We start from the raw sequence: 57,671 nt of genomic DNA on the forward strand, positions 1-57,671 counted from the left end.
CTGCATCGGTGGCTTCCGCCACGGCTTTCGAATACCAACCGATACGCGTGTTGATATCCGTATTGTTGACACCTGCAGCGCCGACACGGATCAAAACTTCGTGCGGCCCCGGCAATGGAACTGGCACATCATCGCGCAGTTCGAGCTTTTCAAATCCACCATGGCCGGTGAGCAACACTGCACGCATGGTAGCCGGAATGGTCATTCGGCACGATCCAAGCCGAACTGGTTCAAATACCATTTCTGGAATTTGATGACGCTGCCCTCCTGATCCGAATAGCGGCCCGGACGATAGCGGCTGGACATGATGCCGGCCTGATTGTTCTCGGTTATCACCTTGTCTTGCGTTGTTGTGGCATGATAGCCCCAAATCATCTTGTCGATATCAACCTCTGCCTCGGTCGCGCGACCATCGACGAGCCAGATCATTTCGACATCAGATGCAAGCGCCGAACGCGGCGTGAACTGGAACAAGATCACGAAATGATCGTCAGCGACAATTTGGCTGAAAGGGCTGAAACTTAGATGCATACGCCCGCCGTCCGGGGCCGTCCGCTTGCCCATCAATGGCGAGGGGGCAGTGCCATCCTGGGTTTCGGCTGCCCAGCCATCCTTGTTCATCCGTTGCATCATCAAGCGCAGGTGGCTGCTATCCGGTGCATCGTCGATATTTCCAATAGGGCGGCCGAGAGCGGCTGCCTTTTCTTCCCAGGCTTGTACCTTGGGCGCATAAGCGGCGATGGCATCTGCAGGGCCAGAACTTGGACCGGCCCCTACAGCCACAATAGATTCGGCCGCGTGCATCGAACAAAATTCAGGATGCGATGGCACACAATGATAGCATTCAAAGAAATTTTCGATGACCAGCTTCCAGTTGGCCGTGGTCGGATAGCTTCCGGCATGGGCTATGCGGGCATCAGCGATTCCATGATAGTCGAGGATCGGCCCCATATCGCCAAAGGTTGCGTCGAAATCATCCGGTTCATCCTCGCTCATATTGATGAAAATGAGGCCGTGAAAGACACGGACATGGCAGGAAAACAGGCTGTTCTCTGCCTTGTCAAAATCTTCAGGCATCAAGCGAGCGGCGAGCAATTTGCCGTCCAACCCGAATGTCCAGGCATGATAAGGGCAAACAAGCTTGGGCGCATTGCCACTTTCGGCCTGACAAATGGTTGAACCGCGATGTCGGCATACGTTGAAAAAAGCTCGGATGCTGTCTGCATTTTCGCGGATGACGATGATCTGTTCGCTGCCAACGCGAAAGAGGAAATAATCACCCTTGTTCGGAATGCGCGAGACATGACCTGCCAGCAGCCATTTGCGGCTGATAATCTGATCCATGTCGGCATTGAACACGGCGTCACTGCAATAGAATTCCTGATCGAAACTAAAACCAACGCGCGTATTGTTGGCGAGGCGGCTCATAAGTTCAGTATGTGACATCAGATTTTGATCCGGGCGTTTGAGGGGTCATATAGCGGCTTGAGCGAGGCTGTGACGGGATAGCGCACGCCGGCGATCTCGATCTCATAATCATCGGCACCGATTGCGCCGACCACACCGCCATCGGCAGCAGTCACATAGCCCAGCCCGCATGCGCCTCCGAGGCCATGTGTATACATGCCGGAACGAATGTAACCGGCGATACGGTCGCCCTGCCAGATCGGTTCATTATGATAGAGCATGGGGGCGGGGTCCTTCAGCAGGAACTGGACGAGGCGCTGTTTCAGGCCTTCTTCCTTTTGCCTGAGCAAAGCCTCGCGCCCGATAAATCCACCTGGTTTGTCCATCCTCACCGCAAAGCCAAGGCCCGCCTCCAACGGCGTATCCTCATCGGTGATATCATGGCCCCAATGGCGATAGGCCTTTTCCATCCGCAACGCGTTGAGCGCGTGGTAGCCGCAATGTCGGAGGCCGAAAGCGGCGCCGGCGGCGACAATTTCATCATAGACCCCGGTCATGAATTCGGTGGGAATGTAAAGCTCCCAGCCCAATTCGCCGACATAGGTGATGCGCGATGCGCGGACAATGGCATAGCCCAGTTCGATTTCTTGGCTGGTCGCAAAAGGAAAGGCCTCATGCGACAGATCATTGGGGCAAATCGATTGCAGCAACGCACGCGCGTTCGGCCCCATGATAGAGATAACGCCCATAGCCGACGAAACATTGGTTAGCACCGCATTTGCGTCGTCCGGCATATGGCGCTTGAGCCAGTTGAAATCCTTCACCTCGGTTTCTGCGCCCGTCACGATAAGATAGGCAGTTTCGGAGAGACGTGTGACGGTTAGATCAGCCTCAATTCCACCTTTGTCGTTGAGCCACTGCGTATAGACCAGTTTGCCGGGCGCAACATCGACATCATTGGCACAAACACGATTCAGCACTGCACAGGCATCGCGCCCCTCAAGCCGGAATTTGGCAAAGCTTGACTGATCGAACAGGCCGACTGCCTCGCGCACCGCCTTGCACTCAGCGGCATTGGCCTCAAACCAGTTTTGCCGGCCATAGCTATATTCATAACTGGGCGTACTGCCCGGTTCACCGTACCAGTTCGCCCGTTCCCAACCAAAGGCTTCACCAAAGCAAGCACCGGTTGCGGCCAATCGGTCATGCAGTGCGGATTTACGCACACCGCGCGCTGTTTCATATTGCTTAAAGGGGTAATGTGTCGCGTAGAGGAGGCCGAGGCTTTCGGTCACACGTTCGCGCAGATATTTCCGGTTAATCTGGAACGGCATGTTGCGACGGATATCAACGGTCCAAAGATCAGCGGGCGGTATGCCATCGCGAATCCATTCAGCCATCACCTTGCCTACGCCACCCGCCGATTGCAGGCCGATGGAGTTGAGGCCAGCGGCGACAAAACAACCCTTCAACTCTGCACTTTCGCCCAGATGATAGCGCACATCCGGTGTGAAGCTTTCCGGACCGCAGAAGAATTTCTGTATGCCCGCATTTTCGAGCGCGGGCACGCGGCGCATTGCGTCCATCAATAGCGGTTCAAAATGTTCAAAGCTTCCGGCGATTTCATCAAAGCAGAAATCTTCGGAAATACCATCCATACCCCACGGCCGGGCATTGGGTTCGAATGCACCAACGAGCAGCTTGCCCGCGTCATATTTGTAGTAGCCGCAATAATCATAGTCGCGGAGCACAGGCAGTGTGTTGTCGATACCTTCAACGCCTTCGAACAGCACATAATAATGTTCGCAAGCATGCAAAGGCGCAGCGACGCCAATGCTGGCGGCGAGATCCCGTGTCCACATGCCACCGCAGATCACGACAAAATCGGCTTCGATGGAACCTTCTGCTGTTTCTACACCCGTAACGCGATCCCCATTATGGCGGATTTTGGTGACTTTGGTGTTTTCAAATATCTGGGCGCCGCCGGTTCGCGCGCCTTTCGCCAGCGCCTGGGTGATATCGACCGCATTGGCATAGCCGTCGCTGGGGATATGAATGCCGCCAACAACATCATCAACATTGACGATATTTGCCAGTGCCTTGATCTCTTCAGGTGTCACCACATGGACCGGCAAGTCGAAGACCTTGGCCATGGAAGCGCTGCGCTTCAGTTCCTCAAAACGTTCCTGATTGGTCGCCATGGATATGGATCCGCATTGGCGATATCCGGTGGCCTGTCCGGTCTCAGCTTCCAGACCGCGATACAATTCGCCGGTATATTTAGCGAGCTTGGTCATGTTGATCGACGGCCGCAATTGCCCGACCAAACCGGCGGCATGCCAGGTTGTGCCGCTGGTCAGCTGCTTGCGTTCAAGCAGGACAACATCATCCCAGCCAATCTTCGTCAGATGGTAGGCGATCGAACAACCGATGACACCACCGCCGATGATGACAACTTTTGCTTTTTTGGGAAGTTGAGCCACTGAATCAGGCCTTCATCTTTAAGTTATCAATATCATAGGCTGGATGTTCGAGCACTATGCCCTTGCGCCGTTCCCCTTGCAGCATGATCTCAAAGGTAGAACCCGGGACGGCATTCTCAATCGGCACGCAAGCGAAAAACAGGCTTTTGCCTACTCGGTGGCCATAGCCCCCAGAGGTGGTCAGGCCGATGCAGTTATCACCAATCATGCACGGTTCTGCGCCGCGCACATCGACATTGGCGGCGTCGACCTCTCCATAAACGATCCGGAACCTGTCAGGCGCGTCCAACGTCGCCTGTTTGCCGACGAAATCATCCTTCTTGAATTGGATGAAGCGCGGCAAATCTGCCTCGATCATGGTCAGTTCGTTGGTGAGTTCAGAGCCCCAGGCCTTATAGGCCTTTTCCATGCGCATCGCATTGGCGGCATAAAGGCCGTAATTGACGATGCCAAAGTCCTGACCGGCTTCCCACACCGCATCATAGAGCGCTGAGAGATCATCCATCGCAGGGTGTAATTCCCAGCCCAGTTCACCTGCATAGGACACACGCAGCGCGCGGGTCTTTATCCCTGCCAACGTAATTTCCTGACCGCTCAGCCAGCGGAAGCCTTCATTGCTCAAATCCGCATCGGTCAGCTTCGCCAGCACATCGCGGGAGCGTGGGCCATTCATCACCAGCACGCCGAGATCCATGGTCAGGTTGCGCAGGGTGACATCTTCACCGGACAGCTTGCTCTGCACCAGCCAGTCCCAGTCGCGCTGCTCGGCCGCAGCGGCGGACAGGCAATAAAAATGATCATCTGCCAGGCGCGTCACCGTCATTTCGCCATGGATGCGGCCCTGTCGGGACAATAAGTGCGCCAGCGCAATTCCCCCCTGCTTTTTTGGCATGCGGTTTGCGCAGATACGGTTCAGAAATGCTTCGGCATCGGGCCCGGTCACATCATATTTGGCAAAGCCGGACAGATCCAGAACGCCGACACGCTCCGCCACTGCCGCAACTTCGGCGGCGACGGCGGCAAAGCTGTTCGTGCGCTGATAACCGCCTTCTTCTTCCGCGCCATCGAGTGCGAAATATTTGGGACGCTCCCAGCCATAAGTCTCGCCATAAACCGCGCCTGCCACCTTCAACCGTTCATAGACCGCGCTGGTCTTTTGTGGCCTGCCATCGGGCTCTTCCTCGCCTGGGAGCCTTGTGGTGAAGGTCATCCGGTAATCAAGGAAGACCTTGTCGCGACTGTAATTTTCATCCGCATAGGGGCCGTATCGGCGGGGATCGAATTCGGCCATGTTGATCTCGGAATCGCCCTCAACGATCCATTGCGCCAGATATTTGCCTGCCCCGCCCCCTTGGGCGATGCCAAAGCTGGTACCGCAACAATGCCAGAAATTGCGAAGCCCCACAGCCGGGCCCAGGAGTGGGCCACCATCGGGAGTATGCGGAATCGCGCCATTGACGAAACGGCGAAGGCCGACTTCGCCAAAGATCGGCATGCGCTCGATCGCGCGCTCAAGCCATGGAGCAATCCGTTCCAGATCCTCGGGAAACAGCTCGCTGGTCGAATCCCATTCGGGATGGCCGCCGCGCGCGGTCCAGGCTTCGGCAAGGCCGACATTTTCATATACGCCGATCAGCCCGCTCTTCTGTTCTTGCCGGAAATAACCCGAGACGTGCGGGCAGCGCATGACGGGAATTTCCTCGTCGCGCTGCTGAAAAGCAGGAATGGGATCGGTCACGACATAATGATGTTCCATGTTGGTGACCGGAATGTCGATGCCGGCCATTTGCGCGACCTGCCGCGCATAACAACCCGCCGCATTCACAACGATTTCGGCGCGGACCGTTCCTTGCTCGGTTTCCACGTCCCACTCTCCACTGGGCAACTGGGTCAGGCCCGTCACGCGATTCTTGCGGACAATCTTGGCACCCATATTCTTGGCCCCGATCGCCAAGGCATTGCAGATGCCCGACGGATCAGCATGGCCATCTTCGGTTGTCCGCGCACCGGCAATGACGCCATCCAAAGTCATGAATGGGTTATATTTCAAGATTTCCTCGGTCGGGATAATCTCCATCTCGAACCCGATGATCTTTGAAAAACCTTGAATGTAGCGCATCCATGCAAGCTCGCGCTCGTTGGTCGCCAGGCGGATGCCGCCCGATTTGTGCCAGCTGACATATTGCCCGGTCAGCCCCTCTAACTGCGGATACAGCCAATTGGAGTAAGCATGCATCTTCGCCAGATTGAAGCTGCCGGTTATGTTGGGGCATTGGCCCGCAGCGTGCCATGTCGACCCGGACGTCAGTTCATCCTTTTCGATCAGAAGGCAATCGGTCCATCCGAGTTCAGCGAGATGATAGAGCAGCGATGCTCCCATAATCCCGCCGCCAATGATCACAACTCGCGCCGATGTTTGCATTTACCCCTGCTCCTCATGGCAAAAACTTGACCATCATTAGTCTGCAAAACACGCTGGTTACAAATGGGGATTATCGCGCCATTGGTTCAAAAAATTTTCGGGTTGCGCTAATCCATCTTTGGCAGCACAGCTCAGAAAATTCTTGGGGGACAGATAAATGAAGGTCGCGGTAGTAACCGGTGCAGCGCAAGGAGTCGGGCTTGCGACGAGCGAACTTTTGGCGGATTCTGGATATCATGTGGTGATGACAGATGTGCAGCCGCTTGACGATCAGTTGGCGAATCTGCGCTCTGGAGGCAGACAATTATCCGCAATTTCTGGCGACATATCCGATTCCGGCTTTGTATCGGAACTCGCCTCGAAAGTTCAGCGGGACAATGGCGGCGTGGATACTTTGGTAAACAATGCCGGCATTAGCCTGATCTGCCCGGCTGAAGAAACGAGTATTGACCAGTGGCAACAGGTGATCTCGATCAATCTGACCGCCCCCTTCTTGCTATGTCAGGCCTTCGGGAAGCAGATGCTCGATCGTGGCAGCGGCAGCATCGTCAATGTCGCATCCATCGCAGGCCTGCATGGCGTGATCCATCGCACCGCCTATAATGCTTCGAAACATGGCCTGATCGGACTGACCCGGACCTTGGCTGCAGAATGGGGTGGTCGTGGCGTGCGGGTAAATGCGGTTTGCCCTGGCTGGATAAAAACCGAAATGGATGCCCGCGACATGGGTTCCGGAGCTTATAGCGACGACGACATCATCAATCGCGTTCCCCAAGCGCGTTTTGCCCGTCCGCAAGAGGTGGCCCGCGCAATCGCATTTCTTGCAGAAAGCGATGGTTTTATAAATGGCGTGAGCCTTCCCGTCGACGGGGGTTGGACTGGCGATGCCAGCTGGGATGCATTGCGGATCAAGACGCGTCGGCCGGCGACCGGTGACCGGTGACCATAACAAGCTTTAAAAGGGCCCCTTCGTCGCGTTGAAACCAACGCGGCGCAAACAATTGGCTCACGTCACGACATAGTCACAATATACAGGCATCAGTAAAGTCGGTAAGTCCGATAGACGCAGAAACGGGTAAATATGGCATCCCTTACGATCCCCTTCCCGGCCGCAGCGCCTCGCGATTATGCACTTTGTGCATTAAGGACGTTGTGGATTGCAGTGGCACTGATGCCCCTGTTACCGCTCCACTTGCTTTGGCGTATCCTCAAACTGCCATCGCCTTGGGCGATGCTCTTTATGCGCATCTCCGCCCGCGCGCTGGGCGCCAAGGTAAGGGTTCACGGCAAAGCGTTGCGCAAGGACGTATTTTTTGTTTCAAACCATATTTCGTGGCACGATATTCCGATCTTGGGCGGGGTCACCGGAACGGCCTTTGTTGCTCAGGATGGGGTGCGCAAGTGGCCGATCATTGGTTGGCTCGCGGCACAAAACCGCACAATTTTTATTAGTCGAACCGAAAAACAGACCGTCGCTGATCAGATAGCCGAGCTTCGCGATGCGATCGCAGAAAACTGGTCGGTCACGCTTTTTCCGGAAGGAACCACCTCCGACGGGCTCGGTCTATTGCCATTCAAACCATCGCTTTTCGCGACACTGGCACCGCCGCCAAAGCCAATGCTCATCCAACCCGTTTTGCTCGACTTTGGTGATGCAGGTCCGGAAATCGCATGGCTGGGCGAAGAAACCGGCTGGGAGAGTGCATGGCGCGCATTTACCCGACCGGGGAACTTTACCGTCAATGTGCACTTCCTTGAGCCCTTTGATCCCGCCACGCAGGCTGACCGGAAAGAAGTGTGCGCCGAGGCCCGTTCGCGGATGCTAGCTGCAATGGCATAAGCTCTAGCGGCCCAGTCGAACCAAAAGCGCTCCTCCACCAGCGCTTAAGAATGAATCATACCGTAAAATCGACTGGGCAGGATTACAGACAGCGATTAAAGCGATAGCCGACAATCAGGCTTGGCAGGCGGTTGCCTGACCAGATCAAAAAAGGGGGAGTTTTTTCGATGCCATTATCGCGCGAGGCCGCAACTGCACTGATCGAGCGTTATTATGCCGCCTTTAACGCGGGTGACCATGAAGGCATATTGGCCTGCCTCGCAGACACAGTCGTGCACGATATCAATCAGGGCGAACGAGAAACGGGCAAAGATGCTTTCGCAGCATTTCTCAACCGCATGGATGCCGCCTATTCCGAGCAGCTGAGTGACATTGTCATCATGGCCAATGATAGCGGCACGCGCGCAGCAGCGGAATTCATCGTGCATGGCGTCTACAAGGCCGCAGACGAAGGCCTGCCGCCAGCGCATGGGCAGCGCTACGAGCTTCCAGCGGGGGCATTTTTCGATCTGGATGGTGAACTGATCGGGCGCGTTTCGGTCTATTACAATCTCACAGACTGGATTTCGCAGGTTTCATGAAGCCGGTTGTCCGCAGTTTGCTGAGACCCGAAGACCGGCTGGCGGCCATTCCGCAACTGGCGGCGTTGCGCATAGCGGTGTTTCGGGATTGGCCATATCTGTATGACGGCACAGTCGAATATGAAGCAGAATATCTGCACGAATTCGCCAATGAGCCCGGATCGGTTCTGGTGATTGCCGAGCAGGATCAGCAGATTGTGGGAGCGGCAACGGCATCACCCATGGCTTCACAAAAGGCCGAGTTTCGGGATGCTGCGTGCGCGCATGGCATGGATGTCGACAGGCTTTTTTATTTCGGCGAATCGGTATTGCTGCCTGCGTGTCGCGGCATGGGCATTGGTCATGCATTTTTCGACGCAAGAGAGGCTGCTGCCCGTGCTGCAGGAGCCACAGCCGCGACCTTCTGCGCCGTCATACGGCCCGACAATCACGCTATGCGGCCAACAGATCCGCGCGACCTAGCGCCGTTCTGGAAGTCGCGCGGCTATATGCCAGTTGAGGGGCTGACCTGTGATTTTGACTGGAAAGATATCGATCAATTGAATGAAACCAGCCACCCGATGCAATTCTGGTCGCGTTCATTGTGACCGGAACAATCAAAGTTGCGGCCGCGCAATATCCAATAGAAGCTGTCGCTGATTTCGCCGATTGGCAAACGAAAGTCGGTCGCTGGGTCGAGAATGCTACATTGGCAAGATCAAATCTGCTGCTGTTCCCTGAATATGCGGCGATGGAACTATCAGCCATCGAACCGTCAACAGCAGGAGACCTGAAAGGGTCGCTACAGACAGTTATCTCCGCAGCAGAGGCTGCAAATGCCCATTATCGCGCGCTTGCGATGCGTTTTGGGGTCACGATATTGGCGAGCAGTATGCCGACGATGCTCGGCAATGGTCGGGTTGTGAACCGTGCCACGCTTTTCGTTCCCGACGGCCGATCCGGCTATCAGGACAAAATCGTGATGACCCGATTCGAACGGGAACAATGGGATATCAGTGGCGGCGAAACACTGCGCCTGTTTCGAACCACGCTTGGTCCGATTGGCATTTCCATTTGTTACGATGTCGAGTTTCCAATGATCGCACGCACGCAAGCCGAAGCTGGCGCCAAGATCATACTCGCCCCATCCTGTACCGACACAATGCAGGGCTATTGGCGAGTGCGCATCGGCGCACAAGCGCGCGCATTGGAAAATCAGTGCTTTGTCATTCAGGCCCCGACGGTTGGTATGGCGCCTTGGTCCGTCGCAGTGGATGAAAATTATGGTGCCGCCGGTATATTTGTGCCCCCTGATGGCGACAGCCCGGATGATGGTGTTCACGCCTTGGGCAAGGAAGGCGAAAGCAGCTGGCTCTATTCCGAAATCGACCTTGCGCGGGTCCCGTTATGGCGAAAAGACGGTGCCGTGCGGCCTTTCAGCCATTGGCCGGAACAGTTTATCGGGCAACCGCAGACAAGCCTGCCCGTAGAGATTGTTCCTCTGGACTAGGCAATCTCAGCTTTATCGCAAAAATTTTGACCCCTTTTGCCAAATTTTTCAATTGTGGCGGGGGTGCGGAAGGGGCTTAACCATCTCATAATGGCGGGAAAGAGTCCTGCCGCTTGAGAGATGGATCATTCGGCTCGTATGAAAATAGGATTTATCGGTCTTGGTAATGTTGGTGGCAAGCTTGCAGGCAGCCTGATCCGCAATGGCCATGATGTTGTCGTCCGCGATCTGGATGCGGCGCTGGTCGCTGAATATGTCGCGCGTGGAGCCACGTCAGCATCTTCTCCTGCGGAAATGGGTGCGGCGGTCGACCTGATCATCACCTGCCTGCCATCCCCCGCAGCCAGCAGAGCTGTGGCGGAAGGCGAAGACGGCTTCCTGCAGGTCATGCGCCCAGGGCAAGTCTGGCTTGAGATGAGCACGACTGACTATAATGAAATCATCCGCCTTGGCGCGCTTGTTGAAGCGCGCGGCGCGCTGTTTATGGAATGCCCGGTATCCGGTGGGTGCCACCGCGCAGATACCGGCAACATCGCGATATTCGCAGGTGGGCCCCGCGCAGCTTTTGAGGCCGTACTGCCCGTCTTGACCACCATGGGCCGCCGCATCCTCCACACGGGCGACCTTGGGACGGCATCGCAATTGAAGGTCATGACCAACTATCTGTGCACCGTGCACCTCGTTGCACTAGCCGAAGCCTTGACCACCTGCAAAGCAATCGGCCTAGACATGAATACCACTTATGAGGCGATCAAAATTTCATCGGGCAACAGCTTTGTCCACGAAACCGAAAGCCAGGTGATCCTGAACGGCAGCCGAGACATCAACTTCACCATGGATCTAGTGTCCAAGGATATTGGCCTGTTCGACACAATCGCTCAAGAAGCAGGCGTTCCTGTCGAAATGTCGCCGCTGATCGTCCGCCTGTTCAAGGAAGCGGAAGCGGAATATGGCTCTCGCGAATTTTCGCCCAACATCATCCGCCGCTATGAAGAGCCTCTGGGCATCAAGGTTCTGGGCACCGGCTTCCCTGACCAGATGGTTGACGATGAGCCTGAAGAGCGCGGCTATGAGGTCGTACCCAAACGTTAGGGAATAATAGCCGCAGCATCGACGTGCGCGGCAATCCAATCCATAAACGTTTTGATACGCAAATTCTCGCGCATGTCCTTGCGGCAGATCAGCCCCCAATTGCCGGGGCAGATCAGCTTGTGCGGCACCGGCTGAACCAGCCGGCCGTCGGCCAGATCCTGATCGACAAAGGGCCCGTTGACCAGCGCGATACCCTGCCCGTCCAGCGCCATTTCAAGCGCAACAGCTAGCGTATCGACCATCAGCATCGGTGCAGTCGGCTGGAATGGCACATCGGCCGATCCGAACCATGCCTCCCAATTCTGAACTTCTGTATAAATCGCAACCAGTGGCATCGTGTTCAGCGAATCCATCGTCACTGGTCCGTCAACTTTCCGGAGCAATGCGGAGCTACACACCGGGAAGAGCGGATATTCGAACAATGGCATCCAATGATATTTGCCGGGGTCGGGAACCGTCTCACAATAGACCAGCCCGACATCGGCATGAACATCGTCAAATTCCCATTCGACCGCGCATGTGCTCAGCGTCAGTTTCACTTCAGGATGGTCGTTCAGGAAATACGGCACGCGCTTTGCGAGCCAGCGGATCGAGGCGGTGACATAGGTCTGCACGCGCAGGGGTTTGTCAAGGGCATGGCGGTGTACCGCCTCGACGCCTTCGAGCAGCGATTCGAACGCGCTGCGGACATAAGGATAGAGTGCGCGTCCCTCCTCGGTGGAAACGATATGCCGCCCTTCTTGCGTGAACATGGCAACGCCCAACGCTTCTTCGATCAGTTGCACCTGGTGGCTGACCGCGGGGTGCGTGAGGCATAGTTCATCTGCCGCATCGCGAATGCTCTGGTGCCGGGTCGCAGCCTCAAAACCCCTAAGGGCTTTGAGCGGCGGCAATTTCTTCATTTCAAACTTGTTGGCCATCGAGCGACCGCTCCTCTCCCGTTGCAGGGATAGCGCCCCGGCCGCGACCGGTAAATAAAATTCACAGGTTGTTTCGCGCGTCCTCGAGGATCATGTCGGCACCTTTTTCAGCCACCATTACCGTCGGCGCATTGGTGTTCCCCGACGTAATGTTCGGGAACACAGAGGCATCGACCACGCGCAAACCGTCGATGCCATGCACCCGCAACCGGCTGTCGACGACCGAATTCGCCGGATCCGGGCCCATCATGCAGGTGCTGGTTGGATGGTAGACAGTGTCGGCGCGCGCGCGAAAATCGGCAAGCAAAGCTTCATCACCCTCAATCTCGATACCGGGGAACAGTTCTTCCGTGATGATATCCGCCAAGGGCCGGGTGCGGGCGAGTTGGCGAAGCACTCGGTTGCCGGCAAGAACATCATCTATGTCTGACTGCGTTGCCAGATAATTGGGATGGATGACGGGATGCGCTGCAGCATCCGCGCTAGCAAGCGCTATATGTCCACGGCTGCTGGGACGGCATGGATTGTGCGAAAGCAGAAAGGCCGAAAACGGATCAGGGTTGAGTAGCTTGCGTTCAGACAGCGGCGTTTTTGTATAGCTGACCGGGCTGAAATAAAGCTGCAGATCAGGGTGCGGCTTTGACGCATCGCTCCGGATAAATCCGCCGCTTTGGTTGACGCTGAGCGAAAGCGGTCCCGAACGGTCGAGCACATAATGCAAGCCTGCCCGGATTTTCCCCAGTAACGGGTTCAACTGGTCATTCAGGGTCGGGGTGCGAACCTTATAAAAGTAAGAGACCGCAATATGGTCCTGGAGATTCTGACCCACTGCCCTTGCATCAAGCACCGGCTCAATACCGCAGCCTTTCAAATGTTTTGCTTCACCAACTCCGGACAGCATCAACAATTGCGGTGAGTTAATCGCGCCGCCCGATAGGATGACTTCACGGCGTGCCTTAGCCTGAAAAGCGGCGCCTTTTCGTGTGTAGGCAACCCCTGTCGCGCGCCGTCCTTCAAACAAAATGCGCGTTGCATGCGCATGGGTTCGCAGTTTGAGATTTTTGCGTTTGCGTGCCGGATGCAGAAATGCATTCGCTGTCGATGCACGCCAGCCGCCACGCGTATTGATCTGATAAAAACCTACGCCTTCGGGATGCTGGCCGTTCAAATCGCTGCTCGCCGGAAACCCCAAGCCCTGCGCAGATTCGATAAAGCTGTGACACACCGGATGAACGAAGGGCGAAATATCAGTCACATGTTGCGGTCCACCGCGTCCATGTTGTGCGCTATGCCAGTCGAAATCCTCCGACTTTTTGAAATAGGGCAAGACATCGTCCCACCCCCAGCCAACATTGCCCGATGCTTTCCAATCGTCAAAATCACGGGGCTGGCCGCGCACATAGACCATCGCATTGATTGAGCCAGATCCGCCAATCACCTTACCGCGTGGCCAGTAACTTCGCCTGTTGCCAAGGGACGCCACCGGCTCGGTATCGTACATCCAGTTGATCCGCTTGTCGAAAAAGGTCCGGCCATAGCCAATCGGCATCTGTATCCAGATTGACAGGTCGCTGCCCCCCGCTTCGAGCAAAAGCACGGTGTTTTTGCCGTCCGCCGTCAACCGATTTGCCAACACGCAACCTGCAGTGCCGGCACCGACGATGATATAGTCGAACTCCTCGGTCACTGGACGGGGTATTGCGTCATTTCGAGATGCAACATGGTACCAGTATATGGATTGGCACGCGCGACCTCTTCATTCAGTTCCACGCCAAGGCCTGGCGCGGTTGGCGGGATGACATGGCCGTCCTCGAAACTGATCGGCGTTTTCAATATTTCGCTATGGAACCCGCCCCATGTTTCAATGCTCTCAAGGATCAGGAAGTTGGGTGAACAGGTCGCGATCTGGATGTTGGCAGCGCCGACAACCGGTCCACAATAGAGGTGCGGCGCAATCTGTGTGTGGCAAACTTCCGCCATCGCGGCGATTTTCTTGGCCTCAAGCAAGCCACCAACACGGCCAAGATTCATTTGCAGGATTGCAGCAGCCCCCGCGTTCAACAACCGCGCGAAATCATATTTGGTGGTCAGGCGTTCGCCTGTAGCTATAGGAATGCTTGTCGCACGCGCGACCTTTGCCATTTCCTCCGGCGCGTCAGGGGGAACAGGTTCTTCAAGCCAAAGCGGATCATAGGGTTCCAGCCGCTTGGCAAGGCGGATGGCGCCTGCGGCAGTCATCTGGCCATGTGTACCAAAAAGCAGGTCGGCTTTTTTACCAACCGCTTCCCGCAGTTGCTTTGCAAAACGCTCGCACAGGTCGAGCGATTCGAGCGACAGTTGCCGCCCGTCAAAGGCCGAATAGGGTCCGGCCGGATCAAATTTCAGCGCGGTAAAGCCTTGCGCCAGATATTCTGCCGCCCGTTCCGCTGCCAGATCAGGATCGTGGTAGACGTCAGTCTGATCACCCGGGCGCGGGTAAATATAAGTGTAGGCGCGCAACCGATCATGAACTTGCCCACCCAACAGCTTATATACGGGCTTGTTGGCTTCCTTGCCGATTATGTCCCAGCAGGCCATTTCCAGTGCGGACAGCACACCCATCAAGGTCAGATCTGGATGCTGGGTAAAACCGCTGGAATACACCCGTCGCCACAGGTTTTCGATATCATGCGGATCCTGCCCGACCGCATAACGGGCAAAAACATCCTCTATCATTTTCGCAACCAGATGCGGCTCAAAGGGCACGCAATAGGCCTCACCGATACCGGACACGCCAGTATCGGTGCTGATCTTCACAAAGACGAAATAGCGGCCACCAAAATGCGGCGGCGGATTGCCGACAACGAACGTCTCAATATCGGTCAATTTCATGCTGTGCGAAACCCGCTGATCGTTTTGATCTCAAGGAAATCGCGCACGCCATATTCGCCATATTCGCGACCATTGCCTGACTGCTTATAGCCACCAAAGGGCGCCATATAGTCCTGCGATGTGCCGTTGATGCTCACACCGCCTGCACGCATGAGACGGGCGATCCGTCGTGCCCGCGCCAAATCGCCGGTCTGCACATAGGCATAGAGGCCATAAGGGGAGTCATTGGCGATCGCGATGGCCTCCGCCTCATCCTTGAACGGGATCAGGACAAGCACCGGACCAAATACTTCTTCTTGGGCAATCGTCATCTTGTTGTGCACACCCGCAAAGACGGTCGGCTTGACATAATAGCCCCGGTCAAATCCTTCCGCCCGGCCTGTGCCACCGGCAACGAGGATTGCGCCTTCATCAATCCCGGCCTGGATCAGACCTTGGATCTTTTCATAATGCGCCTTGCTGACGACAGGCCCAAGATGGGCGCCCCTTTCCAACGGATCGCCCAACTGGGTCTGCTTTGCAACCTCTGCCGCAATCGCAACAGCCCGATCATAGACCGATTGCTCGACCAGCATACGGGTGGGCGCGTTGCACGATTGGCCGGTATTGTTGAAACAATGCAAAACGCCGCGCGTCACAGCCGCTTCCAAATCACTATCGGCAAAGACGATATTGGCAGATTTTCCGCCTAGTTCCTGAGCGACACGTTTAATCGTGTCGGCCGCATTTTTCGCAATCTGGACACCTGCCCGGGTCGATCCGGTGAACGAAATCATGTCCACTTCAGGATGGCCGGTCAATGCATCGCCAATGGCCGGGCCTGTACCATGGACCATGTTGAACACGCCCTTCGGGAAACCCGCCTCATCAATCATCTCGGCAAAGAGTTGCGCCGATAGCGGAGCAATCTCGCTGGGCTTGAGCACCATTGTGCAGCCGGTGATAAGCGCAGGGCCAACCTTGCAGACGATCTGGTTGATCGGCCAGTTCCAAGGGGTAATCAGCACGCAAACGCCAATTGGCTCATGGACGACAATACCGTCTTCCCCGACGTCATATTCCCACGTCATTTCGCGCACAGCCCTTATCGTCGCGCGCAAATGGCCAGGCCCGCTTTCTGCCTGTGCGTCATGCGATAGGTCGTAGGGCGCGCCCATCTCGGTTGAGATCGCCGCGACGACTTCGCCATAGCGCCGTTCGAAAATCGCGATCAGTTTCTCGACCAAGACGATGCGTTCTTCGAGCGACAAGGCGGCATAGCCATCAAACGCCGCGCGTGCAGCACGAACCGCGCGGTCGACATCGTCGACACCGCAAACCGCAACGGTGGCGCACACCTCTTCGGTTGCGGGATTGATCGCATCAATCGTCGCGGTCGAAGTGGCGGGAAGCGCCCACTCCCCGTCGATATAGGATTTAAGGGGGGCTTCAGACATATCCAATGGCTCTTTTCTGATCTTCAATGACATATTTTTCTGTCCGCCAATAATGCCAAGCGGCCCAAAGGCCTGCCGGTGCAAGGATCATTTGGGCAAGGCGAAGCGATTCCGCATCTGCACCCGACGGACCTGCAAACCAGTCGCTGAGTGCGCCAACGATCCAGGGCGCCACAATAAGGTTCAGGACGTTGGCGATCAGGAGCGAAATGGCCACCGTCATCGCGCGCATTCTTGGAGGCGCAAGATTCTGGCACAAAGCAAAGGCGGGGCCGATGTAGAAATAGATAGCGGGGATGAACAGCCACCACATCAAATGCGCCATGCCCAGATCATGCGTATAGTAAGCCAGAAATGACGGGATGGTAGCAATTGCCGTCACCACCGCGAGCAAGCGCGCAATCCGGCGCGGATCAGCATAAGAAGGCCGGGCAACCACCCAAGCAGTCACCAACGAAGCGGCGATCCCGCCGAACAGATAGATCCAGCCAAGCATCCGTCCTGCTTCGCCTTCGTCCATGCCGTACATCCGTTGCAGGTAGAGCGGGGTGAACCACATCAAACCCCAGCCCCAAAAGGCCGATAGACCGCTCGCCCAGATTGCATGAACGGCAGCCTTTTGTGACCAGATAAATTTAAAGGATTCGATCACGCCGGGTGCGGTATCATCGCTGACGACATCGAGCCGGCCACGTTTCGGTTCCTTGATCGTCACCATGATCAAGAGGGCAAGGAAAATGCCAGGAATACCCAGCACGAGAAAAGCGGCACGCCATCCATGCTCAACCGAGACCAAACCTGCAATGTCGGATCCAAGCCAAGCTCCGAGCGGGGCGCCAAGTGCAAAAACCGTCATCGCCATGGAACGGCGGTCTGCCGGGAAATAGTCTGCGATGATGGCGTTGCATGCAGGCGTGCCCCCGGCCTCACCAATGCCAACGCCGATCCGCGCGAGCAGCAGATCAACATAGCCTTTGGTGAAACCGGTAATCGCCGTCATGGCCGACCAGACCGCGACAGAGGCGGCGAGCAGATTACGCCGGTTGGTGCGGTCACACAGCCAGGATAGCGGCAAGCCCATGCCAACATAGAAAAGCGCAAGCGGGATACCCAGCCAGGCAGTCTCGGTATCGGTCAGCTTGAATTCCTTGCTGATCGGCCCGAGCAGGGTTGAGAGGACATAACGGTCGGCGATGCTGATCGTGTAAACCAGCATCATGATGATCAGCACGTACCAGCGCTGACCCAGTGTTGCCACAGCGTCCGCCTCCACAGATGCTCTACTTGCCATATTGTCCTCCCTCATTTTGTATTAGGTCGCCGAGAGTTCCGGTCCCAAAACCTCGCGTAGCGGATCGAGCCAGGGCGAATAGTTCGCCCATTGATCAACTCCGCTCTGATAAATTGGCTGACGCACCTGTTCAGAACTGGCCGTTCGTACAGCGCGTTCTGTCTGGTGAAAATTCAGACATGCATCTTCGAACGGCAATTCACAATAATCAAGAATGCGCCGGACCTGCGTTTCAAGATCGGCAACAACTTCTTCATAGCGGACGCGCAGCACCTTCCCCGGCAACACAGTGTCCCAATGTTCCATCAGCCGCACATAATCGCTGTAATAATGCCCGATTTCCTCAAGCCCGTAAGTGAATTCCTGGCCCTCTGCGAACAGTTGTTTGAATCCGGAAAAGGAGCATCCCATGGCGCTTCGACGCGCATCGATGATTTTCGCATTGGGCAGGATGAGGTGGATAAGGCCAATATGCCGGAAATTGTTGGGCATTTTGTCGATAAAAAACGGCGTTCCCTGCTTGCGCTGTATCATCGTGTCCTGAATGAACGCTTCGCCAAAAGCAGTCAGCTCTTCGGTCGACAGCTCTTCCAGATTGGCGGGATATTCGGGCTCCTCATCGATCCGGCGACGTCCACCAAGTTTGTGAGCCAATGCCAGGATGTTCGGCAATTCCATCGTGCCCTCGACCTGGCTGTGCGACGCCAGAATTTGTTCAAGCAAGGTAGATCCTGCCCGCGGTAGCCCTAGGATGAATATCGGATCATGCGCGGCGAAACCGGCCCCCGCCTTGGTGGCAAAGAGGTCCGGCGTGCAATGCGCGATCTGACGATCGATTTCGGCCGTAATCCGGCGCCAGTCGTAACCAACCTCCTCGCGCTTCAGTCGGTTACCGCGTTCATAATAAGTGAAGGATTCCTGATAATGACCATGGTCCTCCAGCGCCTTACCCAGCGCGAAGCAGAGATGGTAGCGATCCGCCAACTGGGTCGTGGGTGCCATTTCACGCTCACGCATAGCGGCAATTTGGGCATCATCAAATTTGTAGGTCTTCAGGTTCGCGAGGCTCCAATAGGCATCGCCATAATCGGGTTTCAGCGTGTAGGCGCGCGTATAAGCTTCGATCGCCTGCTGCTGCTGCCCTGTAGTTTTCAGCGCATGGCCGAGGGTCAGATGTACGCCGGGATTGTTCGGGGTCTGCGCGACACGTGACCGGTAGATGCGCAGGGCCTCGTCAAAATTCCCAATCGCCAGATTCTGGTTCGCGTACAGCATGTCGACCTGCGGATCGTCGGGCTCCTTTTCGCGCAATAGGCGTGCCTGTTCGAGCGCATCGGCAAATTTCTGCCTTTTCTGCAACGCCCCGACATAATCAAAATGGGCGCGGCTGTTTTCAGGATCAAGCATCACCGCCGATTCGAGCAGAAACTCCGCTTCGTCGTGGACGTTGAAGCTCATCCCAATCTGGGCCAGGAAACGCATGGCTTCAACGTGATGGCCGTGACTTTGCAGGAAATGTCGGCAGAGCTGTTCTGCCTTGTACATTTTGCCTTCCTGAATCAGGCTTGCCACGGCTTGTAATTGCGGGGGAAGCGAGGTCAGATATTCGACTTGGGCGGCAGCAAAATCTGCAGCCGCCGTATGACCGGCGGCCTCGTGCAGGCGCTCCAGCATCTGCCAACTTCCGGCAAGGGCGTTATTGCGGGCGACAGCCTCCTGATAGGCAGCAAGCGCCGACCGGCTATCCCCCATGTCGCGTAAGCAATGCCCCATTTCCTGGTGGGCACGTCCGTTGGATGGATCAAGCGCGATCAATTCCCGGTTAACGGATAACGCGTCATTGAACTTCTTTTGGAGCCTGTTGGCAACCGCAAGTATATAGAGAGCATCGCCACTTTTGGGCTCATTCTCTAGAAGTTTTTGACAAATCCGGGCCGCATCAGCGAGTTGCCCGCTCTGCAACAGCGATCGGGCTTTTCCGATTATCGCCTCACTGTCCGGCGCATCTGCCAAGGCCTTACCCTTCACGCTCATCATTTGTCCCAGTCAGATACTGCATAAAGAGACAATTCTCAGCGGCAACTTCCGCTTCAATCGACCGGATTTCAATAGGCCAGAAACCAATGGTGGACCAGTCGCACATTGAGACTGGTCCACCTTAGCAAGCCTGAACGGCTAAGCCAGCGTTCGCTTACATCTTGTAGGAGAACCGCAGGCCAACAGTCATCGGACGCGATGTCGTCGTACGGACTTCGCCATCATTCTGGCTGGTGTAGATTTCCGGACGCTCGTCGGTAAGGTTTTCACCGAAGAGTTCTACGCGCCATTGATCCTTCGACAGACCGACCGAAGCACCGATTTTGACGTAGGAATCAAGTTCTACGGCAGCCGGGAGCGGAGCGATGACATCGCCTGGGCGGACAGTCACGCCGTTATAGGTAACCGGCACCGATGCGGCATAACCAAGCGTCGGGTTCGATGACTGGTAACGGATGCTGACATTGTCAATGATGTCCGACCAGCTCTTGCCGACATATTGCATGTTGACCTGTGCGAACGGTGCAGCACCCGATGCCAGTTCCTTCTCCCAGTGGAGGCGGGTGTTGAACTGGAATTTGGGGCTCTGCGCCAGCGGCGAACCGATGGGACGCAGGACCCGTGTCGCCTTGCGATAGCTGGTCAGTTCGGAATCATTGATCGAGAAAGCTCCGTTCCAAGTGAATTCCGGGGCAACCCGCCATGTCACGTCACCTTCAATACCTTGGATGCGCGCATCAGCGAGGTTGGTCGTGAAGGTCTGGTTCGAAATATTCTGGTCGAACAAGGTGACTTGCAGATTGTTCCAGTCAATCCGGTAGGCCGCGACGTTAACCTGCAGGCGACGATCAAGCAGCGAGAATTTGCCGCCGATTTCGTAGTTCTGGACCTTGTCGGGGACGTAGGTGCCGAGACGGACAAAATCTGCATTGGTCGGGCAGATCGTGCTGGGAACGCGGCAAGGACGACGATTGAAGCCGCCCGGACGGAAACCATCGGAATAGGTCGCGTAGACCAGCGAGCCTTCGCCAAACTTGTACGTCAGGTTACCCTTGAACAGCACGCCGGTATATTTTGCCGGCGATGCATCTGCATAAAGCTGGTTCAGGTTTGCGCTGAGTCCATAAGTCGTCGGTGGGGTTGCTGCCGCAGTATAGGTGCCGGTTGCAGCATTATATACGCCGCGACCACCCGTTGCGAAGCTGCCCTGTGATGCACCGTTAATCGACGCCTTTTCGTTATAATAACGAAGACCGCCCGTGACCGTCAGTTTGTCTGGAACGATGTCGAACGACGCCTCACCATAAGCAGCAAACTGCTTATCGCCACGCTTCACATCGTTGAAGAAGCCAACCTTGACCGGACGAGCGCTGGGATCGTTCGGATCGGTCGGGAATGCAGCCGGACCGGGGTTCGGTGCACGCGTGTAGATGAAGCCAGCACCGGGCTGCAGGTAGGACCAGTCGGTGTTATCGTACAACTTGTTGTTGTCGTAAAACAGGCCGAAGGTACCACGCAGGCGATTTTCAGCCGGTGTCGTAACGCGGAATTCCTGCGTGAAACGCTTGGTCTTGTTGCGAACGCGATAGCTCTTGTTCGGCGTGTAGCAGGTGTTGCCGATATTACCGTTATAGGCCGCGGTATAGTAAACGCCGCGATCGCATTCATAATAGGGGACATAAAGGCCGATATTCGAATAGCCCGCATAGTCAGACGTCTGATCAGCGCGATGCTTCAAATAAGAGCCGGTGTAGATCAAATCGAGCGCGCCGAGGCGGCCGTTGATCGCCAGCGTGGTCAAATTGACTTGGTCGTCCAGAGTGTTCTTGTCGAACTTGGTGACTTTCAAGTCGCCAACCGAAGGCTCATAATCGAATACGCCATCGGTATCGAGCTGCTGACGGACATGCATCACATCAACAGACCAGTCATCGCTCAATTTGAACGTCAATGCTGCACGGCCGCCGACATAAGTCGCGTCGTTATAATCCTTTTCGACAAAGGCATCATTGTTGATGGTTTGACGGGTCGGCGCGCGATAAAGGCTGCCGGTGCAATTCGGGATAGCACCTGCGGCATTCTGGCACGATTGAATGGCGCGCATTACCAGAAGCGGGTTACCCGTTGGCAGACGGCCGGCGACGCCGACATTGCCATTGAACGGCATCTGGAATGTGCCGGGGACGTTGTCGATATAACCGCCCTGCTTGTCAGAATAGACAACCGCGCGGAAACCGATGCGATCATTCACAAGCGGGATGTTGATGAAGGCATCACCAGCGACGCTTTCCTTACCCTTTTTCGTGAAGGAATAGCTGGAGTTGAAGCCAGCCTGGAAATCAGTCAGGTTCGGCTTGTTCGTGATGTAACGAACCGCGCCACCCATGGCGCTCGCACCAAACAGCGTACCCTGCGGACCGGCAAGAACTTCGACGCGCTGCAAGTCAACAGTGTAGAGATCGAGGTTACGACCAACCAGCGATGCCGGGGCATCATTTACATAAAGCGCAACAGTCGGCTGCGAACCGGCGGTGCCTGCAATCTGGAGGCCCGGCGTTCCCGAAGAAAGGCCGCGAATATAAATCGATGACGCACCCGGACCGCGCGATGCCGCACGAACGTTCGGCAGAAATTCGATCATCTTGTCAAATGTCGTGACATTAAGATCGGACAGCGATTCTCCGCTCAGCGCCTGAATAGCGACCGGAATTTTATTGGCCGATTCATCGCGCCGCGTTGCGGTAACGATGATTTCCTTAACCCCACCATCATCTTGCTGGGCAGTTTCGGACTGCGCATATGCAGGCGCAACGCCTGCTCCAAAGAAAGCCAGCGCAAGCGCTGCCGTTGACAATTTCAGACCTGATTTCAAGGTTATCCCCCCCATTGCTCTCTCCACGAAATGGATCCAACTACCTCAGATCCGCGAAATTCCGTGGTTTTTTCCAACTTGAACCTGTCTTCTAGCAACACAAGCTGCAAATGAGTATTTTTTATTTACCGGTAAATTTTTTTGCAAAGCCGATTATAACTTCTACATCCCGGAATTAGACGAACTGATGTAACGACGCTCCCTCTGGTAACAGCCGCCCACCCTAGCTAGGCGGTGAAAAATATAGAGATTTGAGGAGAAATCGATGACAATCGGGACGGATTTTGTCCTTTTGATTGCCAGCGAAGACCGTAAAGGTATCGTCGCGGCCGTTGCAAACTCACTTGTCAGCCAAGATTGCAACATCGTCGAGAGCGCGCAATATGGGGATGGTCATTCCGGACGGTTCTTCATGCGCGTTGCCTTTAGTGGCCCGAACGGCATGACCACGGACAGCTTCACCGATGCATTCACGCCGGTGGCGACCGCGTTTCGCCTTGATTGGCGCATCCATGACCTCAATCAAAAAATGCGTGCCATGATCATGGTCAGCCAGGGCGGACACTGCCTCAACGATCTTCTTTACCGAACATCGACAAACCGTCTCCCGATGGATGTTACCAGCATCGTTTCGAACCACACGACATGGCAGCGTCGCGCCGAACATGAAGGCATCGCTTTCCACCACATGCCGATTACTCCTGAAAACAAATTGGAACAGGAAGCCAATCTGCTTGCCATGGTTGAGGAACAGGGCGTCGATCTGATCATATTGGCCCGCTACATGCAGGTTCTGTCGGATCAGCTTTGCCGCAAACTCGATGGCCGGGTGATCAACATCCACCACAGTTTCCTGCCCGGCTTCAAGGGTGCAAAGCCCTATCATCGTGCCCATGAGCGTGGTGTGAAAATGGTCGGTGCAACCGCACATTATGTCACGGCAGATCTGGACGAGGGGCCGATTATTACGCAAGACGTGTCCATCGTGGATCACGCAGATACTGTGGAAGATCTGATTGCGCAGGGGCAGGACACCGAAAGCCGGGTGCTGGCGCGCGCCGTCAAACTTCACATTGAGCATCGTGTGATGCTCAATGGCAATCGTACCGTTGTCTTCAAATAAGACGTTAAAATACGAATTTATACTACCGAGAGGATCGCCGATGAAGACCCGCGCTGCTGTTGCGTTTGAAGCCAAGAAACCGCTTGAGATTGTCGAGCTTGATCTGGAAGGCCCGAAGGCGGGCGAAGTGCTGGTTGAGATCAAGGCGACCGGCATTTGCCACACCGACGCCTATACGCTGGACGGGTTTGACAGCGAAGGCATCTTCCCGAGTGTGCTTGGCCATGAAGGTGCAGGGATTGTGCGCGAGGTTGGCGCAGGCGTGACCAGTGTCGTTCCCGGCGACCATGTGATCCCGCTCTACACGCCCGAATGCGGCAAGTGCAAAACCTGCCTGTCGGGCAAGTCCAACCTGTGCACCGCGATCCGCGCGACGCAGGGCAAGGGCTTGATGCCTGATGGCACCACGCGCTTTTCCTATAAGGGCCAGCCAATCTACCATTATATGGGCTGTTCGACTTTCTCGAACTTCACCGTGCTGCCCGAAATTGCCGTTGCCAAGATCCGCACCGACGCGCCGTTCCAGACGAGCTGCTATATCGGCTGCGGTGTGACCACCGGCGTCGGCGCTGTCACCAAGACCGCCAATGTGCAACCGGGCGACAATGTCGTCGTCTTCGGCCTTGGCGGCATCGGGCTCAATGTGATCCAGGGCGCAAAGCTCGCCGGCGCAAAGATGATTGTCGGCATCGACATCAACTCCGATCGCGAAGAGTGGGGCCGCCAGTTCGGCATGACCCACTTCCTCAACACCAAGGGGATGAGCCGCGAGGATATTGTCGCCAAAATCGTTGAACTGACCGATGGCGGCGCAGATTATAGCTTTGACGCCACCGGCAATACCGAAGTGATGCGCACCGCGCTTGAATGCTGCCACCGCGGCTGGGGCACCAGCATCATCATCGGCGTTGCCGAAGCCGGCAAGGAAATCGCCACCCGCCCGTTCCAGCTCGTCACCGGACGCAACTGGCGCGGCACCGCCTTTGGCGGCGCCAAAGGCCGTACCGACGTCCCCAAAATCGTCGACATGTACATGGACGGACACATCCAGATCGATCCCATGATCACCCATGTCCTCACACTCGATGAAATCAACAAGGGTTTCGACCTGATGCATGCAGGCGAAAGCATCAGAAGCGTTGTCGTTTTCTGATGCTGACTATCGCTGACATTGTTGCTGAACATGCCGGACGCGAAGGGCCGCTCCTTCCGATCCTGCACGATGTACAAAAAGCGTTCGGTCATGTCAGCGAAGATGCGATTCGCACGATTGCGAATGCACTCAATTTGACCCGCGCCGAAGTCTATGGTGTTGTGAGTTTCTATCATGACTTCCGCAAAGAGCCTGAGAGCCGTCCGGTCATCAAACTTTGCCGGGCCGAAGCCTGCAAGGCACGTGGGGTTGAAGCTTTGGTTCCGATCGCAGAGGGGCAGGACCGGGTGAAGGTAGAAACCATTTACTGCCTTGGCCTGTGTTCGGTCGGTCCAGCGGCGATGATAGGAGATACCGTTCATGCCAGAGTCGATGCCCACCGTTTTGCCGAATTGATATCCGCTGCATGAAAGTCCGTATTTCCGATGATGCATTGGCATTGGCCTGCGGCGCAGACGCGGTTGCCGCAGCATTCGAAAAGGCGGGGATCGAAACCGAGCGGGTTTCCAGTTGGGGCATGCACTGGCTTGAGCCGCTGGTTGATGTCGATGGTGTCGGCTATGGCCCCGTCACTGTCGATCAAGTTGCGGCCATCATCGATGGCACTGCACAATCTATTGGCAGGATCGAAGAGCACCCGTTCATTGCCAAACAATCACGGCTGACCTTCATGCGTGCGGGCAAGACCCGCCCAACTTCACTCGACGATTATTATAGCAGCGATGGTTGGCTGGGATTGGCCAAAGCAAGGGAAGTTGGAGCGGAGGCAACGGTCGCGATGATTTTGGCGTCTGGCTTGCGCGGACGCGGCGGCGCAGGGTTTCCAGCTGGCATCAAATGGAAAACCGTTGCAGATGCAACAGCAGACCAGAAATATATCGTCTGCAACGCCGATGAGGGCGACAGCGCCACATTTGCCGACCGCATGGTGATGGAGGGCGATCCCTTCATGCTGATTGAAGGTATGGCGATCGCGGGGTTGGCCGTGGGCGCGAACAAAGGCTTTGTTTACATCCGTTCCGAATATCCGCACGCGATTGCCAAAATGGAAGCCGCGATCAAGGCCTGCGCACATTTGATCGCGCCTTTTGTGGTCGAAGTTCGTGTGGGGGCCGGCGCCTATGTTTGCGGAGAGGAAACCTCCCTTCTCAACAGCCTGGAGGGCAAGCGCGGCGAAGTGCGCGCCAAGCCCCCCCTGCCCGCACTTGAAGGCCTGTTCGGCAAGCCTACTGTGGTGAATAATGTTCTGACGCTGGCGGCAGTTCCATGGATCATGACCCACGGCGGAGAGGCGTACGCCGCCTTTGGTATGGGTCGGTCAAAAGGGACGATGCCGGTGCAATTGGCGGGTAACGTCAAAAATGGCGGCCTGTTCGAAGTCGCCTTCGGGATCACGCTGGGCGAATTGGTGAACGAAATCGGCGGCGGCACGGACAGCGGCCGACCGGTACGTTGTGTCCAGGTGGGGGGGCCATTGGGCGCTTATATCCCGCCTTCACAATTTGATTTACCGTTCGACTATGAAGCCTTTACCGCCGCCGATGCGCTGATCGGCCATGCCGGAATCACTGTATTCGATGACAGTGTCGACATGGCGCAAATGGCGCGCTTTGCGATGGAATTCTGCGCAGCTGAAAGCTGCGGAAAATGCACACCATGCCGACTTGGCAGCACGCGCGGCGTTGAAACGATCGACCAGATTATCGCCGGCAAGAATGTGGACGAAAATCTTGAATTGATTGCCGATCTCTCAGAGACGATGAAATATGGTTCTCTCTGCGCGCTGGGGGGCTTCACCCCCTATCCAGTGATGAGCGCGATCCGGCATTTCCCCGAGGACTTCAAAAAGTGACGACCATCCTTGATGGCGGCATGGGGCGGGAGTTGCAGCGGCTGGGCGCTCCGTTCCGGCAGCCCGAATGGTCTGCCCTCGCGCTGCTACAAGGCCCAGAATATGTGACGCAGGCGCACGAAGGCTTTGCCCGCGCCGGGGCGAACATGATCTCGACCAACAGCTATGCAATCGTGCCCTTTCATATTGGCGACACGCTGTTTGCGGAACGCGGACTTGCTCTGGCTAGCCTCGCCGGCCAGTTGGCGCGTGATGTCGCCAATCGCCACGGCGTTCGCGTTGCGGGTTCGTTGCCGCCAGTTCTCGGATCCTACCGGCCTGACCTGTTTGAAGTGAAGGCCGCGCGCGCCATCCTGACCGTTCTGATCGAGGGGCTGACCCCTTTTGCGGATGTCTGGCTAGCCGAAACGCTCAGCAGCCTTGGCGAAGCCGAACTTGTCGGCGAAATGCTGGCTGCAGACAGCCGTCCACTCTGGCTGTCGTTCACGTTGAACGATGAAGGAAGTGCCAGGTTGCGTTCGGGCGAAAGCATCGAGGCAGCGGTCGCTCTGGCGCAGAAACTGGGCGCAGCCGCGCTACTGTTCAATTGCAGCGCGCCCGAAGTGATGGAAGATGCGGTCGCAAGGGCGCGTGCCGCAATGGGCACTGATGCGATTGAGATCGGCGTCTATGCCAACGGCTTTGCGCACACCGACACAGAGGTTCCCGCCAATGGTGGGCTGCGCGATATCAGGACGGACCTTGATCCGCCGCGCTATCTTGAATGGGCGCGCAAATGGGTTGCCGCGGGCGCGACCATGGTCGGCGGATGCTGCGGCATCGGTCCGCAACATATACAAGCCTTGGCTGGAGGGTTGCGATGACGCAAAGACTCCAATTCTCCGCCATTTTCCTGTAGGGTAAGCACATGACGTACCAGCCGCAAAAGGATTTCGGGACCCCCCAGAGCCGGTCCAAGGATACCGTCGAATGCATGATTGACGGCCGCGCCGTTAGCGTGCCGGCCGGTACCAGCATAATGCGCGCAGCCGCAGAAAATGGCGCCAACATCCCCAAACTCTGCGCGACCGACAATATGAAAAGCTTCGGCTCTTGCCGCTTGTGCCTTGTCGAAGTCGAAGGCCGCAAGGGGACCCCAGCCAGCTGCACAACGCCGGTCGAAGCCGGCATGGTCGTGCACACGCAAACGCCATTGCTGCAGAAACTGCGCAAAGGCGTGATGGAACTCTATATTTCCGATCATCCTCTGGATTGCCTGACCTGCGCGGCCAATGGCGACTGCGAATTGCAGGATCAGGCTGGGGCAGTCGGACTGCGCGATGTGCGTTATGATGTCGAGGCGACGCATCTGGGGCAGGAGAAGGATCACTCCAACCCCTATTTCGATTTCGACCCCAGCAAATGCATCGCCTGTTCACGCTGCGTCCGTGCCTGTGACGAAGTGCAGGGGACGCTGGCGCTGACGATGGAAGGACGCGGCTGGGATTCGAAAATTTCCGCGGGCCTCGCCAGCGACGATTTCCTTGGCAGCGAATGTGTTTCCTGCGGGGCCTGCGTGCAGGCCTGCCCGACAGCCACTCTGGTTGAGAAAACCGTTGTCGAAGTTGGCACGCCCGAACGCAGCATCGTTACAACATGCGCCTATTGCGGTGTTGGGTGCACTTTCCGCGCGGAAATGCGGGGCGAACAGCTGGTGCGGATGGTTCCTTGGAAAGATGGCAAGGCCAATCGCGGCCATAGCTGCGTCAAGGGCCGCTTCGCCTGGGGCTATGCCCAACACCAGGATCGCATATTGAAACCCATGATACGCGCAAGCATCAGCGAACCATGGCGCGAAGTCGAATGGGATGAAGCCTTTGCCTACGCAGCGTCGGAACTGAAACGGATCAGCGAAAAATATGGGCGTCATGCACTGGGCGGCATCACCTCCAGCCGTTGCACCAATGAAGAAACCTTCCTCGTCCAGAAACTGGTTCGGGCCGGCTTTCGCAATAATAACGTCGATACGTGTGCGCGCGTCTGCCATTCGCCGACCGGCTATGGCCTGAAAACAACGTTCGGCACCAGCGCAGGCACACAGGATTTCGATTCTGTCGAAGATTGTGACGTCATGCTGATCATCGGTGCGAACCCCACCGATGCGCACCCCGTATTTGCAAGCCGCATGAAGCGCCGGCTGCGCGGCCAGGATGGTCGTCCGCCTGCAAAACTGATCGTGATCGATCCCCGTCGCACCAATCTAGTTCGCTCACCCCATATTGAGGCGGATGTCCATCTGCCGTTGCGGCCGGGTACCAACGTCGCCGTATTAACCGCGATGGCGCATGTGATCGTGACCGAGGGCCTTGTCGACGAAGCCTTTGTCCGCGAACGTTGCGATTGGGATGAGTTCAGCCACTGGGCAGAGTTTGTCGGCCAAGAACGAAATTCGCCGGAAACACTCGAAGCAATCACGCAAGTTGCCGCCGCCGACATCCGTCAGGCTGCCCGCCTTTTCGCCACCGAACCCAATGGCGCGATCTATTACGGCCTTGGCGTTACAGAACATAGTCAGGGCAGTTCTACCGTGATTGCGATTGCCAACCTTGCAATGGCGACAGGCAATATCGGACGGCGCGGCGTGGGCGTGAACCCCTTGCGCGGCCAGAATAATGTGCAGGGTGCCTGCGACATGGGCAGTTTTCCGCACGAATTTTCCGGCTATCGCCATGTCAGCGACGGCGAAACGCGCCGGCTATTCGAAGCTGACTGGGGCGTCAGCCTTGATCCCGAACCGGGACTGCGCATTCCGAATATGCTCGACGCGGCAACCGACGGGGTGTTCAAGGCGCTCTATTGTCAGGGAGAGGACATCCTGCAATCCGATCCCAACACTGCCCATGTTTCGGCAGGGCTGGCGGCAATGGAATGCGTAATCGTCCATGACCTGTTTTTGAACGAGACAGCAAATTACGCGCATATCTTCCTGCCCGGTTCGACCTTCCTCGAAAAGAACGGCACGTTCACCAATGCCGAACGGCGCATACAGCCTGTGCGCAAGGTGATGACGCCGCTGAACGGTCTTGAGGATTGGGAAGTCACGCAACGCTTGGCGCAGGCGATGGGGCTGGACTGGAACTACAGCCATCCAAGCGAGATCATGGATGAAATCTCCAGGCTTACGCCGAGCTTTGCCGGGGTCAACTTTGACCGGCTCAATAAGGAAGGGTCATTGCAATGGCCGGTGAATGATGCCGCACCAGACGGTTCGCCGATCATGCATGTTGATGGCTTCGTGCGCGGCAAAGGCAAGTTTGTCGTAACCGATTATGTACCGACCGATGAAAAAACCGGTCCGCGTTTCCCATTATTGCTCACCACGGGACGGATCCTCAGCCACTATAATGTCGGCGCACAGACGCGCCGTACTGATAATGTGGCATGGCACCCGGAAGATTTGCTGGAAATCCATCCAATCGATGCCGAGGATCGGGGCCTTAAAACGGGAGACTGGGTCAAGCTCACGTCTCGCGCCGGGGAAACAACGCTGCGCGCACAGGTTACAGATCGCGTTGCGCCAGGCGTTGTTTATACAACTTTCCATCACCCTGACACACAAGCCAATGTTGTCACAACCGACCATTCGGACTGGGCCACCAATTGCCCTGAATATAAGGTGACTGCGGTGCAGATCAGCGCCTCTAACGGTCCGACTGATTGGCAGGAGGAATATCGTGAACAGGCCGCGCGCTCGCGCCGTATCGTCCATGCTGAGCCCGCCGAATGAACACGGTTGATAAACTGGTGCTGATGGCGAACCAGATTGCAGCGAACCAGATGCACGAACCTGATCCTGCCAGGGCCACGGCGGAGCATATCCGCCTCTATTGGGATCCGCGGATGAAGCAGATGATTTTCGCAAATGGCAGTAAGGGGCTCACAGAAACAGCCGCCGCCGCCATTGCCCTGCTTGCCGAAACGCATGACCGCGCCTGAATCCGGATCACGGCCTTTCCGATTTGCGGTGCTGAGGCCGGACAGGCACCAAAGCGAGTTTTTGGAGCGGGCGCTTATATCCGAGGTTCCTGTAGCCTTTGAATATAATGGCATCGGCTATGCGGTGATGATGGCCACGCCGGTCGACCTCGAAGATTTTGCCATCGGCTTCACGCTTTCCGAACAGCTGGTGGACAGCGCCGACGATATCGAAGCGATCGACACCCATCGGGTAGAAAAGGGCTGGATCGTGCGCATCCAGCTGCCCGCCGACAGGGCGGAAAAAGTCTATGCACGCGCGCGCCAACGCGTTTCCGAAAGCAGCTGCGGACTGTGCGGCATGGACAATCTGGACGAAGTCATGCGCGAACTGCCCAGCGTCACGGCGCGGCTCGAGGTCGCGGACGATGCCATATTTGCCGCGCTTCAGGCACTTCGCGACCACCAGCATCTGAATGCCACGACAGGTGCATGCCATGCGGCCGCCTTTTGTGCCGTTGACGGTTCAATCCTGATGGTTCGCGAAGATGTCGGCCGGCATAATGCTCTCGACAAGGTCATTGGCGCCATCGCCAAATCCGGAAACGCACCTGAAAACGGTTTTCTACTTTTGACGGCGCGCTGTAGTTTTGAACTGGTTCAAAAGACCATATTGGCAAATTGTCCCGCTCTGGTGACCATCTCTGCTGCAACCGACTTGGCGACACATACCGCAGCAAAATACGGTTTGCGCCTGATCAGTCTGGCACGACAGGATTCCGCGCTGTCCGCATGTCCATAAAGCGTCCGATCAACCAGCTTCTGAATATCGAAATCGCAGGATCCGACAAATCGTCCGGATGCAATTTCAGATAATAGCCATAACCTTCCTCGATCACCGCATCATAGGGCATAACCAATCTGCCCGCGGCAATTTCAGGCGCAAACATATCGATATCGGCCAAGGTCACACCCGTTCCGCCCATGGCATATTGGGCGGCTGTGATGGCGGTATCAAAGGCAAGGCCTTCGTCCGTATCAATATCCAACCCCAATTGCCGTGCATAATTTGACCACAAAAGATCGCGCGGTTGACCCGCAAGTTTTATGTGCAGCAATTCTTGTTGCGACAGAAATTGGGCGACGCCTTGCCCCGAAGCCGCCTTGGCAGTTTCGGGCGAACATAATGGCGCGACGCGGACCATCCACAGCAAGTCGGTCACAAAGTCGTCCACATTTGGCCGGTCGTAGACGATGGCCATGTCGGTATTGGTTGCAGGCAGGCCAGTGACGTTCGCGCTGGAAACATCAATCCTATAGTCTGGATGCTCGATGCGGAATTCGTGCAGCAGCGGCAAAAGCTGTTGTTGCAGCATTGATGGCGGGATGTGGATCCGCAGCGCACGTTTTGCCTGCCGGTCATCGCGGATCGCATTTAACGTCTGCTCGATGCGATCAAGGCTTTTTGCAACAACAGGCAGCAATTCTTCGCCCGCCGCGGTCAGCGCGAGGCCTGTTGCCTCCCGTTCGAACAAGGGCTTGCCCAACAGTTCTTCAAGCCCGCTGACATGCCGGCTCATTGCGCTTTGCGACACCGATAGCGCCGTGGCCCCGCCGGTGAAGCTGCGATGCTGGCCCACGGCCTCAAAAGCGCGCAGCGCGTTAAGAGGCAGCCACCGCCGGTTTATCGAACCCTTGCTCTGAATTTTCCTCGCCTTTCGCGTTCGCAAATTGACCTGCCCGCCCTTTAGCGGAACATTTTGATATGGGGCCATGATAAAAAGTGATTATTCCCTATGGCAGTGACGGTTCTAACGCCTGAAGGTTCATTGAGATAAGGGAAGAATGATGGATATCGCCCGGTTTTCTGCTCTGTTGAGCCAACGGCAGGCTAGCCATACATTGCCGCAGGATCTCTATATCAGCGATGACAGTTTCGCATTCGATATGGACGCGATCTACCGCCACAGCTGGCTGATGGCCGGCATGGCATGCGAACTGCCAAAGTCCGGCAGTTACATGGCGCTGAATATCGGCAAATGGCCGGTGATCATCACCCGCGACGCGAACGATGAAATTCACGCCTTTCACAACAGCTGCCGACATCGCGGTTCCATCCTGTGCCAACCCGGCCATGGCTCTGCGCCAAAACTGGTCTGCCCCTATCACCGCTGGACCTATAATCTCGACGGCTCGCTTTTCGCCGCGACGCGGATGCCTGCCGATTTCGAAAAGGGCGACCATGGGTTGAAACCGGTGCAGGTTCGCACGGTTGCCGGCGCGATCTTCATCTGCCTCTCGGATGACCCACCGGCTTTTGATGAATTTGGTGATCGCTTTGCCGAATATGCCGCGCCGTTGAATTTCACCGACATGAAGCTTGCCGGAACCGACCTGATGGTCGAGCAAGCCAATTGGAAGCTGGTGATGGACAATGCGCGCGAATGTTACCATTGCGCAACCGGCCATCCAGACCTCGCCAAATCCTTCCCGGTGGTCTTCAGCGGCTTTTTCGACGCCGAGGGCGACAGGCGCGCCACCGAATATGCTGCCGCGATGGACGCGCTCGGTCTGCCGCACCAAGCCGTGCAGGGTGACTGGTGGCAGATGAGCCGCTTTGCCCTCAACGAAGGCGCAAGCACGATCAGCATGGATGGTCAGCATCTTGTCAAGAAACTGCTGGTCGAAGGTAATGGCGGCAGCGTCGGATCGTTTCGCTGGGCTCTCGATCCACATCTATTCGCGCATGCGACATCGGACCATGTGTTCACCTGCAGCTTCCTGCCGGTTTCGGCAACCGAAACGCACGCGCACAGCAGGTGGTACGTGCACAAGGATGCAGTTGAAGGGGTCGATTACAATGTCGACGAACTTAAGGAGGTGTGGTTGAAAACCAACCTTCAGGATCGCGAACTGGCGGAAAACAACCATCGCGGTGTGGTCAGCCCCGGATATACGCCAGGTCCGTATTCGCCCGATGCCGAAACATTGGCCCTGCAATTTGCGGACTGGTATTGCACCAAGGCACAAGCCTATATCGATACCCATGCCAGATAAGAAGCACGAGGGCCTGCGCCCGGAAACACTCGCAGTCGCACATGGCTATGATCCCGAAATGGGGATGTGGTCGGCCAAGCCGCCGATCTTCATGACATCGACCTTTGTCTATCCTTCGGCGCAATATGCAAAGGACGTGCACGAGGCGTTTTTCGACAATTCCGGGCCGCTGAAAGGTTCGACCCACCATATTTACGCCCGCTTGGGGCATCCGGGCCTCGATTTCCTGGAGACACGGCTTGCAGCCATAGATGGTGCCGAGGCAGCAGCAGCATTTGCCAGCGGAATGGCGGCGCAATCAGCAATTGCCCTTGCGTTCATGCGCCCGGGCGACAGCATGATCCACGGCCGCCCGATCTATGGCGGCGTCGACATGCTGTACAACCAGACGCTCTCTGAATTTGGCGTTACGGCCGAGGCATATCTCGACGGCACCGACGAGGCGGAGGTACGCAGGGCGGCGAAGGCTGCCATTGCGCACGGGCCACTGAAACTCATCGTTGCCGAAACGCCGGCTAATCCGACCGCAGCCATCGTCGATCTGGAATTGATGGTACAGCTTGCGGACGAAATCGGCGCCGAACAGGGGCATCGCCCACTGGTAGTGGTCGACAACACATTCCTCGGGCCCTTTGCCCAGCGTCCCATCGAACTGGGCGTTGATCTCAACATGACATCGCTCACCAAATATTGCGGCGGCCATAGCGACCTATTGGCAGGGGGCGTTACCGGCCGTGCCGAGTTAATTGAGAAGCTGCGCTACCAACGTGTCGTCTGGGGCAGCCATCTTGACCCCTTCACATCATGGCTGCTGCTTCGTTCGATTGAATCGGTTGCCGTACGCATGGAGCGGGCCATGCAAAATGCGCAAAAGGTTGCCGAATTTCTTGTGTCCCATCCGAAAGTGGCTGGGGTCACCTATCTGGGCTTTCTGAAAGAAGGCACGCGACAGCGCGAAGTGTTTAATCGCCAGTGCAAGGCGGCCGGGTCGACCTTTTCTTTCCACCTACATGGCGGCGAGGCCGAGGCGTTCCGGATGCTTGACGGTATCAAGCTGATAAAGCTTGCCGTTAGCCTTGGCGGTTCGGAAACATTGATCTGCCATTCGGCGTCCACCACCCATTATGCGGTGACACCCGAAAAGCGGCTCGAAGGTGGCATCACCGATGGCACGATGCGGTTGTCGGTCGGGCTGGAACATGTTGATGATTTGATCGCCGATTTGGCGCAGGCTCTGGAGGCTGTGTGATGGAACTGAATTTTGGCGGAACCGATCTGTGCGCAGTGAATGGCACACGCAGCAAGGCCGAAGCACGTTATGATGTGGTTGTCGTGGGTGCAGGACCAAGCGGCATTGCCGCAGCTTTAGATGCCGTGAAGAGCGGCGCATCAGTGCTGCTGGTTGATGAAAATCCGGTTTCGGGCGGATTGATGGGCAATGACACGCCGCTGTATTTTGGTGGCCGCATGACGGCGGCAACGCAGAATAGCGAACGTATGCTCGAAGCCGTATTCATGAGTATGCCGGAGCTGGAAACCGCAATGGAGGCGGGTGTCGAACTCATGCTCGGCACCACTGCATGGGGTGTGTATCGCAATGGCCCCGGGGCGCAGAGCCTGCCCGAGCAGGTGGTGGGCCTTGCCAATGCCGAGCGATCCTGGATGGTTGCTTTTGACAGGATTGTACTCGCCACCGGTGCACGCGATCTGGCGATGGCATTTCCGGGATGGAACCAGCCGGGCGTGATGGGCGCCGCGGCATTGCAAATGCTGCTGAGCCGTTATGACGCCTTTTCCGGGCGGCGGATATTGGTCGCAGGATCGCATGATCTGGCATTGGAAACCACCTTGCTGGCACACGAACGCGGCATCGAAGTTGCGGGACTTGTCGAGATGCGGAATGCACCGCAGGGCGACCCCAAACTTGTCGCCAAAGTCGAAGCATTGGGCATTCCCATCACGTGCAATACGCATCCAGTCGAGGCCAAGGGCGGGCTTGACGGTGTCGAGCAGATCAAATTGGCCAATGGCGAAACGGTCGCCTGTGACACGCTTGTGATGGCGATAGGGTTGATACCGATGATCGAATTGGTTGATGCAATGCACGGCGCGCGCGCGCTTGAACCAATGCGTGGCGGTTATATCCCAAAAGGCGAAGCGACCGTCACAGCCGTGGGCGATTGCGCCGGCCTAGCGGATACAGGCTTTGACCATATCGCATACCGGATGGACTGGATGCGCGCGCTTTCCAACAGCTGCGCAGATGATACCATCATCTGCCAGTGCGAGGAGGTTACGCGCGCTGACCTTATCGGTGTGCAGCCGCCGAATTATCTGACGCGCCCGGCACCGATGTGTGCACGTTCGCTTGAAACCTTGCTGGAAGATGGCCCTGCCAACCAGGACCAGATCAAGCGCCTGACCCGTTCGGGCATGGGCGTATGCCAAGGCCGTCGATGCCGCGACCAAGTTGCTATGTTGCTCGCGATGGAATCTGACAAGCCCTTCGGCACAATTCCGCTGGCCACGCATCGCGCGCCGGTTCGCCCGCTGCCAATGAAGATATTGGCCGAATGGGACGAGCCGGCAGAGATGGACGCAGCCTGGGATGTGTGGTTCGGAATTCCAACTGCATGGGTGCCATGGGAGGATATTGGCACCCCGCACGAGGATGAGCACCGCGAGATGCTGTATACGGGGATGTACAAATGAGCGGGTCGGAAGTTGTTATCGTCGGCGGCGGTGTTACCGGGCTGAGCGCAGGCTGGTGGCTCGCACGGTCGGGTGTAAAGGTGACCGTGCTCGACAAATTCATTGTCGGATGGGAGGCATCGGGCCGCAATGGCGGCGGCGCATCGCATTATGCCAGCCCGCTGTTTGACGAAGAGCAGCGTCTATGGCCGCAAATGGATGAGTTGTTGGGTTATCCGACAGAGCATCGGAAAGAGCGGATCATCATCGCGATGACGGAACGGCAGTGGGAGCAATATCGCTTCGTCGCCGAACGACATACCCGCCTCGGCCATCCGGTTGAATTGCTCGACACCCGTCAGGTGCTGGATGCGGTGCCGCTGGCCAGCGAAAAATGTTTTGGCGGTGTCCATTACAAATTTGGCGGCCACGCCAATCCGCAACGCAGTGTGCAGGCCTATGCCTGGGCGCTTCAGGATCTGGGCGGCAAAATTGTACAGCACAGCCCGGTCACCGGTTTCGAAACCGCGGGTGGCAAAGTCACCGCGGTGAAAACGGCCAACGCGACCTATGGCTGTGACGCCGTCGTTGTCGCAGCCGGTCCCCAGATACCGCATCTTATGGCGCAGTTGGGTGTCCATGTGCCACTGGCAGCGGCACGTGCGGAAATGATTATCACCGAGCCCGCCCCGATGATGCCAATTGGCGGGGTCGACGGGCATAAGCTTTATGGTCGCCAGACGATGCGCGGCAATCTTGCTTATGGTGGCGGGCCGCATGAATGGATCGATGTCGATGAGACCGGGCCTGCAGCTCGGCCTTCAACATCTCTATCGCGCAACCTTGCAAAGAGGCTTGCCGAACTTTTGCCAAAAGCCGCGCATCTCAATGTGATCCGCAGCTGGGCGGGTGTTATCGAAAACTCGCCGGATGGTCGCCCGATCATCGACCGGCTTAGCAGCCCGGACAATGTTGTGGTGGCATCCATGTCAAGCGTGGGCTTTGGCCTGTCTCCGGCATCGGGCCATGCAATCCGCGATCTGGTGCTGGATGGCCAATGCTCGTTCGCTGATATCGACCTTTTCAAACTGTCGCGCTTCGACAATCTCGAAGCTGATTGGCGTGAAAAGCGCGGATGGATGGCAATTGCATGAGCCGTTATTCGGCACTCGGATTGTTGCGCGGGGCGCTTAACGGGCAAAAGCACTGGCAGCCCGCGTGGCGCGATCCCGAACCCAAATCGCAGTATGACGTCATCGTCATCGGCGGCGGGGGGCACGGGCTGGCAACGGCTTATTATCTGGCAAAGGTCCATGGCCTGCGCAACATTGCGGTGTTGGAAAAGGGATGGATCGGCGGAGGAAATACCGGCCGCAACACGACGATCGTGCGGTCCAATTACCGGCAACCCGCGTTGCACAATCTGTTCGAATTCGGCCTCAAGATGTGGGAGCATCTAAGCGACGAACTGAACTATAATGTGATGTTCTCACCACGCGGATCATTGACGCTCGGCCATAGCGATGCTGACATGACTATGCTGGCGCAGCGCGGCGATGCCATGCGGTGTAGCGGCATCGATGCCGAATTGCTGACGCGCGATCAGGTGGCAAAAATGGAACCGCTGCTCGATATGTCACGCGAGGCGCGTTTCCCCATTCAGGGGGCATTGCTGCAAGGACGTGGGGGCACCGCCCGCCATGATGCGGTCGCATGGGGCTATGCACGCGGCGCTGACAGCCTGGGCGTCGACATCATCCAAAAATGTGAAGTCACAGGCTTTGTCTGGGACGGTAAAGCTGTTGTCGGCGTTGAAACCACGCGCGGCCGAATTGGCGCCGGCCGGATTGGTATTTGCGTGGCCGGGCATAGCGGCCATGTCGCAGGGCTGGCTGGTCTGAAACTGCCGATCGAATCGCAAACATTGCAGGCGATGGTGACAGAAGGCGTCAAGCCGATGATCAAAAGCGTCATCCAGACGCAATCGCTTCATTGCTATATCAGCCAATCAGATAAAGGTGGCATCGTCTTTGGCGGCGATCCGGATAACTGGCCCAGCTATGCCCAGCGCGGCAATCCAATGATTATGGAGGGCGCAATCGCACAAGGTTTGGCCCTGGTCCCCTCCCTGTCCCGCTTGCGCATGGTGCGGACTTGGTCTGGGGTGACCGATATGAGTTTTGATGGTTCGCCGATCATTGGCGAGACGCCGGTGCAGAACCTCTTTTTGAACGGCGGCTGGTGCTATGGCGGGTTCAAGGCCACACCGGCGTCCGGGTGGACCTATGCGTACACGCTGGCAAACGGCAAACCGCACAATTTGAACGCCCCCTTCGCACTGGACCGCTTCGAAAAGGGCGCGACCATCGACGAAACCGGGACCGGCCCGATGCCGAATAGCCGCTGATATGATGCAGATCACTTGCCCCCATTGCGGACCGCGCGATCAAGCCGAATTCGCCTATGAACGCACCGTCGATTCCGTCGCACCGCTCGACGCCGAACCAGCTAAAGCGATGCAGATCCTGTTCACGCGCACCAATCCGCGCGGGGTGGATGAAGAAATCTGGCGCCATACCTATGGTTGTCGCGCCTGGATGGTGATCACCCGACATCGGGTAACCAACGAGATTAGCGCCGTTCGTGCAGTTGGCCCGGAGGCGCTACCATGATCAACTTCATGTTCGATGGCAAAACCTATCAAGCGCAGGAGGGCGATACCCTGGCGGCGGCGCTGTTGCGAAACGGCGTAGCGATTGTCGGTCGCAGCTTCAAATATCACCGTCCGCGCGGGATCATGACAGCAGGGATAGAAGAACCCAATGCGCTTGTTACCGTCGGAACAGACGGACGTGCCGAGCCCAATACCCGGGCGACCGACGTGTTTGTTTATGAAGGCATGGTGGCGACAAGCCAGAACCGCTGGCCCAGTCTTTCGTTCGACATTGGCGCGATACTCGGGCTGGCTGCTCCGATTTTCTCAGCCGGCTTTTACTACAAAACCTTTTTCGGATCAGCCAAGCAATGGCTGTTCTATGAATATTTCATCCGCAAGGCTGCCGGACTTGGCAATGCTCCGACTTTGGCCGACCCCGATCATTTCAGCCAGCGGTCGGCATTTTGCGACGTTCTGGTTGTCGGTGCGGGCCCTGCTGGACTGAAGGCTGCGCTTGAGGCAGCTGAGGCAGGCAAGCGGGTGATACTTGTCGAACAGGATCGTATCCTAGGTCCGTCTTTGATCCGTGACCCACAGGAGCTGGACACCGCCTGGATCAAAGCGACCGCCGCGCGCATCCGTGCAGCAGGCGGTCGGATTCTGACGCGCACCACGGCTTCCGGCTATTGGGAACATGATCTGGTCACGCTGACGCAACGGATCGCGGAACCGGGGCAAGTCCCGCCCAACGGCGTCGCACAACGGCTCTGGCACGTACGTGCCGGGCAAGTGATCCTCGCGACGGGCAGCATCGAACGTCCGATCGCCTTTACCAACAACGACCGGCCCGGTGTCATGCTATCGCAGGCAGTCCGCACCTATTTGCAGCGCTTCGGCGTTGTGCCCGGCAAGCGCGTGGTGATAGCGACCAACAATGACGATGCCTATCACACAGCGCATGCCTTGCACGCGGCCGGTGCAGATATCGTTGCTATCCTTGACGCACGCCCATCCCCCGCCGGCGCGGAATGCGGATTTCTGGTGTACAATGATGCCGTGCCGCTCTGCGTCAAGGGCAGCGGCAACCGCCTTGGGCAGGTGACCGCGCTGGTCAATGGCGAGCCAAAAAGCTGGAGCGCAGACCTGTGTGCGGTATCGGGCGGCTTCACCCCAGTGGTGCACCTGCACATGCAGGCAGGCGGGACACTCGATTGGAATGAAGCTGCTCAGGCATTTGTTCCGGCGAAATCGCGCCAAAATGTCAGCACTATTGGTGGGGCTGCCGATCCGGCACCGCTATTTCCCGTCACTCCGGCGGGGAATCCCAAAAAGAGCTTCATCGATTTCCAGAATGACGTGACGCTTGCCGATGTCGATCAGGCCTGGGCTGAGGGCTATCGCTCGGTCGAACATCTCAAACGCTATACCACGTTGGGCATGGCCACCGACCAAGGCAAAACAAGCAACATGGCTGCGCTCGGGCGGCTGGCCGAGCGGCAGGGCGTGGCCATTCCAGAAGCGGGACTTACGACCTTCCGACCGCCTTACACGCCGGTAACGATGGGGCTTCTCGCCGGTCCTTCGGCAAAGGACGGCGGCGCGCATGTCCGCCGTCTGGCGTTGTATGATGTCCATGCGGCAAAGAAGCCGATTTGGCAGCCCCTCGGTTATTGGTTCCGCCCCCGCGCCTATCCTGTAAATGGGGAGGCATTGCCTCAAGCCGCGATACGTGAAGCGCGAACGGTGCGAACCGCTGTCGGCATGACCGACGTGTCGACGCTGGCGAAGTTTGAAATCAGCGGTCCGGATGCGGCAGCCTTTCTGGAAATCATCTGCGCAACCACCGTCAGCAAACTCGGCGTTGGTCGCGGACGCTATACCTTCATGCTGCGCGAAGATGGCTTTGTATTCGACGACGGTACAATCTGGCGCCTGCAGGAAAACCGTTATCTTTTGACCAGTTCAACTGGTGGCGCAGACAGAATGGCGACGCACCTTTCCTATGTCCGCCAAACTTTGTGCGCGGATATGCGCGTTTCGGTTGTCAATGTTCAGGAACATTATGCCGGAATGGCGGTTGCCGGGCCGAAGGCAAAATCGGTCCTCGCAGAACTGATTGGCGAAGAACCGCCGCGCCACATGTCGACTGTTCCGGCAACGATTACAGGCGTTCCGGTACTCGTTCTGGCTGCCAGCTATAGCGGCGAGCGGGCGTTTGAAATCTATGTTGAGGCAAGTCACGCAAACGCCGTCTGGGAATCCTGCGAAACAGCGGTCAACGCCCAGGATGGTTGCCTGTTCGGAATGGACGCGATGGATTTCCTGCGCATCGAAAAGGGGCACATGGTCGTGGGCACCGAAATTGACGGGCGGTTGACGCCGCACGATCTTGGCATCGACAAGATGCTCAACAAGGCAGGTGGTTTTATCGGGGCATCAGGCCTGTTGCGTCCGGCGCTGTCTGCGCCGGGACGGCCACAACTGGTTGGGCTTGAGGCAATCGAAGGCACCATTGCCGAAGGATCGATGCTTGTTCCCAATGAAGGCGCGACCCCGCAAGGCCATGTCAGTGCGGCTGGTTTGCGCGCGCTGGGTGGCGGCTCGATCGCGCTCGGCCAGCTGGCCGACGGTTTCAACCGCCATGGCGAGGAATTGATCGCCACTTCACCGACCCGGGGGCAAAAGGCACGAGTGCGTGTGACCCATCCCCACTTCTACGACATTGCAGGGGAACGTTACCGTGACTGACGTGACGATCACGCCGCTTCCGGCTCAGCCGCTGCATGCGTTTGAAATTTGGAGCAACCCAGAGGCCGTGGCCCGGCGTTTCAAGGCTGCCATTGGCTTTGCCTTGCCTGGAACCGGTCGTTCAGACGGTACGGATGCCTTGCGCATGATCCGCATGGAACCGACAGTGTGGTTGGTCGAGGGGGATGTTTCTGCATTGTCGGATGTCTTGGCAGACGACGGCGCAGTGACCTCGATCGGTGGCGGCATCGTCCGCGTCCGCCTCTCAGGTCCGGGATGGCGCACATTGTTGATGGAAGGCGGCGTCTTCGATGCCGAAAACCCAGCTTTCGCTGCAGGCTGCAGCGCCGCAACGATCATCGAACATGTCAATGTAAGGCTGCACGTCGTGAGCGAGGATTGCTGCGATGCCTATGTCCCGTTGAGTTTCAGCACAGCGCTGCTTGCTTTCTGGAATGAGGCCGCAGAGACACTCTGCCTCTAATGTGCCGGTTTTCGATGTTGCAATATCATCCCACGCGCATGGCGACGTTGGAATCCCTTCCATAGGGTAACGCCTTCCCCGCCGGGGCTGAACACCCCCCACGGCGTTCCCGCCGGCGCATTCCATTCGCCTCGGTCGGACTCTTCCACAGGCACATCAAGATAAGCCCTGGCGGCATCATCGCCACGCAAATGCACGGCAAAAAACGCAGTGATGAAGTGCAGATTGATCGCGTTGATCCGATCCTGCCGCCATATCGGATCCTCGAACCAGTCTATATCCCACAGCGACCCGCGCATCTCCGCAGGCGCAGGATTGAGCGCGATCGCATGGCCTGCCTGCTTGTAGGTCAGCAGATATCGCTCGCTATTCGCCGTCTGCTCGAAAAATGCCTTGGCTGCATTTTCATAACCGACGACCGGATCGCTATCACCGGCGATGAACAGCAACGGCATGGTAAGTTCTTGCAGGCCATCCTGGCCCCACCGGCTTCGTGCACCGCCACCTGCCGGCGCGAGTGCGACAATGGCTTTGACGCCGGGAATGACGATGTCTCTGGCCTGCTCGCCTCCCTTTGCCTGGGCCTTAAGCCAACCTCCCGCAACGATGTCTATTTCCGGATGGTCCGGATCAAGGCTGGCACCCCCGGCGGTCAACACGCCAAATCCGCCTTGGGAATAGCCAATCAGCGCTACTTGCTCGGGGTTAATCTGTTCCCCCAATGTCATACGCAACTGTGCCGCGACAAAGGCGAGATCACGGGGCCGGTTGAAATTGGGAGCAGCCCTGACATGCGCTGGAGCGACATAGGGGTTGGGGTCAGCATGATGGACTGCCGCAACAACATAACCTTTGGACGCCAGATTTTCGGTCAACCACGTCATCACAGCCGGCGAATTGCTATAGCCATGCGACACAATGATGAGCGGATGCCCTGAACCGACAGGCTTTGCACCGACTACTGCAAGACCAGCCTGTGTAACTGCCACAGGTGCCTGTGGCGGCTCTCCGGGAAGTTGGGCACGATAAGTGACGCGCTTGGCGCGCGCACCATGAATTGCTGGGTACCATAGGTCGACCACAAGTTTCCGGTCGCGAATTGGAACCCCGTCCGTTGCATCCTTATTGGATTCAACATCGGGCTGTCCGCGATGAACCAATGTCAGTGCGCGAAAACCAACCTGATGCAGCCCGACTGCAGCCAGTTCGGGTGCGTCCATACCGGGTTTGCTTGGAACCGTGCCAGTTGCCCCCGCATTGACCGGCATGGCGAGCAGCAATGCCGCAAGGCAGGCAAGCATCTTTGTCATTGTGCTGGTACATCCATATCTTCGCGAACAACCACCGGCCACGCCAGCTGTTGCTCGATCCACGGGAAACTCTCAATCGTTCGAATAAAGGCATCACTGCTCAGCACGCGCTGGCATAGTGCAGCGGTAAGCTTGGGAATATCGCCCAATTCCCCTGCCCGGGCCACAACCTGAACTTGGCGTGCAAAGCGCCCTCGCGACATAGGCTCGGGCCGCAAATATGGATGCAGATCAAATACGGCCGCCAAACAGGCAGGCGTCGTGATTGTCCAGCCAAGGCCTGCCGCTACCAATGCCAATTGCTGGTGTGACGATTCAACTTCGATGACTTGAGGCAGCTTCAACTTCATCCGGACAATCTGCCGTTCAATCTGCTGGCCCATACCGGTCAGGCGTGAAAAGCGGATGAGAGGAATTTGCGGCATGTTGGTTAAATTGAAGGATTCGCGGCAGTTTTGCGGAAACACGCAAATGAAGCTCTCTTCAAACACCGGATGCAGTTCCAGCGATCCGCTATGTTCCAGATTGAAGCTGCCGGTAAGCAGCATATCGATATCGCGGGCGAGGAATTCGCCCTGATGTTCCCTAGAGATACCAGAACGCATGTTCCAATGCTCGGCCCGTCCGCCCAGCTCGCGCAGGATCGGCGCGGTCAGCAGGTTCGCAAGACTGAACGACATTGCCATCGTAACGCTTGAAATCGGAAGGTTGGCTCGTTCGCGGACCGCATCATATGTGGACCGGGCTTGGTCGATAAGGGCGTGCCCACGTGCAAACAGCGATTTGCCGCTTGCTGTCAGACCCATGGGCCGCATCGTCCGATCAAACAATAACGCACCAATGCTAGCCTCAAGCTTGGCGATTGTTTGGGAAATCGCAGATTGCGTGACCTGAAGATGCGCCGCGCATTGCGACATGCCACCAAGCTCGACAGTCAGCACGAAAACCTCAATCGCATGCAGATCGAATTCCTGCGGTAGCTTCACAATCTCCGGCTCCAAGTCGCAGCATCAAATTTTCTAATATCTAAATCATGGTTACAATAATGCTAGAAATTTTTCGCGGAGGTGGCACAAGGATGCGGTCAGCACCGCACCCAAAGGGGGGGATTTTGGACAAGACTGAACTGGCGGTTTCGCGCCAAATAGGCAGCCATCCCAAGGGTCTTTACTACTTGTTCTTCACAGAAATGTGGGAACGTTTTTCCTTTTACGGCATGTCAGCATTATTGATGCTGTACATGGTGAAGGAGCTTCTCCTTCCTGAAAATTCCGCGCAGGTGATCGGGCTTGCCGGGCTTCGCGCCTTCTTCGAGTTTCGCGGACCGATGTCGGACATCGCTTTCGCATCGATCATCTATGGCTGGTATGCCGGGTTGGTCTATTTCACCCCGATTTTCGGCGGCTGGGTCGCCGACAAGCTTCTCGGTGCCAAGCGCACGGTGATGATAGGTGTCGTGTTGATGAGTGCCGGCCATCTGGCGATGTCCTTCTATTCCTCCTTCCTTTTGGCGTTGCTGCTGCTGATCCTCGGCTCTGGCTTCCTCAAGGGGAATATCTCGGCACAGGTCGGCGCGCTGTACCCGCAGGAGGAAGAGTCACTTCGCTCGCACGGCTATACGATTTTTTCTGCCGGGATATGCATCGGCGCGGCAAGCGGACCGCTGGTGACAGGGCTGGTCGCCCAAAGCCATGGCTGGCACGCCGGCTTTGCCGTTACCGCCATATTGATGCTTGTCGCATTGGCCGTCTACGCAATCGGCCAACGCCATCTTCCCCATGACCGGCCGGCAGCGCAAAAGCGCGAAACAGCCGCACCATTATCCCCCACCGAGCGGCGGCGGATCTATGTCCTTCTGTTCGTTATCCTGCTCACCATTCCGGCCGAAATCGCCTATCCAATGGTCTGGAGCATCGGAATTTTGTGGGTTGATCAATATGTGAATCTGGCCACGCCAATGGGCGAAATGCCTTCCAGCTGGTTCGCGGCCATGGACTCAATCGGCGCGATCATCTTTGCACCCCTCTTGGTGGCCATTTGGGCTTGGCAAGCCAGACGGGAAAGCGAACCGCCCAGTATCACCAAGATCGGGATTGGCACTGCACTGGTCGGATTTGCAGCCCTGCTCTTTGCCTATGGTAATATGGGCATAACTGAACCGGATAGCGTATCAGCGGGTTGGGCCATATCCGGATGGCTGATCATGGGGCTGGCATGGATGTATTATTGGCCAACATTACTGGCGCTCGTCAGCCGGACTGCGCCGCCAGCCGTCACGTCAACACTGATGGGCGTCGCGTTTCTGTCGCCCTTTGTCGGGCACACGCTTGCAGGCTGGGTCGGCAGCTATTTTGACCAGATGGACCCGGCAACATTCTGGGCCATGGATGCAGCGATTGCGCTCGCCGGTGCAGCAATCATCCTGCTTTTGCGCAAGCCGCTGACGAACGGATTAGCGGCAGGCAACTAATTTTCAGGCGATGCGCGCGCCCTGCCGTCGCAATTCGCTTTGCACAGCAACCAGATCGACGTCGTTAAAGTCGCGTCCTGACTTTACCGAAAGCGCAGCCGCCACGCCCGCGCCCTGTCCTGCCACCGCGCAGCACATCATGTTGCGCACGGCTGCATGGCTGACCTTGTCGCCGCCGATCACACGCCCTGTAACGATCAGGTTTCTCACCCCTTTGGGCAGCATTGAACGATAAGGCACATGGAAATAGCGGCCCGTGGTCGGCAGGATCAGATAGCCATAGCCGTCGATGAATTCCGGAAAAATGCCAATACTGTCTTCAAAGCGCCCCTGTTCCCTCACATCGTCGGCGGTCATGTTGTAGGCCGCGTCGATCTTGCGGGTATCGCGGATGCCCAGCGTCATTCCGAAATTGCGCAGTTTGGCGTCTTCGCAGCCGGGCATGAAGGCCTGCAGCGCGTGGATCGCATGCATCGCCTGTTTGCGACCTGCCATTTCGCCATATGTCAGCGCATCCGGATCCGTACCGTCGAGATAGAGATGGCACATGTTGAGATAGGTGAGGTCGCCCTGATCGGAAACCGTGCCCCAAGTACCCGCCATGGTCTTGACGCTTTCGGGGATCAGCCCGGCCTCCAGCGCCTTTTGAAAAGGTTTGCGCAGAAAGGGAGAGAACATCTCATCCTCCTTGCCGCCGGTAATCACTTCCCATTCACCGCCCACGGCCCAATCACCATAGGTTTGCGGATCGGACTTCACCGCTTCGATGAAGCGCGTCTTGTTTACCCCGCACATCGAAAACATCACCGAGACGGACATCATCTCGTCAACCGGATGCTTGTGGGTAGGCGCTCCGGCGCGATAGGCAATGTCGGCATCGCCAGTCGCGTCGATTACACGCTTGGCCAGAATGGCTTCCCGGCCTGCCTTGCTCTCCACGATAACGCCTTTGATCATATCCCCTTCCATGATCGGGGCAACGAACATGCGGTGCAGCATCGGGATCACGCCGGCTTCCTCTACCAGCGTATCGGCAACGAACTTGAACCCTTCAGCATCAAGGCTGTGACTGATCGATTGCGGCTCCGGCATCGCCGCGCCCATGGCCTTGGCCCGTTCTTCGAACTCGCGGCCAATGCCTTCACTATCGATCGTTTGCGGATGGCGGTACCAGGCGAAACCTTCCACCCCCACCTGGGTGATATTCCCACCAAAGCAACCATAGCGCTCGAGGAGCGTGGTCTCCACCCCGGCTCGCGCTGACGCAAGAGCAGCGGCAAGACCGCCGGGTCCAGAACCGACGACGAGTACGTCGGTTTCACGGATGACCTCTATCTGGCGGGCTGGTTCGGTGATGATTTGCGTCATCGCTGGCGGGTTTCCCATTCAGGCGCGACATAATAGGGCGCGTTTGAGGGCGGCAGCAGCGGCTTGCCGAGGATGTGATCTGCAGCTTTTTCACCGATCATGATCGTCGGCGCGTTAAGATTGCCCGTAGTGATCGAGGGCATGACCGAACTATCAACGACGCGCAGCCCCTGCACACCGATCACGCGCAACTCCGGATCGACCACCGCCATCGGATCGCTCGCATCTCCCATCTTGCAGGTGCAACTGGGATGGAGGGCGCTTTCAACATGCTCTGCAATAAAGGCATCGATCTGTTCATCGGTCACGCATTCGGCGCCGGGCTTGATTTCGCGACCGCGATAGGGCGCGAAGGCTGGCTGCTGGAATATCTCCCGCGTGAGGCGGACGCAGGCCCGCATCTCTGCCCAGTCGTCAGGGTGGCTCATATAGTTGAATTGAATTTTGGGTTTATCATGCGGGTCGGCGCTGCGTAACGTCACCGTTCCCCGGCTTTTGGATCTCATCGGTCCGACATGCGCCTGAAAGCCATGCTCGCTAGCGAGTGACGAGCCATCATAATTGATCGCCATCGGGAAGAAATGATATTGGATGTCGGGATATTTGATCCCGGCGCGGCTGCGGATAAATCCGCAGCTTTCAAACTGGTTGGACGCACCTTCGCCCGACCGCAGCAACAGCCATTGCGCGCCCACCATCGCCTTGCCGAGAAGGTTTGCCTTGCCATACAGCGTGATCGGCTGAGTGCAGGCCATTTGAAAATAGAATTCAAGATGGTCCTGCAGATTTGCGCCGACACCCGGACGGTCAGCGATCAGCTTGATACCGTGCTGACGCAACTCCTCTGCCGGACCAATGCCCGAAATCTTGAGCAACTGTACGGAATTGATCGGACCACCGGACAGAATGACTTCGCGGGTTGCGCGAATCTGATGCCGCTGGCCGCTGCGTTCATATTCAACGCCAACCGCACGCTTCCCTTCAAAAAGGATGCGCGTTGCCAGCGCTTTTTCGATGACGCGCAGATTGGACCGTTTGCGCGCACCATAGAGATAGGCTTTGGCGGTCGAGCAGCGCGTGCCGTCTCGTGTGGTCATATCCATCCGGCCAAAACCCTCTTGCCGGAATCCGTTATAGTCTTCGGTTAGTTCATATCCGGCTTGCTGTGCCGCATCGAACCATGCCTGGTGCAGTGGATTTTTGAGTGAGCCATAGCTGGTCGAAAGCGGCCCATCTTCGCCGCGATAATGATCGCCGCCCTCAGCCCTGCCCTCGGCGCGTTTGAAATAGGGCAGGACATCGGCATAACCCCAACCCTGCGCCCCCTCATCATCCTTCCAGCGTTCAAAATCGAGCGCATTGCCACGGACATAGACCAGCCCGTTGATCGAGGACGAACCACCCAATCCTTTGCCGCGCGGGCAGTTTAATCGGCGGCCGTTCAGATGCGGCTCGGGCTCGCTTTCATAACCCCAATTCCAACGCTTTGTGTTCATCGGATAGGCCAGTGCCGCAGGCATCTGAATAAAAACCGATCGATCACTTCCGCCATATTCGAGGAGGACGACCTTATGCTGCCCGTCCGCGCTCAGCCTGTCGGCCAGAACACACCCTGCAGAACCGGCGCCGACGATGATATAATCGCAGCTGCCAGTATCAGCCATCTTGGCCAACGCGATGGAGTGCCAACAGCCCCTTAAGCGTGCCAACACATATCAGTAACAAAACAAAGGCTAGCGGCAATCCAGAGGCAATCGCCGCCGCCTGCAAGGAAATCAGTCCGCCAGATACCAGCAGCACCACCGCGATACCCCCGACGGCGAAAAGCCAGAAAACCTTTTGCCGCAGCGGGGTATCCGTGCGGCCGCCCGATGTCATAGTATCAATGACCAACGTGCCCGAATCCCAGCCCGTGATGAAGAAAATCAGGATCAGGCAGATCGCAACGAAGGACGTGATATTTGCCCATGGCAACGATCCCAGAAGCAGGAATAATTGTGTATCAAGCGGCGCCTTGGCCAAATCGGGTAGCTTACCCGACACGATCTGCGCGATGCTTCCATCCCCGAAAACCGTTAGCCACAGGACGCACAGCAGTGTCGGCGCGATTAACGCCCCCGCCAAAAATTCGCGCACGGTGCGGCCAATCGAGATGCGCGCCATGAACAGTCCGACAAAGGGAGACCAGCTGATCCACCAAGTCCAATAATAGGCGGTCCAGTCATTATAAAAGCCTGTATCATTACGACCAAAGACATTGGAGAAGGCCGGCAGCAACTGAATATAGGCAACAAGGTTCCGGTAGATATCGCCGAGCAGCACCAAGGTTGCACCCGTCGCCAGCAAAAAGATGATAAGGCCAAGGGCGACCCACATATTGACTTCGCTCAGAAAACGAATGCCTTTGTCAATTCCGCCGCGTACCGAGAAAAATGTCACCAAGGCCATGATCGCAATCAATGCGATAATCGCCAGCGTCGAGTTGGGAATGCCATAGAGATAGGTAATACCCGCCATCGCTTGGCTCGCGCCCAACCCCAGTGACGAAGCGAGACCGAAGAGTGTGGCGAACACTGCAAGCACGTCAATAACATCGCCCGCACGTCCCCAAACCCGTGCGCCGATCAAAGGATAAAAGGCCGAGCGAAGCGACAAGGGCATCTTGAAATCAAAGGAAAAGACAGCGAGCGCCAAGCCTACAATGGCGTAAATCGCCCAAGGATGGAGTGCCCAATTATAGACCGTTGCAGCCATTGCCATGGTCCGTGCACCATCAATGTCGCCGGCAGCACCACCCAGAGGTGCGGCCGGGCCACCGGCCAATGAAGAGGTGAAATGCGTGACCGGTTCACCGACGCCGTAAAAAACGAGCCCGATGCCCATGCCCGCCCCGAAAAGCATCGAAAACCAAGCCATCCGGGAATATTCCGGCGCTGCATCTTTGCCCCCAAGCCGGATTTTCCCAAGCGGTGAAAGCGCAACGACGATGCAAAACAGAAGAACAAGATTTCCAACCGTCAACAAAAACCAGTTGAACTGCGATACCGCCGATGCACGCAACCAAGAAAACAGATCGGCCGAAGACTGCGGCGCGATAACGCTGAACAGGATGACGGAGAGCGAAATCAGGGCAATCGGAAAGAATACGGCAGGATTGACCGTCATCCCCAACCAGGTGCGGTTTGATTGACCATAGCGCCCCAGATCAATTTTTCTCGCCCAGTCAGTCATCTTCCCCCCCCTTATTGGTCAATGGCTTGCAGCAGTTGTTAGCGCCGTCCAGAGCCAATCAGCAAAGCTGCGCCAGACTTCGACCTGGAAACGGTTTTCTGTCTCGCGGACGATGACGATTTCCACCGTCTCAAAAATCGTCCGCGTCGCCCTGCCGACTGCGAACTGTTCAAGATCAAGCGGGCAACCGGCCATCAGCAAGGCCGCAGCGGCGGCGCCTTCAATCGTGATGCAGATAGACCGTTCGCTGACGTCAGTGATTGCGACTGGCAATCCGCTGCCGTCGGCAAGCTTCATTCCCGCACCCCCGCGCAACAGCCATTCATCCGGACCAAGGCAGATGATGCCGCCTTCAGTCGCGCCAATCTTTTTCGGCATGTTCACACCGAGCAAGGTTTCCAGCGCCTGTACCTGCCGCGCGCGAAGCGAATATCGCGCCATAGGCGGGGCAAGACTAATTTTCACATCCGCTGTGACGAACGGCTCTGTCGGCACCGGTTCAGTGCGGGTCAAAAGATCAGACATTGAGCCGCGCTCCTTCAGGATCATAAAAGACCATTGTGCTGACCTTAGCCTTATATGTTTTGTCCGGCATCGGGATGTAAAGCGTCTCGCCCATTTTGTCGCGCCCGCCCGCCACAAGCGCAAGCGCAACCGACCGTCCCAGAGCCTCGCTCCAATAGGATGAGGTGACATGGCCGATCATTGTCATCGGGATTGCCTGTTTGGGATCGGCTACAATTTGTGCGCCTTCCTCCAGAACGATGTTCGGATCTTCAGTCAACAGCCCAACAAGCTGCTTGCGTCCGCCAGCAACGATATCAGGACGGGCGAGGGAGCGCTTGCCGACGAAATCCGGCTTTTTCTTGCCCACTGCCCAATCGAGGCCTGCGTCCTGCGGCGTCACCGTGCCATCGGTATCTTGCCCGACAATGATGAAGCCTTTTTCCGCGCGCAGCACATGCATCGCCTCGGTGCCATAGGGCGTGATGCCATATTGTGCGCCTTCGGCCATCAACCGTTCCCATAGCGCGCGGCCATAGGCGGTAGGCACATTGATTTCGAAACCCAATTCCCCGGTGAAGCTCACGCGGAACAGGCGGGTCGGTATTCCGCAGATCGTTCCTTCGCGGATCGCCATATGCGGGAAAGCTTCGGCGGAAAGATCAATTCCCTCCACCAGCGGCTCCAACAGCTTGCGCGCCATCGGCCCTTGCAAAGCGATTACCGCATATTGCTCGGTCGTACTGGTCAGCCAGACATTCAGGTCGGGCCATTCGGTCTGGAGATAATCCTCCATCATGTTGAGCACCCGCGCCGCGCCGCCCGTTGTCGTGGTCAGGTGGAAGCGGTCAGTGGCCAGGCGCGCCGACACGCCGTCATCCGTGATGAAACCATCCTCTTTGAGCAAAAGCCCATAGCGGCATCGCCCGGGTTCAAGAGCCTTCCAGGGGTTGGTGTACATGCGGTTGAGAAACTCGGCCGCATCGGGCCCGACCACTTCGATCTTGCCCAAGGTCGAGGCATCGAAAATTCCCACATTGTTGCGCACCGCAACGCACTCGCGGTTTACCGCTGCGTGCATATCCTCGCCGGCTTGCGGAAAGTATCGGGCGCGCCGCCACTGCGCGACCAGTTCGAAGACTGCGCCATTTTCTTCCGCCCAGCGATCGATATTGGTTGTGCGCGTTGCCTGAAACAGCGGCCCCTTCGCATGACCCGCCAACGCCCCAAAGGTCTGTGGCGTATAGGGCGGACGAAAGGTGGTAAGACCAATATCGACCACGGGCTTTGCCAGTGCCGAAGATGCAATCTGCAGGCCGTTGAGATTGGATGTCTTGCCCTGATCGGTCGCCATGCCATTGGTGGTGTAGCGCTTGATATGCTCAATCGAGCGGAACCCTTCGCGCACGGCAAGATGAATATCCTTGGCGGTCACATCATTCTGGAAGTCAACAAAGGCCTTGATCCGTGCCGGGTCTTTCGGGGTCGGCAACATATCGATCACTTCGCCATCGCCGAAATTCCAAGCCCCTGCGCAAGCCCCGACGCAGCGAACATTTTCATTGGGCTGATCGGGCACATAGGCACCCAAATCATCGCGCCATTTCAGCGTGCCCTTGCTGTGCGACCAGAGATGCACGCTTGGCGTCCAGCCGCCTGCCATCAGCAGCGCGTCACAGGCGATTTTCTGTCGATTGGAACCAGAGGTAGATGCAACCTCAATGCTTTTAACAGAATGGCGTCCGGCAACGCCGATCACGGCAGCGCCAAGCTCTACCCGAATATCGAGTTCTGCAGCAGCCTTGATCAACGATGGATCGACGTCGGCCCGCACATCGATGATTGCCGCGATCCCTGCGCCGGCTTTTGCCAACGCGAAGACATCATGCCAGCCACTGTCATGCACAGCCATTAATGCGACGGATTTGCCGACCGCAACGCCATAACGGTTGGCGAATACTTTGGCGGCAGAGGAAAGCATCACGCCGGGCGTGTCATTGCCTTCGAACACCAAGGGCCGCTCAATCGCACCTTGAGCCAGGATCACTTCGCCTGCTCTTATCCGCCACAACTTTTCGCGCGGCGTATCACCCGCGTCGGGCAGATGATCGGTCAGCCTTTCAACCGCGCCAATGAAATTGTCATGAAAATAGCCGAAAGCGGTGGTCCGGGTCAGGATGGTGACATTGGTCGCTTCCTTCAGCGCTTTCATGCTGCGCTCCAACCACGCCCAAAGCGACGGGTCAGCCAGGGCGCCGCCCCCTGCTTCACTCTGCTCGTCAATAAGCATGACCCGCTTGTTGGTCGACGCAGCTTCGAGCGCAGCATCAATGCCGGCAGGCCCGGCACCGATGATCAAAATATCGGTATGTGCATAGGTCGCAGAATAGGTATCCGGATCCTCTTCGGTCGGGGCATCGCCAAGCCCCGCAATGCGCCGGATCGCAGGTTCATAAAGCTTGTCCCAAAAAGAACGCGGCCACATGAAGGTCTTGTTGTAAAAACCTGCAGGGAAGAACATCCCCAACCTGTCATTGATCGCGCCCAGATCGGTCTTGAGCGAAGGCCAGCGGTTCTGGCTCACGGCGGAAAGACCATGATGCACTTCGACATTGGTGGCGCGCAGATTGGGGGTGAATCTACCGGGGCCCCGATCGACAGAAATGAGCGCATTGGGCTCTTCACTGCCTGCAGCTAAAAGACCGCGAGGGCGATGATATTTGAACGACCGGCCAAAGAGCGTCTCGCCGCTGGCAAGCAGCGCCGATGCCAGCGTATCGCCTGCAAAACCCGAATAGCTCTTGCCATCGAAACTAAATTGGCGCGGCTGGCTCCGGTCTATCCGTCCGCCATTAGTCAAGCGATAGCCACTCATCGGCGTGGCTCCCCTGCTTTATAGGTGGTTTCAAACTTGTCCGTCACTGTGTCACGCACAGCATTGAAAAAGCGTCCGCAGCCATGGGTGTGCCGCCAGCGTTCATGATGTCGGCCGCGCGGATTGGCGCGGATGAACAGATAGCGCTCCCACTCCTCATCGCTGTATGTGGAGGGATCAACGGGACGGGCGATATGCGCTTCGCCAGCATAAGCGAACTCAATCTCGGCGCGCTTTTCGTCGCAATAGGGGCAATGGATCAGGATCATCAGTGGGCCACCGCTGCAGCTGCCGCTTCGTCAATCAACCGCCCGTTGCGGAAGCGATCAAGATTGAAGGGTGCGTTGATTGGATGGGGTTCATCCTTGGCCATCGTATATGCGAGCAAATCGCCTGCCCCCGGTGTTGCCTTAAAGCCTCCCGTTCCCCAGCCGCAATTGACATAGAGTCCTTTGACAGGGGTCTTGCCGAGGACCGGCGAACGATCCGGTGTCACATCAACAATACCGCCCCATGTGCGCAGCATGCGCATCCGGCGGTAGATCGGGAATATTTCGCAAATCGCCGCCAACGTATGTTCGACAATATGCAGCGCACCGCGTTGCGAGTAGCTGACATATTGATCGGTACCCGCGCCAATCACCAGCTCGCCCTTGTCGGACTGGCTCATATAAGCATGCACGGTGTTCGACATGACGACGCAGGGAAAGGTCGGCTTGACGGGTTCGGATACCAATGCCTGCAGCGGATAGCTTTCCAGCGGGAAATCGAGGCCCGCCATCTGCATGATCACCGATGTGTTGCCAGCTGCCGACACGCCAACTCGCTTGCAAGCGATGTAGCCGCGCGTGGTTTCCACGCCTTCGACCGCGCCATTCGCGTCGCGGCGGATACCGGTGACCGCGCAATTCTGGATGATGTCAACGCCCAAGGCTGCCGCTGCACGGGCATAGCCCCATGCGACCGTATCATGCCGCGCCGTGCCGCCGCGGCGCTGCAGGGCCGCACCAAGAACAGGATAGCGCGAATCGGGTGAGATATTGAGCGCGGGGCAATAGGCCTTGGCCTGTTCCGGGGTCAGCCATTCATTATCGACACCATTAAGCCGATTTGCGTGGATATGGCGTTTGAAGCTCTGGATATCATGCACATTATGCGCGAGCATCATCACACCGCGCTTTGAATACATGGTGTTGTAATTCAGTTCCTGGCTCAAGCCATCCCAGAGCTTGACGGCATGGTCGTAAAGATGCGCGCTTTCATCATAAAGGTAATTGGACCGGATGATGGTGGTGTTGCGCCCGGTATTGCCACCGCCAATCCAGCCTTTTTCCAAAACGGCCACATTGGTGATCCCGTATTTCTTTGCAAGATAATAGGCAGCCCCCAGGCCATGGCCGCCGCCGCCGACGATGATCGCGTCATAAGCGGGTTTGGGGGCGGCGTCTGGCCATTGTTCGGGCCAGCTTTGATGGCCGCCAAGGGCTTTGGCGAAAAGGCTGAAAGCGCTGAAACGGGTCACTTCGGGTTCTCAATCAAGGGAGTGTAGACAATCATCATCGTGCAACCGTTGCGGCTGCCGGCACGATGCATCGTGCCGGGCATGCGCAGCAGGAAATCGCCGGGACCATAGCTTGCGTCATCATCGAAAAAGTCGCCTTCGATCACATAGATCTGCTCAATCTCGTCATGCGCATGGAGCGCACCCAATGGGCCCGGGGCAACCTGCATCAACAGGCTGCGATAGCCACGCGGATCATCGACCAGCGCGCGGATGCGCTCACCGGGGCGTTCACCCATCTGCCATTGCCCGGCAGACAGGCGGACCGATCCATGCGCGGGAAGCGGTGCCATCAACGCAGTTCCTTCAAAGCCGATCGCGCCGCAGCGACATAGAAATCCTTGAAATCCTCGACCAACTTTTCCTCGACGGCATAGGGCCCTGGGACATAGCCATCATTGTTGATTCCCTGGTGGTTGATCATCGAAAAATGACCATCCTGCACATTGGTCGCGCGCCAGAGCGCGGTGATATGGTCGGGATCATAGTCCACGCCCTCAACCGCATCTTCATGCACAAGCCAGCTGGTGCGCAGCAACGTCTTGTCGGCGGAAACGGGGGTTAGCGAAAAAGTCACCACATGGTCACAGCAGAAATGGTGCCAGCTATTGGGCTGTGTCCAGACCGAAAGACTGGATGTTTCAGGTTCCTTGAAGGGCCCGATAAGTTTCTGGCAGGCCAGTTTGCCATCGATCGACTGCGTCACGGCGCCATTGGCAAGCGCCAACCGCGCGACGCGGTGCCACCAGCCATCAGGAAATTCGATCAAATCGCGATCAATTCCGAGCGCCTTCCACTCTTCCCGCTTGGCCGCGACCAACGCATCATAGCTGCTATCGTCGACAATATCCGCATCGCCATCTTCAGGAAGGCCTTTGCCAAAGCCGTAAGTACCGAGCACGCTGATCAGTTCGGGATGGCCGACATCGCAATGATAGCATTCGCGATTATTCTCCATCACCAGCTTCCAATTGGCGTCTTCGATATAATCATCCTGCACCACAACCTTGAGCTTTTCGACATCATAGACAGCGATCTGCTCGGAAATGTCTGCCTTTACGCGATCGATTGGTGGCGGATTGTCGCTCATGCAGATGAAGATCAAGCCGCCGATATTCTCGAGCGCGACCGAATGGAGGCCATGGTCTGCCTTGGCAAAATCGTCCGCCATGCTGCGGGCCGCCAGCAACTTGCCATCAAGGCCATAGGTCCATTGGTGATAGGGACACATCAGCCGTGGCGAAGACCCCTTTTGTTCAAGGCAGATTTTTGCGCCGCGATGGCGACAGCTGTTCCAAAAGGCGCGCACTTCCATATCGCGCCCGCGCACGATGATGATTGAATTATTCGCCACCTCGAAGATGAAATAATCGCCCGGCTTTTTCACATGGGCACCCGTGCAGGCGTAAAGCCAGACCGATTTGAGCATCACCTGGACGTCGAACTGGAATGCCTCTTCGCTGACATAGAGCGCGCGCGGCAAGGTATGGCCTTTGCGGTCCATGTCGAGCTGCGATGCGATCGATTCGAAATGGGACATGACCCTAACTCCTCAACGCCTCATTTTCAGGATCAAAAGGCGAATCTGCAATGATCGTCGCTTTATGGCGGGAGCCCAAAATCGCAATTTCAAACTCTGCACCCTCAATTGCCAAATCCGGCCGGATCATCGCCAGTGCAAGCGACTTGCCGACGCGCCAGCCATAGCCGCCAGAGGTTGCCCGCCCGACAATCTCGTCGCCAAGATAAATGACTTCAGACCCGCGCGCATCGGCATCGGTCACCCCATGCACTTCCATGGTCACCAATTTATTTGCAAAGCCCTCATCCTTCCAGGCGAGCAAGGCGTCCCGGCCATGGAATGTCGGCTTTTTGAGACTGATGAAGCGGTCC

Annotated in this window: 47 protein-coding genes (2 of these 47 running past the window's edge); 23 read left to right on the forward strand and 24 right to left on the reverse strand. The window is 57.0% G+C overall.

Features of this window, described 5'->3' with window-relative positions:
• The 4 genes in view from RSE16_14030 to RSE16_14045 are tightly spaced (at most 4 nt apart) and all read right to left on the reverse strand, a layout consistent with a single transcriptional unit that may run on beyond the window.
• Positions 1 to 205, reverse strand: partial view of an alcohol dehydrogenase family protein gene (locus RSE16_14030; protein ID WRH75799.1) — the 5' end (the start) only. Its footprint begins 866 nt before the window's first position; only the first 205 of its 1,071 coding nucleotides appear in the window; it begins with the start codon at positions 203 to 205; its stop codon lies off the left edge, out of view.
• Positions 202 to 1,446 carry an aromatic ring-hydroxylating dioxygenase subunit alpha gene (locus RSE16_14035; GenBank protein WRH75800.1) on the reverse strand — a complete coding sequence of 415 codons (1,245 nt, stop codon included), beginning with the start codon at positions 1,444 to 1,446 and terminating at the stop codon, positions 202 to 204. The genes RSE16_14030 and RSE16_14035 overlap by 4 nt, the downstream gene beginning before the upstream one ends.
• Complete coding sequence (locus RSE16_14040; protein WRH75801.1) at positions 1,446 to 3,890, reverse strand: FAD-dependent oxidoreductase; 2,445 nt, start codon at positions 3,888 to 3,890, stop codon at positions 1,446 to 1,448. The genes RSE16_14035 and RSE16_14040 overlap by 1 nt, the downstream gene beginning before the upstream one ends.
• 4 nt (positions 3,891 to 3,894) lie before the next feature.
• Entirely contained in the window at positions 3,895 to 6,312 is a 2,418-nt protein-coding gene (locus RSE16_14045) for an FAD-dependent oxidoreductase (protein ID WRH75802.1), read from the reverse strand.
• A 157-nt stretch (positions 6,313 to 6,469) separates the two neighbouring features.
• Between RSE16_14045 and RSE16_14050 the strand changes: the two genes are divergently transcribed.
• The 6 genes from RSE16_14050 (at position 6,470) to RSE16_14075 (ending at position 11,314) form a co-directional block, all read left to right on the forward strand.
• A complete protein-coding gene (locus tag RSE16_14050) occupies positions 6,470 to 7,255 on the forward strand; it encodes an SDR family oxidoreductase (GenBank protein WRH75803.1) in 786 nt (261 codons plus the stop codon).
• A 228-nt stretch (positions 7,256 to 7,483) separates the two neighbouring features.
• Positions 7,484 to 8,152: a lysophospholipid acyltransferase family protein gene (locus RSE16_14055; GenBank protein WRH75804.1), complete on the forward strand. Its 669-nt coding sequence runs from the start codon at positions 7,484 to 7,486 to the stop codon at positions 8,150 to 8,152.
• A 167-nt stretch (positions 8,153 to 8,319) separates the two neighbouring features.
• Positions 8,320 to 8,733 (forward strand): ketosteroid isomerase-related protein, encoded by a 414-nt coding sequence (locus RSE16_14060; GenBank protein ID WRH75805.1) that lies wholly within the window; start codon positions 8,320 to 8,322, stop codon positions 8,731 to 8,733.
• Positions 8,730 to 9,320 carry a GNAT family N-acetyltransferase gene (locus RSE16_14065; protein WRH75806.1) on the forward strand — a complete coding sequence of 197 codons (591 nt, stop codon included), beginning with the start codon at positions 8,730 to 8,732 and terminating at the stop codon, positions 9,318 to 9,320. Before RSE16_14060 ends, RSE16_14065 begins: the two co-directional genes overlap by 4 nt.
• Entirely contained in the window at positions 9,317 to 10,222 is a 906-nt protein-coding gene (locus tag RSE16_14070) for a carbon-nitrogen hydrolase family protein (protein WRH75807.1), read from the forward strand. The genes RSE16_14065 and RSE16_14070 overlap by 4 nt, the downstream gene beginning before the upstream one ends.
• A 138-nt stretch (positions 10,223 to 10,360) precedes the next feature.
• Positions 10,361 to 11,314 carry an NAD(P)-dependent oxidoreductase gene (locus tag RSE16_14075; GenBank protein ID WRH75808.1) on the forward strand — a complete coding sequence of 318 codons (954 nt, stop codon included), beginning with the start codon at positions 10,361 to 10,363 and terminating at the stop codon, positions 11,312 to 11,314.
• Here the strand turns inward: RSE16_14075 and RSE16_14080 are convergent.
• The 7 genes from RSE16_14080 to RSE16_14110 form a co-directional block, all read right to left on the reverse strand.
• The gene (locus tag RSE16_14080) at positions 11,311 to 12,234 is read right to left on the reverse strand and encodes a LysR substrate-binding domain-containing protein (GenBank protein WRH75809.1); all 924 of its coding nucleotides are present in this window, start codon (positions 12,232 to 12,234) and stop codon (positions 11,311 to 11,313) included. The genes RSE16_14075 and RSE16_14080 overlap by 4 nt on opposite strands.
• A 61-nt stretch (positions 12,235 to 12,295) precedes the next feature.
• Positions 12,296 to 13,921: a GMC family oxidoreductase N-terminal domain-containing protein gene (locus RSE16_14085; protein ID WRH75810.1), complete on the reverse strand. Its 1,626-nt coding sequence runs from the start codon at positions 13,919 to 13,921 to the stop codon at positions 12,296 to 12,298.
• A complete protein-coding gene (locus tag RSE16_14090) occupies positions 13,918 to 15,105 on the reverse strand; it encodes a mandelate racemase/muconate lactonizing enzyme family protein (GenBank protein WRH75811.1) in 1,188 nt (395 codons plus the stop codon). Before RSE16_14090 ends, RSE16_14085 begins: the two co-directional genes overlap by 4 nt.
• Positions 15,102 to 16,541 (reverse strand): aldehyde dehydrogenase family protein, encoded by a 1,440-nt coding sequence (locus RSE16_14095; protein WRH75812.1) that lies wholly within the window; start codon positions 16,539 to 16,541, stop codon positions 15,102 to 15,104. Before RSE16_14095 ends, RSE16_14090 begins: the two co-directional genes overlap by 4 nt.
• Positions 16,534 to 17,832, reverse strand: coding sequence for an MFS transporter (locus tag RSE16_14100; protein WRH75813.1), 1,299 nt, complete (start codon positions 17,830 to 17,832; stop codon positions 16,534 to 16,536). Before RSE16_14100 ends, RSE16_14095 begins: the two co-directional genes overlap by 8 nt.
• A 21-nt stretch (positions 17,833 to 17,853) precedes the next feature.
• A complete protein-coding gene (locus RSE16_14105; GenBank protein ID WRH75814.1) occupies positions 17,854 to 19,869 on the reverse strand; it encodes a sulfotransferase in 2,016 nt (671 codons plus the stop codon).
• Positions 19,870 to 20,023: 154 nt separating this feature from the next.
• Positions 20,024 to 22,756, reverse strand: a complete 2,733-nt coding sequence (locus RSE16_14110) for a TonB-dependent receptor (GenBank protein ID WRH75815.1) — start codon at positions 22,754 to 22,756, stop codon at positions 20,024 to 20,026.
• A 250-nt stretch (positions 22,757 to 23,006) separates the two neighbouring features.
• Here RSE16_14110 and purU point away from each other — a divergent pair, with 250 nt between their 5' ends.
• The 8 genes from purU to fdhD all read left to right on the forward strand — a co-directional run bounded on the left by purU (position 23,007) and on the right by fdhD (position 31,625).
• Positions 23,007 to 23,864, forward strand: coding sequence for a formyltetrahydrofolate deformylase (gene purU, locus RSE16_14115; GenBank protein ID WRH75816.1), 858 nt, complete (start codon positions 23,007 to 23,009; stop codon positions 23,862 to 23,864).
• 40 nt (positions 23,865 to 23,904) lie between these two features.
• Positions 23,905 to 25,017, forward strand: a complete 1,113-nt coding sequence (locus tag RSE16_14120) for an S-(hydroxymethyl)glutathione dehydrogenase/class III alcohol dehydrogenase (protein WRH75817.1) — start codon at positions 23,905 to 23,907, stop codon at positions 25,015 to 25,017.
• On the forward strand, positions 25,017 to 25,427 hold the full coding sequence (locus RSE16_14125; protein ID WRH75818.1) for an NAD(P)H-dependent oxidoreductase subunit E: 411 nt from the start codon (positions 25,017 to 25,019) through the stop codon (positions 25,425 to 25,427). The genes RSE16_14120 and RSE16_14125 overlap by 1 nt, the downstream gene beginning before the upstream one ends.
• On the forward strand, positions 25,424 to 26,869 hold the full coding sequence (locus RSE16_14130) for an NADH-ubiquinone oxidoreductase-F iron-sulfur binding region domain-containing protein (protein WRH75819.1): 1,446 nt from the start codon (positions 25,424 to 25,426) through the stop codon (positions 26,867 to 26,869). Before RSE16_14125 ends, RSE16_14130 begins: the two co-directional genes overlap by 4 nt.
• Positions 26,866 to 27,732, forward strand: coding sequence for a homocysteine S-methyltransferase family protein (locus RSE16_14135; GenBank protein ID WRH75820.1), 867 nt, complete (start codon positions 26,866 to 26,868; stop codon positions 27,730 to 27,732). The genes RSE16_14130 and RSE16_14135 overlap by 4 nt, the downstream gene beginning before the upstream one ends.
• A gap of 44 nt (positions 27,733 to 27,776) precedes the next feature.
• Positions 27,777 to 30,635, forward strand: a complete 2,859-nt coding sequence (gene fdhF, locus RSE16_14140; protein WRH75821.1) for a formate dehydrogenase subunit alpha — start codon at positions 27,777 to 27,779, stop codon at positions 30,633 to 30,635.
• On the forward strand, positions 30,632 to 30,844 hold the full coding sequence (locus tag RSE16_14145; GenBank protein ID WRH75822.1) for a formate dehydrogenase subunit delta: 213 nt from the start codon (positions 30,632 to 30,634) through the stop codon (positions 30,842 to 30,844). The genes fdhF and RSE16_14145 overlap by 4 nt, the downstream gene beginning before the upstream one ends.
• Before the next feature lie 61 nt (positions 30,845 to 30,905).
• Positions 30,906 to 31,625, forward strand: a complete 720-nt coding sequence (fdhD, locus tag RSE16_14150) for a formate dehydrogenase accessory sulfurtransferase FdhD (protein WRH75823.1) — start codon at positions 30,906 to 30,908, stop codon at positions 31,623 to 31,625.
• Here the strand turns inward: fdhD and RSE16_14155 are convergent.
• On the reverse strand, positions 31,582 to 32,598 hold the full coding sequence (locus RSE16_14155; GenBank protein ID WRH75824.1) for a LysR family transcriptional regulator: 1,017 nt from the start codon (positions 32,596 to 32,598) through the stop codon (positions 31,582 to 31,584). The two genes, fdhD and RSE16_14155, sit on opposite strands and share 44 nt — an antisense overlap.
• Before the next feature lie 70 nt (positions 32,599 to 32,668).
• On the opposite strand from RSE16_14155, the gene RSE16_14160 reads away from it, so the two are divergent.
• Genes RSE16_14160 through RSE16_14195 form a run of 8 tightly spaced genes read left to right on the forward strand, consistent with a single transcriptional unit; the run spans position 32,669 to position 42,459 of the window.
• Positions 32,669 to 33,880 (forward strand): aromatic ring-hydroxylating dioxygenase subunit alpha, encoded by a 1,212-nt coding sequence (locus RSE16_14160; protein WRH75825.1) that lies wholly within the window; start codon positions 32,669 to 32,671, stop codon positions 33,878 to 33,880.
• Positions 33,870 to 35,129 (forward strand): cystathionine gamma-synthase family protein, encoded by a 1,260-nt coding sequence (locus RSE16_14165; protein ID WRH75826.1) that lies wholly within the window; start codon positions 33,870 to 33,872, stop codon positions 35,127 to 35,129. Before RSE16_14160 ends, RSE16_14165 begins: the two co-directional genes overlap by 11 nt.
• A complete protein-coding gene (locus tag RSE16_14170) occupies positions 35,129 to 36,592 on the forward strand; it encodes an FAD-dependent oxidoreductase (protein WRH75827.1) in 1,464 nt (487 codons plus the stop codon). Before RSE16_14165 ends, RSE16_14170 begins: the two co-directional genes overlap by 1 nt.
• Positions 36,589 to 37,725, forward strand: a complete 1,137-nt coding sequence (locus RSE16_14175; protein WRH75828.1) for an FAD-binding oxidoreductase — start codon at positions 36,589 to 36,591, stop codon at positions 37,723 to 37,725. Before RSE16_14170 ends, RSE16_14175 begins: the two co-directional genes overlap by 4 nt.
• On the forward strand, positions 37,722 to 38,978 hold the full coding sequence (locus RSE16_14180) for a sarcosine oxidase subunit beta family protein (GenBank protein WRH75829.1): 1,257 nt from the start codon (positions 37,722 to 37,724) through the stop codon (positions 38,976 to 38,978). Before RSE16_14175 ends, RSE16_14180 begins: the two co-directional genes overlap by 4 nt.
• 1 nt (position 38,979) lies before the next feature.
• Complete coding sequence (locus tag RSE16_14185; protein WRH75830.1) at positions 38,980 to 39,243, forward strand: sarcosine oxidase subunit delta; 264 nt, start codon at positions 38,980 to 38,982, stop codon at positions 39,241 to 39,243.
• Positions 39,240 to 41,975, forward strand: a complete 2,736-nt coding sequence (locus tag RSE16_14190; protein ID WRH75831.1) for a 2Fe-2S iron-sulfur cluster-binding protein — start codon at positions 39,240 to 39,242, stop codon at positions 41,973 to 41,975. The genes RSE16_14185 and RSE16_14190 overlap by 4 nt, the downstream gene beginning before the upstream one ends.
• On the forward strand, positions 41,968 to 42,459 hold the full coding sequence (locus RSE16_14195) for a hypothetical protein (protein ID WRH75832.1): 492 nt from the start codon (positions 41,968 to 41,970) through the stop codon (positions 42,457 to 42,459). Before RSE16_14190 ends, RSE16_14195 begins: the two co-directional genes overlap by 8 nt.
• Here the strand turns inward: RSE16_14195 and RSE16_14200 are convergent.
• Both RSE16_14200 and RSE16_14205 read right to left on the reverse strand, forming a co-directional pair.
• Positions 42,456 to 43,769 carry a dienelactone hydrolase gene (locus RSE16_14200; protein ID WRH75833.1) on the reverse strand — a complete coding sequence of 438 codons (1,314 nt, stop codon included), beginning with the start codon at positions 43,767 to 43,769 and terminating at the stop codon, positions 42,456 to 42,458. The two genes, RSE16_14195 and RSE16_14200, sit on opposite strands and share 4 nt — an antisense overlap.
• Positions 43,766 to 44,755 (reverse strand): LysR family transcriptional regulator, encoded by a 990-nt coding sequence (locus RSE16_14205; GenBank protein WRH75834.1) that lies wholly within the window; start codon positions 44,753 to 44,755, stop codon positions 43,766 to 43,768. The genes RSE16_14200 and RSE16_14205 overlap by 4 nt, the downstream gene beginning before the upstream one ends.
• A 125-nt stretch (positions 44,756 to 44,880) precedes the next feature.
• Between RSE16_14205 and RSE16_14210 the strand changes: the two genes are divergently transcribed.
• The gene (locus RSE16_14210; protein WRH75835.1) at positions 44,881 to 46,239 is read left to right on the forward strand and encodes a peptide MFS transporter; all 1,359 of its coding nucleotides are present in this window, start codon (positions 44,881 to 44,883) and stop codon (positions 46,237 to 46,239) included.
• A 3-nt stretch (positions 46,240 to 46,242) separates the two neighbouring features.
• Here the strand turns inward: RSE16_14210 and RSE16_14215 are convergent, their stop codons facing one another.
• The 10 genes in view from RSE16_14215 to RSE16_14260 are tightly spaced (at most 18 nt apart) and all read right to left on the reverse strand, a layout consistent with a single transcriptional unit that may run on beyond the window.
• On the reverse strand, positions 46,243 to 47,625 hold the full coding sequence (locus tag RSE16_14215) for an FAD-dependent oxidoreductase (protein WRH75836.1): 1,383 nt from the start codon (positions 47,623 to 47,625) through the stop codon (positions 46,243 to 46,245).
• A complete protein-coding gene (gene betA, locus RSE16_14220) occupies positions 47,604 to 49,271 on the reverse strand; it encodes a choline dehydrogenase (GenBank protein ID WRH75837.1) in 1,668 nt (555 codons plus the stop codon). The genes RSE16_14215 and betA overlap by 22 nt, the downstream gene beginning before the upstream one ends.
• On the reverse strand, positions 49,264 to 50,838 hold the full coding sequence (locus tag RSE16_14225) for a BCCT family transporter (GenBank protein WRH75838.1): 1,575 nt from the start codon (positions 50,836 to 50,838) through the stop codon (positions 49,264 to 49,266). The genes betA and RSE16_14225 overlap by 8 nt, the downstream gene beginning before the upstream one ends.
• Before the next feature lie 18 nt (positions 50,839 to 50,856).
• A complete protein-coding gene (locus tag RSE16_14230) occupies positions 50,857 to 51,363 on the reverse strand; it encodes a sarcosine oxidase subunit gamma family protein (GenBank protein WRH75839.1) in 507 nt (168 codons plus the stop codon).
• Positions 51,356 to 54,217, reverse strand: a complete 2,862-nt coding sequence (locus RSE16_14235; protein WRH75840.1) for a glycine cleavage T C-terminal barrel domain-containing protein — start codon at positions 54,215 to 54,217, stop codon at positions 51,356 to 51,358. Before RSE16_14235 ends, RSE16_14230 begins: the two co-directional genes overlap by 8 nt.
• Positions 54,214 to 54,486, reverse strand: a complete 273-nt coding sequence (locus tag RSE16_14240; protein WRH75841.1) for a sarcosine oxidase subunit delta — start codon at positions 54,484 to 54,486, stop codon at positions 54,214 to 54,216. The genes RSE16_14235 and RSE16_14240 overlap by 4 nt, the downstream gene beginning before the upstream one ends.
• A complete protein-coding gene (locus tag RSE16_14245) occupies positions 54,486 to 55,739 on the reverse strand; it encodes a sarcosine oxidase subunit beta family protein (GenBank protein ID WRH75842.1) in 1,254 nt (417 codons plus the stop codon). Before RSE16_14245 ends, RSE16_14240 begins: the two co-directional genes overlap by 1 nt.
• Positions 55,736 to 56,071 (reverse strand): cupin domain-containing protein, encoded by a 336-nt coding sequence (locus RSE16_14250; GenBank protein ID WRH75843.1) that lies wholly within the window; start codon positions 56,069 to 56,071, stop codon positions 55,736 to 55,738. Before RSE16_14250 ends, RSE16_14245 begins: the two co-directional genes overlap by 4 nt.
• Positions 56,071 to 57,318, reverse strand: a complete 1,248-nt coding sequence (locus RSE16_14255; protein WRH75844.1) for an aromatic ring-hydroxylating dioxygenase subunit alpha — start codon at positions 57,316 to 57,318, stop codon at positions 56,071 to 56,073. The genes RSE16_14250 and RSE16_14255 overlap by 1 nt, the downstream gene beginning before the upstream one ends.
• Positions 57,319 to 57,322: 4 nt before the next feature.
• Positions 57,323 to 57,671: the 3' portion of an FAD-dependent oxidoreductase gene (locus RSE16_14260; protein ID WRH75845.1), read on the reverse strand. It continues 2,159 nt past the right edge of the window; only the last 349 of its 2,508 coding nucleotides appear in the window; the start codon falls outside the window, past its right edge; it ends in the stop codon at positions 57,323 to 57,325.

The sequence above is a fragment of the Sphingobium sp. genome, assembly GCA_035196065.1.
Taxonomy (GTDB): domain Bacteria; phylum Pseudomonadota; class Alphaproteobacteria; order Sphingomonadales; family Sphingomonadaceae; genus Sphingorhabdus_B; species Sphingorhabdus_B rara.

Bases quoted from the DNA above. Each gene is read 5' to 3' on its own strand.
- RSE16_14215 (WRH75836.1), bottom strand. From the start codon at position 47,625: ATGGGAAACCCGCCAGCGATGACGCAAATCATCACCGAACCAGCCCGC.
- RSE16_14060 (WRH75805.1), top strand. From the start codon at position 8,320: ATGCCATTATCGCGCGAGGCCGCAACTGCACTGATCGAGCGTTATTAT.
- RSE16_14240 (WRH75841.1), bottom strand. From the start codon at position 54,486: ATGATCCTGATCCATTGCCCCTATTGCGACGAAAAGCGCGCCGAGATT.
- RSE16_14090 (WRH75811.1), bottom strand. From the start codon at position 15,105: ATGAAATTGACCGATATTGAGACGTTCGTTGTCGGCAATCCGCCGCCG.
- RSE16_14055 (WRH75804.1), top strand. From the start codon at position 7,484: ATGCCCCTGTTACCGCTCCACTTGCTTTGGCGTATCCTCAAACTGCCA.
- RSE16_14105 (WRH75814.1), bottom strand. From the start codon at position 19,869: ATGATGAGCGTGAAGGGTAAGGCCTTGGCAGATGCGCCGGACAGTGAG.
- RSE16_14180 (WRH75829.1), top strand. From the start codon at position 37,722: ATGAGCCGTTATTCGGCACTCGGATTGTTGCGCGGGGCGCTTAACGGG.
- RSE16_14035 (WRH75800.1), bottom strand. From the start codon at position 1,446: ATGTCACATACTGAACTTATGAGCCGCCTCGCCAACAATACGCGCGTT.
- RSE16_14170 (WRH75827.1), top strand. From the start codon at position 35,129: ATGGAACTGAATTTTGGCGGAACCGATCTGTGCGCAGTGAATGGCACA.
- RSE16_14130 (WRH75819.1), top strand. From the start codon at position 25,424: ATGAAAGTCCGTATTTCCGATGATGCATTGGCATTGGCCTGCGGCGCA.
- RSE16_14125 (WRH75818.1), top strand. From the start codon at position 25,017: ATGCTGACTATCGCTGACATTGTTGCTGAACATGCCGGACGCGAAGGG.
- RSE16_14080 (WRH75809.1), bottom strand. From the start codon at position 12,234: ATGGCCAACAAGTTTGAAATGAAGAAATTGCCGCCGCTCAAAGCCCTT.
- RSE16_14255 (WRH75844.1), bottom strand. From the start codon at position 57,318: ATGTCCCATTTCGAATCGATCGCATCGCAGCTCGACATGGACCGCAAA.
- betA (WRH75837.1), bottom strand. From the start codon at position 49,271: ATGGCTGATACTGGCAGCTGCGATTATATCATCGTCGGCGCCGGTTCT.
- RSE16_14050 (WRH75803.1), top strand. From the start codon at position 6,470: ATGAAGGTCGCGGTAGTAACCGGTGCAGCGCAAGGAGTCGGGCTTGCG.
- RSE16_14120 (WRH75817.1), top strand. From the start codon at position 23,905: ATGAAGACCCGCGCTGCTGTTGCGTTTGAAGCCAAGAAACCGCTTGAG.
- RSE16_14100 (WRH75813.1), bottom strand. From the start codon at position 17,832: ATGGCAAGTAGAGCATCTGTGGAGGCGGACGCTGTGGCAACACTGGGT.
- RSE16_14230 (WRH75839.1), bottom strand. From the start codon at position 51,363: ATGTCTGATCTTTTGACCCGCACTGAACCGGTGCCGACAGAGCCGTTC.
- RSE16_14175 (WRH75828.1), top strand. From the start codon at position 36,589: ATGAGCGGGTCGGAAGTTGTTATCGTCGGCGGCGGTGTTACCGGGCTG.
- RSE16_14075 (WRH75808.1), top strand. From the start codon at position 10,361: ATGAAAATAGGATTTATCGGTCTTGGTAATGTTGGTGGCAAGCTTGCA.
- RSE16_14155 (WRH75824.1), bottom strand. From the start codon at position 32,598: ATGGCCCCATATCAAAATGTTCCGCTAAAGGGCGGGCAGGTCAATTTG.
- RSE16_14185 (WRH75830.1), top strand. From the start codon at position 38,980: ATGATGCAGATCACTTGCCCCCATTGCGGACCGCGCGATCAAGCCGAA.
- RSE16_14160 (WRH75825.1), top strand. From the start codon at position 32,669: ATGATGGATATCGCCCGGTTTTCTGCTCTGTTGAGCCAACGGCAGGCT.
- RSE16_14145 (WRH75822.1), top strand. From the start codon at position 30,632: ATGAACACGGTTGATAAACTGGTGCTGATGGCGAACCAGATTGCAGCG.
- RSE16_14190 (WRH75831.1), top strand. From the start codon at position 39,240: ATGATCAACTTCATGTTCGATGGCAAAACCTATCAAGCGCAGGAGGGC.
- RSE16_14065 (WRH75806.1), top strand. From the start codon at position 8,730: ATGAAGCCGGTTGTCCGCAGTTTGCTGAGACCCGAAGACCGGCTGGCG.
- RSE16_14095 (WRH75812.1), bottom strand. From the start codon at position 16,541: ATGTCTGAAGCCCCCCTTAAATCCTATATCGACGGGGAGTGGGCGCTT.
- RSE16_14165 (WRH75826.1), top strand. From the start codon at position 33,870: ATGCCAGATAAGAAGCACGAGGGCCTGCGCCCGGAAACACTCGCAGTC.
- RSE16_14045 (WRH75802.1), bottom strand. From the start codon at position 6,312: ATGCAAACATCGGCGCGAGTTGTGATCATTGGCGGCGGGATTATGGGA.
- RSE16_14225 (WRH75838.1), bottom strand. From the start codon at position 50,838: ATGACTGACTGGGCGAGAAAAATTGATCTGGGGCGCTATGGTCAATCA.
- RSE16_14200 (WRH75833.1), bottom strand. From the start codon at position 43,769: ATGACAAAGATGCTTGCCTGCCTTGCGGCATTGCTGCTCGCCATGCCG.
- fdhF (WRH75821.1), top strand. From the start codon at position 27,777: ATGACGTACCAGCCGCAAAAGGATTTCGGGACCCCCCAGAGCCGGTCC.
- RSE16_14250 (WRH75843.1), bottom strand. From the start codon at position 56,071: ATGGCACCGCTTCCCGCGCATGGATCGGTCCGCCTGTCTGCCGGGCAA.
- RSE16_14110 (WRH75815.1), bottom strand. From the start codon at position 22,756: ATGGGGGGGATAACCTTGAAATCAGGTCTGAAATTGTCAACGGCAGCG.
- purU (WRH75816.1), top strand. From the start codon at position 23,007: ATGACAATCGGGACGGATTTTGTCCTTTTGATTGCCAGCGAAGACCGT.
- RSE16_14235 (WRH75840.1), bottom strand. From the start codon at position 54,217: ATGAGTGGCTATCGCTTGACTAATGGCGGACGGATAGACCGGAGCCAG.